Here is a 56,972-nt window from a genome sequence, read left to right as displayed (position 1 = left end):
ATCTTGCTCCGGCTGAAGCTCACGCCATCGATGAAGCCCACGACCTCGTCGTATTCCCCGAGCTGGATCAACCCGGAAATTGCGTGCAGCTGGTTGGCGAATTCATGGGTCTGCGCCCTGAGCATGTCGGCGGTGGCCTTGCTGTCTCCAAGTTCTTGTTCCAGCAGGGTCAGTTCGGTCTTGTCTCGGAAGGTGGTGACCGATCCCAAATCCCGCCTGGCGGTCTTGACCGGCATCCGGTTGAAGACCAATACCCGCTCGCCGACAAGGAATTGCCGGTCGGGCAGCTCTTGGCTGGTGGTCAGTGCATGGCGCACCTGCGGAACAACATCCAATTCGTCCAGGGTCCTGCCCACGCAGTGGCTGGGAAGCTGGAGCAGCTCGATGGCGACATCATTGGCCAGCATCACCCGGCTATCCGGCGACACCGAGATGATTCCCTCTTTGACTCCGTGCAGCAGGGCTTCGCGATGCTCGAAAAGCTCTGCAATTTCCCGGGGTTCAAGCCCGCGGGTCTGGTGCTTGACCCGGCGGGCCAGCAAGACTGAGCCGGCGGTCCCCAGCAGCAGGGAAATGACCAGGGTGAACAAGGCGTTGGGGGCGATCTCCTGGATCATCTCACCGGTGCTGGGATAGCTTTGGCCGGCGCTGACGATGCCGACCATCTTCCCCTCGTCATCCAGCACCGGAACCTGCGCAATCAATACATGGTTGCCATTGCGCCAGATTTCCCCGGTCCATCCGCGGCCTTCGGTGACGGCGGATTCAGGGTGCAGTATCGAGGTTCCGACTTCATCCGGATAGCTGGAGGTGACGACCGTTCCCCGGGGATCGGCAATGGTCACGAATTGGAGACCCGAGGTGCTGCGCACCGATTCGCCCATGGCAGGCAACGCCGAACCCATTTCCGGCTCCGCCTCGGGCAGGAGCACGCGCAGCAGGGGGTTTGCAGCCAGCGATTCGGCGGCCGAGAGGCTGCGGCGCCCCTCGATTTTTTCGAAGTTATTGGTGGCCTGAGTCAGCGATACCGTGATGACCCCTGCCAGCACCACCGCGATAATGAGCAATTGCAGTATCAGGTACTGCCCTGCAAGGGTCAGCTTGCGGCGCGTGTACAGATTAGCGAGCCAGAAACGCACGGCACCCATTGCCTCGCCCCCAATATTCCAGAAATCCACGTTGCACCCGGCAGGTCCTTGCTGGCACCTGCATCCGGGCACTGTGCTACCTTACCGAAGATTCGAATGGTTCAGATCACAATTTCCGGTTACACAATGAACAGTATTTTCTTTGAGTACGCAAGAGTGACCCGGCTCACGATGGCACGTAAGTTGGTATCACTCGCAACCCCGATGAAAGCAAAGAGGCTGAATCCCCATGAAACCGTTCAAGTCGTTCCGTGCGCTGAGCGCGCTGGCAGCTGCCGCTGCACTGGCCCTGACCGCCACGGGCTGCGGCGTGACATCAGAGTCTTCCAGCACTGACGCCGCAGAGTCCAAGGGCCCCATCGCGAACCTCCGCATCATGGTGCCAAACACCCCAGGCGGCGGCTACGACACCACTGCCCGTGTTGCCGCCAAGGTCATGGATGACGCATCGCTGGCCAGCAACCCGGAAGTCTTCAACCTTGCCGGTGCCGGCGGCACCGTCGGCTTGGCCCGCATTGTCAATGAGAAGGGCAATGGCGATCTGGCCATGCTCATGGGCCTGGGCGTGGTGGGTGCAAGCTACACCAACGAAACCGACTCCAAGCTGACCGATACCACCCCGATTGCCAAGCTCATCGAAGAGCCCGGAGCGATCATGGTTTCCAAGGATTCTCCGTACAAGAGCATTGACGACTTGGTCAAGGCCTGGAAGGACGACCCAAGCAAGCTCTCGGTCGGCGGCGGCTCCTCCCCTGGCGGCCCGGACCATCTGCTGCCAATGCAGCTGGCCGAAGCCGTGGGCATTGATCCCAAGGACGTGAACTTCGTATCGTACGATGGCGGCGGCGACTTGCTGCCGGCCATCCTGGGCAACAAGCTGGCCTTCGCTGCCTCCGGTGCCGGCGAGTACATGCAACAGATCGAAGAGGGCTCTGTTCGCGTACTGGCCACCAGCGGCGAAGAGCGCCTGGAAGGCGTAGATGCCCCGACCCTGAAGGAATCGGATATTGATCTGGTGTTCTCCAACTGGCGCGGTCTGGTGGCTCCACCTGAGATTTCCGAAGAGGACAAGGCCAAGTGGGTCAACCTGGTCACCGAAATGCATGATTCGGCCGAGTGGAAGGAAGCTCTGGCGACCAACGGCTGGAGCGACGCCTTCATGACCGGCGACGAATTCTCCGCCTTCCTCACCGACCAGGACGAGCGCGTTGCCAGCGTCCTGAAGACCCTGGGCCTGGCGTGAGCGAAGTAGCCACCGCAAAGAAGAAACGCGTCGAACTCCTGTTCGCCGCGTTTCTTCTTATCGTCGGAATCATCGTGTTTGTTGACGCGTCGCAGCTTCATGTGACGTACTCCCAGGCAGACGTTGTAGGTCCCAAGGCCCTGCCTTACGTCGTCTCGGGCATTCTCATTCTTTCGTCCATTGCCTTGGCCATCACCGTCATGCGTGGCAACCTTGCTGCGGGCGAAGAAGGCGAAGACGTGGACCTGAGCCAGCCTTCGGATTGGAAGGTCCTGCTCCCGCTGATCGGCATCTTCGTGCTGAACCTGCTGATCGTGAATTGGGCTGGCTGGGTCATCTCGGGAACCATCATGTTCTTCGGCGCGGCTACCTGCCTGGGTGCGCGGCGCTGGGTATTGACCTTGGTTATTTCGCTTGCCTTGGCGCTTGGTTCGTTCTACGGCTTCTATCTGGGCCTGGGCATCAAGCTTCCGGCCGGAATCCTCTCGGGGGTGCTCTAATTGGAAACTCTGGATTTATTGATGGGCGGCTTCGCCGCGGCGCTGACCCCGATTAACCTGCTCTTCGCTTTCGCCGGTGTCATCCTGGGAACCGCTGTAGGAGTGCTCCCGGGCATCGGCCCGGCCATGGCTGTGGCACTGCTGCTGCCATTGACCTTCGGCATGGAAACTTCCAGCGCACTGATCATGTTCGCCGGCATCTACTACGGCGGGATGTATGGCGGGTCAACCACCTCGATCCTGCTCAACACCCCGGGGGAATCGGCAACAGTCATCACAGCCATCGAAGGCCACAAGATGGCCAAGGCCGGCCGTGCGGCACAGGCCTTGGCCACCGCGGCCATTGGATCCTTCGTTGCAGGAACCATCGGTACCGCGCTGCTGGTGACCGTCGCCCCGATCGTCGTGAAGTTCGCGGTGAGCCTTGGCGCACCGAGCTACTTCGCCATCATGGTCCTCGCTTTGGTAACTGTCACCGCAGTCTTGGGCTCTTCCAAGATTCGCGGGTTCGCTTCCCTGGGCTTGGGCTTGGCCATTGGCTTGGTCGGCATGGACCCGGTCTCCGGGCAGCAGCGACTGACTTTCGGCTTCGCGCCCCTGGTGGACGGCATGGACATCGTGGTGGTCGCCGTGGCGATCTTCGCCATTGGCGAGGCGCTGTGGATTGCCGCGCACTTGCGCACCAGCCCGGCCCGCACCATTCCGGTGGGTGCCCCGTGGATGGGCAAGGAAGATTGGAAGCGTTCGTGGAAGCCCTGGCTTCGCGGTACCGCCTTTGGGTTCCCCTTCGGCGCGCTGCCTGCCGGCGGTGCCGAAGTTCCGACCTTCCTGTCCTACGTCACGGAAAAGAAGCTGTCCAAGCATCCTGAGGAGTTCGGCCACGGCGCCATTGAGGGCGTTGCCGGCCCGGAGGCCGCGAACAATGCCTCTGCCGCCGGCACCCTGACTCCGATGCTCGCCTTGGGCTTGCCCACCAATGCCACCGCTGCGGTGATGCTGGCGTTCTTGACCATGAAAGGCATCCAGCCCGGTCCGCTGCTCTTCGAGAATGAACCAGACCTGGTGTGGGCCCTGATTGCCAGCTTGTTCATTGGCAACACGTTGCTGCTGCTGATCAACCTGCCATTAGCGCCGCTGTGGGCGAAGCTGCTGAAGATCCCGCGCCCCTACCTGTACGCAGGCATCTTGTTCTTCGCAACGCTGGGCGCCTTCTCGGTGAACATGCAGGTAGCTGATCTCTGGCTGCTGCTACTGATCGGTTTGCTGGGCTTTGCCTTGCGCCGCTTCGGCCTGCCAGTGCTTCCGCTGATCCTTGGTGTCATCATCGGCCCCATGGCCGAGGAACAGCTGCGCAAGACCTTCCAGCTTTCTGCTGGTGAAGTCTCAGGTCTCTGGAGCGAGCCGCTGGCCGTGGGCATCTACGTGCTCATCGCCGTCCTGCTCCTGCTGCCAGTGCTGATCTCCGCTATTCGGCGCAAACGCGGGACAGCGTCTGCCGCCGCCGAGGCCCTGCTGGGCGACGATGCAGCTGGCGGCCCCGAGCCGGAACAGGCGAAGCCTGGCCACGGAAATGAGAACAGCAAGGCTGCTGAAAGGAATGATTCATGACGATCGTAGTGGGCTATATTCCCTCGCCAGAAGGCGAAGCCGCCTTGGAACGAGCCATTCTCGAAGCCAGGCGCAGCGAGGTGCGATTGATCGTAGTGAACTCTTCGAAGGGCGATCGGCTCGTTGACGACAGGCTCATTGACGCGAAGCAGTACCACGAGCTGGAAGCCCGCCTTTCTGATGCCGGCATCGATTTCTGGATTGAGCGCCACACCCAGGGTGCCGATGCGGCAGACCAGATCCTGCATGTAGCCCAGGCCCAACGAGCCGAGCTGATCGTGATCGGCCTGCGCAAGCGGACGGCAATGGGCAAGTTCCTCATGGGGAGCAACGCGCAAAGGATTCTGCTCCAGGCCTCCTGCCCGGTGCTGTCGCTCAAAGCGTCCAGCGACTGGTAGTCCCGCACGCTGTTCGCACAACAACGGCCGATGGCCCGCACCACGGGTGCGGGCCATTGGCCGTTGGACTTACTTCTGGTAAGGGTTGGCTGGCGGAGTGCCGCCGCCATTGGCGGTTGGATCCTGCGGCTGCTGGGGAGCAGGAGGATTACCCGGGTGCGGGCGGTAGCCGCCTTCTGCCGGCGGGATGCCACCGGCCAGACGAACGAGTTCAGTGGTGTTCTCCGCAGTGCGGATCTGTGCCAGCAAGGATTCGAGTCCTGCACGGACCAGTACCAAATAGACCAGGGACACCAAAGGACCCACGATCAGGAGCATGAGGAAGCCGAGCATTGCATCAGCCATGAACCCGGAAATCACGATTCCGAGGTAGCCGATCGCCAACAGGACCATGATCAGGATGTAAACGATCTTGATGATCGATGGCGTGATGAATTGTTTGAATTCCAAGTCGAAGAGGGACTTCACCTTATTTGCTTCTTTCTTTAGAGAAATTGCGCTGTCCCGCCCACGTTATCGAATTTCGCAGTATTCTCCCAGTAGCTGGAGCGGAATATCTTCATTTGTTGCGAAAATTTCGCCAACTAGTCGCCTGCGACTGCGTGCGGGTTATTATCCCCTGCCAAGCCAGACCCTAGACTGATTGCATGACAAGCCATGAGAAGCCGACCATCGTCCCGGCCCGATTGCAATCCGGAGACACCATCAGGGCCATCGCGCCATCGTGCTCCCGCGCCTTCGTGATGGAATTCGACAATACGAAGTGGATCACTGAACGCTTCGAGGCCATGGGGCTCAAGCAGGAATTCGGAGATCACGTAGACGAGAACGATGACTTCGACAGCTCGCCGATCCCGTCGCGCGTGGCCGATCTGCACGCCGCATTTGCCGATCCTTCTGTCGCCGGAATCATCTCGGTCATTGGCGGCTTCAATTCAAACGAGCTGCTCCCCTACCTCGATTGGGATCTCATTGCCGCCAATCCCAAAGTCTTCTGCGGATATTCTGATTTCACCGCGCTGGCAAACGCCGTGCATGCCAAGACCGGCCTCGTTACCTATGTCGGCGCGCATTGGTCCAGCTTCGGCATGCGTGATCATTTTGAACCAACCGGACAGTGGTTCCGGACCGCAACCCACGAGCACGCGTGGACCATCGAGCACGCCAGCGAATTCACCGACGATTTGTGGTTCATGGATCAAGACAACAGGTCCGTCCAGGCATCCGGCGGACCGTGGATCCTGAATCAAGGAGCGGCCACGGGCACGGTGATTGGAGGGAATCTGGGCACGCTGCATTTGTTGCAGGGCGGCGAATTCATGCCATCCTTGCACGGGGCGATGCTCTTCATCGAGGAAGACTCCTCCGAAGACATCCACGAAATCGCCCGGAAGCTCGCCTCCTTCCTGCAGTCCCCTAGCGCCGCTGGCCTGACCGGGCTGGCCATCGGGCGTTTCCAGCGGCAATCCGGCATCACCCGTAGCCTGCTGGAGCAAGTCATCGCAAAGCACCCGATCCTGCAGCGCATCCCGGTTGTGGCCAACCTCGATTTCGGCCACACTTCCCCGATGTTCACCTTGCCGATTGGCGGCTACGCCAGGCTTTCGACCGGTGACGATTCGGTGCAGCTGCACTTTGCGCATTCACAAGACCAGCTGGGCTAGCCCAAGGGCCACGGCAAAAAGCGGGACCATTCCATCTCCTGGTTGGCCCCGCCTTGCTTTGCGCTCAGTAGGCCACGGCCCTCACGGGCTTAGGCCTTGTCGATCGCTTCCTTCAGCGCAGCCAGCAGCAGCGCCACCGAACCCGGATTAGCGTTGGGGCCCATCATGCCGACGCGCCATACGGTGCTCGCGTACTTGCCGACACCGCCGCCGATTTCAATATTGAAGCGGTCGAGCAGGTATCCACGGACCTTCGCCGAATCAACGCCTTCAGGAACGTAGACCGTCGTCAGCTGCGGCAGGCGGTACCCCTCCTGGGCGAATAGCTCCAGGCCCATTTCCTGCAAGCCATCTTGCAGCAAGCCTCCCGCTTCCTGATGGCGGGCGGTGACCGCGTCCAGGCCCTCAGCCAGGATGCGGTCGATGCCGGCTTCCAGCGATGCGACCATCGAGACCGGTGCGGTGTGGTGGTAGGTGCGTTGGCCCCCGGTGGAACCTGTGGCGTAGCCGCCGAGCAAGCCCAGATCCAGATACCAGGATTGGGGCTTCTGGACGCGGCGCTCGAAAGCACGGTCTGAAATGGTAAATGGTGCCAATCCCGGAGCCACGCCGAGGCATTTCTGCGTGCCGGCATAGCCAACGTCAATCCCCCATTCATCAGCCAGCACCGGCATGCCGCCAATGGAGGTCACTGCATCGGTGATCAGCAGTGCATCGCCCTTGATTGCGCCCAGCGCGGCTATATCGGAAACAACTCCGGTACTGGTTTCAGCATGCACGCCGGCAATGACGGTTGGGTTCGGGTGCGCCGCGGCAACGCGTTCGGCATCGATCGGCGTGCCGTATTCATGCTCGACGCGGACTACTTCAGCGCCAGCGCGCGCAGCAACTTCGCACATGCGCTCGCCGAATAAGCCGTTGATCGCGATGACCGCTACGTCGCCTGGGTTGATGGTGTTGACGAAAGCGGCTTCCATGCCAGCTGAGCCCGTGGCGCTCAAAGGCAAGGTACGGGAGTTTCCGGTTCCCCAGAGAGTACGCAAACCATCAGCAACGCGATCCATGCGTGCAATGAACTCCGGATCCAGATGGCCCAGCAGCGGAAGGCCGAGCGCTGCCGTTGCCTCGGGATACGGGTTGCATGGACCCGGTCCGAACAGGTGGCGCTGAAGAACAGTCTTGCTCATGACGACTCTCTTTCATCTCAATGGGATGTTCCAACTAGAGCTCAGCATATCTCGCATCCCAACCCGAAACGAAACATATCTTCCGCATTGCAAAATTACTCGGGTCGAACTACACGGCCGCGGGCTCGATCGCCTCGAGATAATCCGGCAGCTCCGCCACGGATTCGAGGATGGCGGCATGCGGGAACCGGTCCAGCTCTTCGCGGCCCAGCTTCCCGGTCAGCACACCGATCCCATGCACTCCCGCGTGATGCGCGGCCAGCAGGTCGTTGGCGGTGTCGCCTGCGGCAACAACCTTGGCTACATCGCGAATTCCCGTCAACTCCATGGCTCGATGAATCATGTACGGCGCAGGGCGTCCCGCTGCTGCTTCATCGCCGGCAATCACTGCGTCGAGAAGTTCGCCAGGACCGACCTTCCAGCCCAAGCCATCGAGGATAATATCGGCAACATCGCGCGAGAACCCCGTTGTCAACGCGATCTTCTTGCCGCTGGCAGCCAAGCGTTCCAGCGCTTGCACGACACCTGGCAATGCGACGGGCGGATTCTCCCGGTAGTACCCCAGCAGCAAATGGCGGAAACGATCAAACTGCACTTGCACCTGCTCATCGCTGGCAACAGCTCCGCCAAGTTCAATCAGCGCTTTGATCGCTTCCTTCTTCTCGGCGCCCATCCAATGCTGCAGATCCTCCTCCTTGACCTCAACACCGAATTCGCACACCGCATTCTCCAAAGCCCGGTACACATCGGCATGTTCGTCAATGGTCGTTCCAGCCATATCGCAGGCAATGAGTTCAAACATGTCTTCTCGTTTCATCGTGTTTTCCTGTTCAGACAGCAATGCTTCGCACACGGCTCAATGAGGCGCGATGCTCGCTGGTGTTTTCAATGGTGAAGTTGGCCAGATCCGGCAAATACCGATCATCGGAGTACTCAAGTTTCTGCCCCGATTTGGCGGAAGTCACGCGCCGTTCGCGCAGGAGCGGGGCGCCGAGCCGGACACCCAGCAGCTGCGCGTCCAGTTCATCGGCCGCCACCGCGTCGATGGTGTGCTTGCCTCGGTAGAGGTCTACGCCTTGCTCCCGCAGGTGCTCGAAAATCGAACCGTCATCCGCATCGAATTCGAAGAGCAGCCGACCGACTTCTTGGGTAAAGCTAGTCCGCTCCAGCATCGCCGGGCTCCCATCGAGCAAGCGCAGGCGCAGGATCTGCACCACCTTGGCACCTTCTTCGAGTTCGAGCTGCTCGGCCACGAGGGCATCGGCCGGGCGCTGCGCCAATTCCCGCGTTTCCTGTCCAGCCTCCAATCCGATGGAGCGCGCCCAATCAGTAAAGGACATGAAGGTGGTAAACGATTGGGATTGCACCTGTTGCGCCACGATTGGCGGCTTGCCTTGTCCCCCCGCAATGAGGCCCTCCGAACGCAACTGGGCGAGCGCATGCCGGACCGTGCCACGCGAGGCATTGGCGCGGGCACAGAGTTCTGCCTCACTGGGCAGGACATCTCCTTCGTGCCATGTGCCAGCCGCTATTTCCTGCCGCAACCAGGTGGTGAGGGCTTGGTACTTGGGTTGCTTCTTGTTCTCCATCACCTCTTGATCATACAAGTGGTTTTATTGTGAAATCAGCGATTCACAAGACATTCCAGTGAACTGAAAGTGAATAGACGGACCCCATTCTGAACTCTAGGCAAACTTGTTCAAACAAGTGCCATTTCGGGTTGAATCCGATCATCCCGGGCATGGATGATCACTGTCGTGAGCAACGAAAAAAATTTCCCGCAGACCCGGCCAGTCGCCAACCACGCAGATGTGCTGGTGATCGGCGCCGGCATTGTCGGCCTGGCCCATGCCGCTCGAGCCCTGGACGCCGGCCTCTCGGTAATCGTCATTGAACGTGACCATGAGGCCATCGGCGCATCGGTCCGCAACTTCGGCCACTGCTGCATCACCGCGCAGTCCGGCGAACTCTACGACCTGGCGCAGTCAGGACGTCCCTTGTGGCTTGACTACGCTGAACGCGCTGGCTTCTGGGCCGTTGAATCGGGAGCTGTCGTGGTGGCCTCGACAGAAACGGAATTGCAGGTCCTGCGCGAACTGTCCGCACGCCGCGAAACCGGGCAGGTCGAGATGCTCAACGCGCAGGACATCGCAGAACAGCTCGGACGCGAAAGCACCGAAGAATTCCTCGGCGGCGCGTTCCTGCGTGATGACCTGCGCGTCGACCCGCGCACCACGGTGGCCAAGCTGGCCCAGTGGGTCAACGCCCATGTTGCTGGCAGCGTCCAGTTCAGCACCAGCGCCTTGGGATTCGGTGCCGGCCGGCATCGCCGGGCCAGCGTGAAAACTAATCGCGGCGCCTTCGAAGCCGACCAGGTTTTCGTTTGCGTCGGCCACGACGTGGACTACCTCTTCCCGCAAATCGCGCAGGAGCACCAGATCACCCGGTGCGCGCTGCAGATGCTCCGCGCAGAAGCTTCCGAAGACCTGGAATTGAAGCCGGCCGTCCTCACCGCCACCTCCATGCTGCGCTACGAGGCCTTCACCGAAGTGCCAGCAGCCAAGGCCCTGCAGGCTGAAGTTCTCGCCGAGCACCCGGAGCTGCTGGATATCCAGGCGAATGTCATGTTCGCCCAAAGGCCCGACGGCACCCTGCTCATGGGAGATTCGCACAGCTACGCCGCAACCCAAGCCCCCTTCCTCAAGGAAGCGACCTCGCAAACATTGCTCTCGGCCATCGGGGACTACATGAGTGGCACCGAGCTGAAAGTCATTGAACGCTGGCAAGGAATCTATGCCTCCAGCGCTATCGGCCCCTTGCTCATCCGCAATGCCGCCGACGCCATCACCGTCGTCTCCGTGACCGCCGGAGTCGGAATGACCCTGTCCTTCGGCCTGGCCGACAAGAACATCAAAAACCTCGCCAAGCCGGCCATGGCTTCGTCGATCACCGCCTAGCTTAGCTACACCACGCATTGGAGCAAACCATGAAGATCTCCCAGGCATTTAAATTCTCTGCCGTCTCGCTGGGCCTGCTGGCCCTCACCGCTTGCGGGTCCGCCCAGGCGGATGAGCAGGCCGACTCCGCTGCCCCCGCGTTCTGCGCCGATGGGCCCATCAATTTCGGCATCGAGCCCTACGAAGCACCAGCCAAGCTCGAACCGGCGTACGGCGTGCTCGCCGACGCATTGGAGCGCGAGCTCGGATGCGAAGTCGAGGTCCAAGTTGTCGAGGACTACGCCGCAGAGGTACTGGCAATGCGCAATGGAAAACTGGATCTTGGCCAGTTCGGTCCCGTGGGATACGTGTTCGCCAGCCAGCAGGCCGGCGCTGAACCGCTCGTGTCCTTCGGGACCGCCCAAGGCGAGCTCAGCACCTACACCGGTGGCATCTGGGTTGCGAAGGATTCAGAAATCAAGACCCTCGAAGACCTGCGCGGAAAGGACTTCGCACTTGGCGGCGTGGGCTCAACCTCCGGAGATGTCCTGCCGCGCTACGCGCTGAAGACTGCCGGCATTGCCGAGTCCGAAGTCAACTTGAACTACGCAGGAGGGCATCCTGAATCACTGCTGGCCCTGGCTAATGGAACTGTCGACGCCGCCCAGCTCAACTCGCAGACCCAGGCGGTTGCCGAAGAAGAAGGTACCTTCAACCCGGAAGACTACCGCCAGATCTGGACCTCGGAACCCATCCCGAATGACCCGATCACCATCAGCGCCGATGCCGACCCGGAACTGAAGAAAGCCGTTAAGCACGCGCTGCTGAACCTGCCGGAGGAAGATATCGCCCAGGTAGGAGCTTTCCTGGATGTGACCCCTCCGGGCCCATTGCTGGAAGTCACCAAGGAAACCTACGGCCCGCTGTTCGACCTGGCTTCCGAAATGGGCCTCACCGAGGACGATATCTAACCATGGACACCACGCAATTGCCCCGTCCGGCCCTCTCGGTGAAGTCCCTGGCCAAGTCCTTCAACCAGCGCCGCGTGCTTGATGACGTCGATTTCACCGTCAACCGCGGCGAGCTCGTGGCCTTTCTGGGTGCCAACGGCTCCGGAAAATCCACCACCCTCAAGTGCGTCGCGGGATTGGCCACGCCGGATTCGGGAAGCATCGAATTGGATGGCATCCACCTGGCCGATCTCCATGGCCGCGATCTAGCCCGTGCGCGATCCCGGGCAGCCATGGTGTTCCAGAAGATCCATCTGGTGCCCCGCCGCACAGCACTGGATAATGTCTGCGCAGGCGCCCTGGCCCGTGTCACCGGCTTGGCCTCATTCTCACCCGCTTTCTTCTCCCGCGAACTGCGGGAAGAAGCAATGGCCTGCCTGGACCGGGTTGGCATGGCCGACCGCGCCCTGGACAAGGTCGGGCGCCTTTCTGGCGGACAGCAGCAGCGCGTAGCCGTCGCCAGGGCCCTGTGCCAGCGCGCGTCGGTGCTGCTTGCCGATGAGCCGGTTTCTGCTCTGGACCCGCATGCGGCCGAGAACATCATGGAATTGCTCGCTACCTTGGCGCACGACGAAAACCTTGCAGTCGCCGCGGTTCTGCACCAGCCAGAGCTTGCACAACGCTACGCAGACCGGGCGATCGGGTTGCTGCATGGACGTATCGCCTTCAACGGTCCGGTCCAGAATCTCGGCGACGACTTCTTGGACGTTCTCTACTCTCCCGAGAGGATTGCAGCATGAGCCTCCATACCCGGACTCGCATCAAGGAGCAGGCAGTGGAAAGCACTTCGCAAATGATCGCTGGAAAATCCGCCCCAGCACTGCCCAGGGACCCGCACAAGGCCGCCCGGCGTACCCTTTGGATTACCGCAGTTGCAGTGATTGCCGCCCTTCATCTGCTGGCCATCGCGGGAACTGATTTTGATCCGGCGCTGCTCGTGGAAGGCTGGCGCGGGATGGCACGATTCATCAGCGACGCATTCCCGCCGGATCTGAGCTGGGACAAAGTCATACTTCCTGGCTTGGAGGCAACGCTGGTCACCTTGTGGATCGGCTTGCTGGGTACGACCTTCTCCATTCCTACGGCCTTGGTGCTCGCTGTGCTCGCATGCCGCACCACGACGCCGCATCCGCTGGCCTACCAAGCAGCACGCAGCATCTTGTCCTTCTTCCGTGCGGTACCGGATATCGTCTTTGCGCTCATCTTCGTCACCGCCGTGGGCTTGGGTCCCTTCGCAGGTGTGCTGGCGCTGATCTGCCACAACACGGGAGTGATGGGAAAGCTCTGGGCCGAGTCCCTGGAAGAAACCGATCAGGGCCCGCAGGAAGCGCTGTCCACCACCGGCGCATCACGGGTTCAGCAGCTTACCCATGGCGCACTGCCGCTGGTGATCCCGCAGTTCGTTGGCTTGCTCTTGTACCGCTTCGACGTCAACGTCCGATCGTCACTGGTCCTGGGCCTGGTCGGTGCTGGCGGCATCGGCTTGCTCATCAACCAGGCGATCAAGTCGTTCCAGTTCGATACGATGCTTACGCACATCATCATCGTGCTGATTCTGATCATCGTCGTTGACCAAGCGTCCGGATTCATCCGCCGCAAGCTGGCAGTCTAGCGCCTCGCCAATCGGAAAAGCGCGCCTGGGCCCCAGCGGGTGTCCGTGAACCTTACAGGATCGAGGACGCCGGCTGGGGCTTCATGGCGCTCTGGGCGAATCGTTGTGGTCCCTGAAGATGCCTCGGCACCGTTACCAGCGGCGCAGGTCCTGGAAAGTCGTTGTTTTCCACTGGTTGGCATGTGCCGGTGGTGGACCGTGCACTGCTATTCAGGAATTCCCATTGGAGCGACGCGCTGGGGCAAGCCGTGCTGATTGCGGCCCTGGACGAGAACCACGCAGGTCATGGACAGCAGCACTCCGACACTGCAGGCGACGAGAAGCACGCCAAAGCCGCTGGCAGCCTCGATGAGCATGCCGCCCAGAACTGGTCCAAGCGCGAACCCGGTGCCGATCATCAAGTTCGTGGAATTCATCAGGTGGCCGCTGGAGTCCAGGTCGGAGACCGTGGCCAGCAAGTAGGGCAGGATGAAGGTCCAGGAGAATTTGAAGATGATCGCCGCGGCCGCGAACTGCACGGCTCCGCTCAACCCGAACAGCAAGCCGATGGACAGCAGCATCGCCAGATAACCGAGAATGAGGAACAGCGGGCGGCGCGGATGGTCGCCCAGGAATGTGGCCAGCAAGGAGGAAGCAATTCCCGGGACTGTCGCAACAGCGAGAATCAGGCTCGTCGTACCCAAATTGATCTGCGCGGACGCCGCGAATTGCCCCATGAACGACCACACCCCGCTCAACGCTAGGTAGAAAAGCATTACCGCCGCCAGGGCCAGAAACGCCTTGGATCTCGGGGCCGGCCGGTGCCCGTAGTTGGCACTATCGGCAGCCGGGTCAGCGGCGCTTCCCAACAGCACGTTGCCATCGATGCGGTGCGCAACCGCCATGCAGCACAGGGCTAGCCCAGCCATGGTCCAGTAGATCGCAGACACCGCGGAATCCGCGAAGAGCACCGGGAAGAGCGCCAGAATCACGGCGCCCATGACCAGCTGGGCCGCAACGAATAACCCATAGGCCCGTCCTGGGTTCGCGCTCCTGCCGCTCAAGCTCAGGATCACCACGGTGATCGAGCCAGCAGCCAGGGACGTCACAATGCGGCACACCGCCAAGAGCGCGTAGTTGTCCGCAAAGCCCGAGACCACATTTCCGGCCACGGCAACCAGCGTGAAGACACGAGTTGCCGTCACGAGGTTGACGCGCTTGAGCCACAGATAGGCGGGGATAGTCGCCAAGCTGAAGGCCCCGAGCTCCATGGACAGCAGCCCGCCTACTTGGGTAGCCGTCAGGCCGAATTGCGCCACCAGCTTGGAGGCGATCACCGGTGCGGTCAGCAGCACCATGTACAGCACCGCGCTGTAGGCACCGATGTAGATGTAGGTTCCGCGGTCGCCGCCTGTTTTTGTGCGCGCGCCAGCCAGTATCGAGTCCATGGCTTTCCTTCGAGACAGCGGCGAGTTGCCGCGGGTAAATAATGATGCTCCGGCCGATACCCTGGCCGGCTGAGAACAACGTGCTGGGCAGGCGATTAGCGCACCGGCACGCTCGAGGATCCGAGTCGGTCGTAGACCTTTTGCCCGCTGAACCAGGTCTGCTGTGCAGTGATCTGCGGCAGCTCTTCGAGTTGCACCTCAAACGGGTCTGCCGAGAGCATGATGAAGTCAGCGGACTTACCGATTTCCAGCGACCCGGTCAGGTCATCCAGTCCCATCGCTTTGGCGCAATTGATCGTGTAGATGCGCAAGGCATCCGCCAAGGTCACGGCTTCTTCCTCCCAGAGCGTTCCGGGGAAAGCTCCGGTAGGATCCTTGCGGGTGACCAGACCGTAGATTCCCTCCCAGGCGTTCGGGGAAACGCTCACCGGCCAGTCCGAGCCGCCGGCAACTAGCGCCCCGGTGGCCAGCAAGGTCTTGTTCGGGTGCATCTTGGATGCCCGGTCGACGGGAAGGACGAGTTTCATGGCTTCGGTAATCACCCCGGGGAACCACAATGACGGCGAGATATCGGCGGTGACTCCCAGTTCTGCAAAGCGCGGCAGGTCATCCGGGTGAATGAACTGGCCGTGGGCGATATGGTATTTCGGCTCGCCCAGACCTGCCTCGCGCACCTTCTGGACTGTGTCCAGGACCAGGCGCACCGAAGCATCGCCGGTGCAGTGGATCTTCGCGGAAATGCCCCGCCGCGCCGTGCTCATCAGCCAGCCCGCGAGTACTTCTGGAGGCATTGTGGCGTTGCCGCAATGGCATTCGGGGAATCCCGCACCCTCCAGATACGGTTCGATGAAGGCTCCGGTCCCTGCCGGCGGAACGCCATCAAGGAAGATCTTGATGAAATCCGGGCGGTGATGAGTTGACCTGGTTTGCTCGCGCTCGGCAATGATCCCCTCGCCCAGCGGATGGGTCCCGAAAATGAAGTCATTGGCCTGCATGCTGGAAACCACCCAGGCGTGCAGATTCCCGGATTCATCGAGTTCTTTCAAGGCCTGCATGAGTTGCAAGGAGGCGGCAGCATCCTGGAAACCGGTGATGCCGTAAGAATGCAGTATTTCCATGCCCCGCGATGCCGCTTCGGCCAACTGCCAAGTCGGCGTGGGGCTCATTGATTCGCGGACCTGTTCGACAATGACCCCGCCGGCTTCCAGCAGCACGCCGGTGGCTCGGCCTTCGGCATCCCGCATGATTTCCCCGCCTTCGGGGTGAGGGGTCGCGCCGGTGATGCCCGCAAGCTCCAAGGCATGGCTGTTCACCCATCGGTTGTGCTTAGCATCATCCTTGAGCAAGGCCGGCCGGCCGCCGGTGGCCTGATCCAGCCGCGCCAGTGCCTGGGGCGTATTGATCTCGCTCAACAGGCCCGAACCCCAGCTGCCACCGATGACCCACTGGTCCGCAGCCAGCTTATCCGACCAGACCGCGACTGCCTCCAGGAACTCGTCCAGGTTGAGAGTTGGCGGAACGTTGAGCTCGAACAGGTCCATCTGCCCGGCAAGCATGTGATGATTGTGCACGTCCATCAGCCCGGGCATGATCGTGGCCCCGTCCAGATCGATAATTTCCATTTCCGGCCCACGCAGCGCCAGCGCATCCTCTCCGAGCGCGACAATCTTTCCTGCGCGGACGGCCATCGCATTGACTATGCGTTCATGCGGATCCAGCGTATGGATGGTGCCGTTGACCAAGAGAAGGCTAGGGGCGGTGTTCACGAGTGCAATCCTTTCGAAAGATACCAATCCGGGATGGCTCTCCAAGGTTCAAGAAGTGATGCACGGCATATCCCGGCCGGTGCATTCATTCTCGCAAAGTCCGCCCCAAGGGCGTTGGCTTTAGGCGCATGCTTAGTTGGCAACGCACGCCAAACTCGCTCCGGGGCTAGAAACAGGAGCCACGTCCCACTTGTTCTCCCTCCGGAGCACGATTCCGGAAAGCAAACTGGCAACTTGCGCATCGCCCTTGCGACAGCCTGCCTGTTGTACAAGGGTGGAAGGACGAATGCGAAAGGAGCACACCTTGAAGAAAATCCTCATGGTCCTGACCAGCGTTTCCGAAATCGGTAATGACAAGGAACCTACCGGATACAACGTCGCCGAGGCCGCACATCCATGGAAGGTGTTCCGGGATTCCGGGCACTTCGTCGACTTCGCTTCCATTAAAGGCGGACAGCCCCCGCGCGACACAGTGGACCAGGACGACCCGGTCCAGGTCCAGTTCACCCAGGACGAAACGACCCGTGCCGGCTTGTACAACACCGCAAGGGTTGAAGTCGTCGACCCCGAACAGTACGACGCCGTGTACCTCGTGGGAGGCCACGGCACCATGTGGGACTTCCCCAATAATGAGGGCCTGCAAAAGCTGGTCGGCGCTATCTACAACAAGGGCGGCGTTGTCGGTGCAGTCTGCCACGGCCCGGCCGGTCTGCTCGATGTCGAGCTGCATCATGGTTTGAAACTCTTAAGTGGCAAAACCGTTGCAGCATTCACCAACGATGAAGAAGTGGCCGTAGGCAAGGACAAGATCATTCCGTTCTTCCTGGCCGACAAGCTCACCGAGCAAGGCGCCACGCATATCGCCGCCGATAACTTCGAAGAGAATGTACAAGTCTCCGAACGCCTGGTCACCGGACAGAACCCAGCTTCCGCCGCAGGTGTCGCCAAGGAAATGGAAAAGCTCTTGGCCGAAGTGATCCACCAGGAGAAGGCCGCTGAAGCCGCAGCCGCCGAGTCCGAGGCCGAGGCCGAGGCACAATGAGCTAAGCCGTAACCCAGCCCGAAATCTCATGAAAAACGCTTGGATCCGTGTAGCTTCGCGGATCCAAGCGTTTTCGACTTCTACTGGACTTTATATAACGCATTCCGTACTCCATGCAACGCCATGCACCCCTTGCCGAAAGCGTGGCTGGTGATGCAAGCAGCTTGGAAAGCGTCTCGGATTGACCCGACAATACTCGTCAATCGATTGGGTCTGGTTCGCAACCTGGCCGTCCCTGCATCGCAAAAGCCTTCTCATACAGAGTGGCGCTCTCATCCGGCCAGCCTGGATCTCGCGGAACGACACCGGTAGCAGCCCAGAGCGTCTCCCTTAGCCACTGTGCGAATCCAGCTATACGGAAGTTGCCTACAGCGCCTGCATCCCCTTCAGCATGCTCAAGCAAGACAATTGCTCGCCTCATCCCACCGAGCTCGTTCTGAATGACGTTCCACAGCTCTTCATCCTTAGTGAACACAACGTCGTAGCTGTCTTCATCTTCTTCGGGAGGCCATTCCATCATTTCGCGTTCAACCGGCAAAGACCGGGAAGCAAGGAGCTCTGGGTCGGAAATATCGTAGGCTGCAACTACACGTGCCGAGTCTACATATTCATCGATGAGGTTGCCGGCGAACCTGGAGTAGTCGAAGGTCTTGCCACCCAACGAGGTGAGAAGTGCTGCAGCTTCCGACACGCGTGGAGCAGCGCCAACCCCGTAGTGTGCACGAGCAGCCTGCAAGAGTTCTTGGTAGTCAGTCATAGTTCCCCAATTCAAGCACTATTGGTGCCGCCAACAGTAGCTGGCGGCACCAATGCTTCGTGCAAGTTCTTTCCCAGGTCGAGCTTCCGTAGAAGAGATGAATGTCAGGGGTCCGCTTGTTGGGGTGGAAGTGCCACATGTACCCTTCTTGCCTCCTCCACTGATTTCGGGTCCAACTGGCGCCTTGCCGTCCTTAGTAGCTGCAGCTAGGGATTTTGCTTTGTTCCTGGAAAGCGCCCAAACGCCGTTGCCCTTCTTGCCACGGGTGACAGCCTTGGTTTTGGCCAGGGTCTTGGTGCTGATGAAGCTCTTATTGCTCTTGCGCGATGCCGAGTAGTAATCGCGCTACTTCGATTTGCTTTTCACCAGCTGCTGCCCGTGGTGGGAGCCCTGTCGAATCAACTTCGTGCGGCTCCCCTCGCCAGTACTTTCCTTGCGGTTTCTCCATGCTGATCACCCAGGGCATTCCTGGAGGACGCAGCTGAACCAGCAACCGGTATCCGCCGGGGCCTGATCCCACCGGCAACCGAAGGACGAGAGCAATGGCTCTCGCCCTTCGGTACACGACTATCAAGCTCTAGAATGCCAAGCCCAGGCGATTATTTGCCGGTACTGGCAACCCGTAGTTTCCGCGAAGCGTACTCTGCTCGTATTCAGTACGGAAGAGCTTGCGCTGCTGCAAAATCGGGACTACCTGCTCCGTGAATACTTCGAGACCTGCCGGCAAGACCGGAGCCATGATATTAAATCCATCGGCCGCTCCGGCTTTGAACCAGTACTCGATCCGGTCCGCCAGCTGCTCCGGCGTACCCGAGAACGTCTGGTGTCCCCGGCCAGGACCTAGCTCCCGGATGATCTGGCGAACCGTGAGCTTCCTTCGGTAACCCAGATCCAAGATGAGATCCCTTCGGGAGGTGGATTTCTCCTTGGCCACGGTATTCTCCAGCTCGGCGGGAAGTTCTCGGTCCAGTTCAAGGATTGCCGGCTCCACATGCAACTGCTGGGCCAACGTATTCCTGGCGTATTCCGGCAGAATGAGCTCATCCAGGGAATCCGCCAATTCATTGGCTTCGGCTTCCGTGGAACCAAGGATGGGAACAATTCCTGGAAGGACTTTGACCGAATGCGCTGCTCGGCCGTTGCCTGCTGCCTTGTCCTTGATTTCCTGGTAGAAGTCCCTGGCAGACTCAAATGATTGGTGAGCGGTGAAAATGGCTTCAGCCCATCGCCCGGCGAATTCCTTGCCGGCGGCCGAAGCTCCCGCCTGGACGATCACCGGATGCCCCTGGGGCGACCGCGGGACATTGAGCGCTCCAGCAACCTGGAAGTGCTCCCCGATGTGGGCCGCGGGGTGTATCTTGCCCGGATCCGCCCAGATCCCGCTTCCCTTGTCAGCAACGACTGCATCCGGCTCCCAGGAGTCCCAGAGCTTCTTCACCACCTCCAGGAATTCCTCGGCGCGACGGTATCGTTGCGAGCTGTCTAATTGGGCGGATTGGGAGAAATTCCTCGCCGCTGCATCGCCTGCTGTGGTGACGACGTTCCAGCCCGCACGCCCATTGCTGATCACATCCAGGCTTGCAAAGCGGCGGGCAAGATTATAGGGGTCGTTGTAGCTGGTTGATGCGGTCGCTATCAGCCCAATGTGCCGGGTCAACGGGGCGATGGCAGAAAGCACTGTCACAGGGTCGAGGATTCCTGCAGGTCGTTGGGCGACCGGCCCTTGAAGCACTGGGCCGTCTGCGAAGAAGATCGCGTCGAGCTTCGCTTTCTCGGCCAGCTGCGCCAAACGGATGTAGTGGCCGATGTCCGTTCCGGCGAGGGGGTCGCTGAGCGGCAGGCGCCATGAGGATTCATGATGCCCGGTAGTCATCAAGAACGCGTTGAGAGTCAAAGTTCGTGTCATGGTTGTAGTCCCTTCGGTAGGAAGATTGTCTAGGCGCGAGCCCAGCGCGAGAAGTGGCGCTCCAGCGCTACAAGTGCTGCGTTGACCGTGAAGCCTAGGATGGCGACAGTGAGTATGGCTGCGTACATTTTCGGGATCAGGAAACTGGCTTGCGAATTGGTGATCAGGAAGCCCAGTCCAGCCTTGGCGCCGATCATTTCGGCGGCGATGAGCACCAGCACGGATGACGTTCCTGCCATCCGGACGCCGGTGAAGATGATGGGTACGGACGAGGGCAAGACAACTTTCGCGAAGATCTCGTAGCTGGTGAGCCCCAAGGTTTTTGCCGCCCTGATCAGCAAGGGATCTACGCTGCGTGCTCCAAGGATGGTGTTGAGAAGCACCGGGAAGAACGCCGCGTAGACGACAATCGATACCTTGGATACTTCGCCAATACCGAGAAGGAGCGTGAAGACCGGAAGCAACGCCAAGGCCGCGGTATTTCGGAATACCTCCAGCAACGGGTTGAGGAAATCGCCGACTTTCGAGAACCACGCGACGACCAATCCGACTGGCACGCCGATGAGGACAGCGAGCGTGAATCCTACGGCCGCCCGGCCTAGGCTTGCCAGGATGTGCGTGCCCAGATCCCCTGAGGCAATCATCTTCCCCAGTGCCTGCAGAACTTCATGCAAGGGAGGAAGAAAGACCCGGGATGATGGTTCCAGGACGAATTGCGGGACAAGCTCCCACACCAGGAGAAAACCGATGATCGCACCCGAACGGTACAGCGTTGACCGCAGTCTTCCGGCCAAACGCAGGAAAGGAGAAGGCCGGTTTGACTCCCCGGTGGAGCCCTGCAGGCGCTGGTCCGGTACGGCTAAGGTGCTCATGCTGGTACTCCTGGAGAAACGAGCGACTTGTGGCTCACCGGCGATTTGCCGGCACTGGGAGCGGACTCGTGAAGCAGCGTCCAGATGCGATGGCGGTAATCGCTGAATTGGGGAGCCGAGCGGATGTCATCAACACTGTGGCGCCCGTCGAGTTCAATGTTGATGATCTCCTTGATTCGTCCGGGTTTGGAGGACATCACCGCTACCCGCTGCCCCAGGTACACGGCTTCTTCGATGCCGTGCGTAATGAAGACAATCGTGGTTCGGGTGCGACTCCAGATATCTAGCAGCAAGTCCTGGAGTTGTTCGCGTGTTTGGGCATCCAGGGCGGCGAACGGCTCATCCATCAGCAGCACCTTGGGTTCATGGGCCAAGGCACGGGCTATGGCCACGCGTTGACGCATGCCGCCGGATAGTTCGTGGGGGTACTTGTCTTCCACACCCTGCAGGCCAACGAGTCGCAGATATTCGTTAGCGCGGATCCGCCTTCCCGATTTGTCCAGTCCCCGACCGCGACGGGCCTGGCTCTCCAGCCCCACCTCGACATTGGCCACTGCCGTGAGCCATGGGAAGAGCGCATATTGCTGGAAGACTACTGAACGTTCCAGGCTGGGACCGGAGACCGGCTCGCCATCAACGAGAACTTCGCCCGAAGTTGGCGCGGCCAACCCGGCCAAGATATCCAGAAGAGTGGATTTGCCGCATCCGCTGGGGCCGACAAGGGTGAAGAATTCTCCGTCCTGGATCCGGAGATCCAGTGATTCAATGGCCGTGACGGCAGTATCTTCACTTGATCCGGAGCGGAGGAATTTCTTGCCCAAGTTCTTGATCTCAATGGTAGACATGCGCGATTACTGCCCTTCGTTTGCGAGGTCGTTGAATTCGTTGGTGTAGTACTCGCTGGGGGTGATTTCTCCTTCGAGAATCCCCGCGTCGTTGAGCCATTGCGCCCATCTGCTGAAGTCCTCGTCTTCGATGGCTGCGTGTTCGCCCAAGCCATAGCCGTTGAAGTACTGCAGGGCTTCAACGTCGTCTCCGCGATCCCTGGATTCAACGATTGCGGTGAATCTCTTGATGACCTCTTCGCGCGGATGCGTCGAAGCCCAGTCCGCTGCTTTGGCAATGCCAGTGGCCAGGGAATGCGCTGCTTCAGGGTATTGAGCGATGAAATCATCCCGAAGGACGTACTCTCCGGCATCAAAGTTGCTGAAGATTTCCGTGTCCCTGAAAACTTCTCGCAAGCCGCCTTGCTTCACCGCATGCACTTGGGAAGCCCCGGAAAGAGCGCCAACGTCGACCTGATGGGTGCGAACGGCTTGTGCGGTGTCGGTAGGTGGCAATACGACCAGCTGCACCTGCTCGATCTCTTGCGGCGTCAGGCCTTCGGATTTCAGATAGCTGCTAACGACCGCTTCGGAATGAGCGCCCAAAGTATTGACTGCAATTGTCTTGCCAATGAGGTCCCTCGGTTCTTTGATGCCGCTGTCTTCGCTCGTGTAGAACCCGACAAAGTAGTCTGCATTGGAACCATAGGATGAGACCACCGCGGTGACAGGCGATCCAGCTTCCTGCAGCTTCACCACTGCTCCGGAGAACGCGCTGCCGATCTCGGTGGCGCCGGTGGCTGTGTTCTGGATCGCCGAGGGCCCGCTGGAGTTGTTGCCAACCCATTCCAAGGACACACCGTCAAGGTAGCCCAGGTCTTCAGCCAGCTCCGGAAGGATCACGGTATTGGCGCTTCCTTCGTAGCGGACGGTTATTGTGCCGTCAGGGTTCTCAAGATCCGTGCCGTGAGCTGACGCAGTGCATGAGGCTAAAAAGAACGCTGCTGCCGTCAGCCCCGCCGCCGTGCCCATGCTTCGAAAGTTCAACCGTTTGAAATTATTCATCCCTGTTCCCCTCTATTTCGCGCTTTTTCCGTGCTTGGTAGCCATGCAACCACTTGGGCGGCGCCTCGGAAAGGGCATGGAAAACTGGAGAAACGAGAAGAAACCTGAGGTCAAAGTGACCTTCAGGTTTCGGAAGATGTCGCGGGATGGCTCATTAGCCTTAGCCCAACGGTATGTGGCTCCACAGGAAGGTCAGATACCGAGATATTCGGGGCGGAATTTAATCCGGGGAAACCTTAGCGGGTGCGTCCAAGGTCGCTCCGACGCCTGTTCCGTCATGTGCTTGCCTGCGGGATGAGCCTGGGAGAGCAGGAATTCATCCAATTCTTGCCTCTGTCGATTACTGATCTTGATTCGTGCCGGCAAATCGCGAACACATGAGCGGCGTTGCCAAGGTCCGGAGGCAAAGAAAAATCCCCGACTCCTGAAGCGGAGACGGGGAATTTCTTGCTCTGAAGCAGAGGACTACTTGCGCAGGCCCAGACGCTCGATCAGCGAACGGTAACGCTCGATGTCGGTGTTCTTCAGGTAGCCGAGCATACGACGACGACGACCAACCAGAGCCATCAGGCCACGGCGGGTGTGGTGATCATGCTTGTGCATCTTCAGGTGCTCGGTCAGGTCCGAAATACGGCGGGACATGACGGCAATCTGAACCTCAGGCGAACCGGTGTCACCCTCGTGGGTAGCGTAAGCCTTGATGATTTCGTTCTTGATAGTGGCATCCAATGCCATAACAAACTCCTAGAGTTGGACCGCGTTCATAAGTCGGTGCGAACGTCGAGACGCTCACGGCGGAAACTCGCAACCGCGGACTGCAGCGAGAACCATCGTCAATCATATCACCGACGGGTGCGCCGGCGGGACCTCCAGGCATGGGTGAGATAGGGCACCTGCACCTTTGCGTCCTGCTCGTGCCCCAGATGCTCCTGCCAATACCAGGCCAAGTTCGCTTCCACCTTGGCGCGGGTAGTTTCTGAAGACTTGCGGTAGTAGCTGCGGGATTTGGTCAGCTCGACGATCTCGTGGAAATCCAGTTCCATGGACCAATGCCAGATGCCATGCTCCGGCTTCTGGAACTGGGGTCCCAACGGCGGCTCCAGCTCGGGCCGGTGCACATCGCCGGCATGCATGATGCGTGCCAAGCGGTGAACCCAGGGAATGGCGACATCCAGCTGATTCCACAGCAGGGTGAGCCAACCGCCATCATGGAGCAATCGGGCCGCTTCGGCACTGGCTTGAGGGTGGTCCACCCAGTGCCATGCCTGGGCATAGGTCACCAGGCCAGCGCTATCGGCCTCCAAGCCGGTCGCTTCACCTGCGGCGCAGGTTACCGCGATCGCCGGCAGCCGCTTGGACAGGACCGAGAGCATTTCTGCCGATGGGTCTACGGCCCTGACTTCCAGGCCTGCACGGATGAGCTGTTCGGTGAAGATCCCCGAACCGCAACCGATGTCAATGGCACTCACCGGTCGGTGCTGCAGCGTGAATTCCAAGGCTTCCTGCGGATAGGAAGGACGGATCTTGTCGTAGCTTTCGGCATCGGCTTGGAAAGCGGAAGCTAATTCATCGCGGCGCTGGGCGCCCACGACGAAGGCCCGCTGCGGCAATGATGGTATCTCAGCCATGATTCCTAGTGGCGTTCTATAGCCAGCACCGCACGGGCCTGGTCAACGTCCTCGGTCATCTGCTCAATGAGGGCTTCGATGCCGCGGTAGGCAACCATCGGACGCAGGTGGGAAATGAACTCAACGACAATCTGCTGTCCGTACAGATCGAAATCTTCCACGCCTTCTTCGGGGCGGTCAATCACGTGGGCTTCAACCACTCGGGAGACGCCATCGAAGGTGGGGTTCGACCCGACGGAAATTGCTGCTGGCCAACGCACCTCGGCCTCGTCGATCACCCAGCCGGCATAGACCCCATCGGCGGGGATGATGCCGGTGGCTTCGGTGTCCAGATTCGCGGTGGGAAATCCCAGCTCGCGTCCACGGGCATGGCCATGGACTACTTCTCCGCGCATGCGATGCGGCCGGCCGAGGATCGCGGCGGCAGCTTCGACATTGCCGGCGGCTAGTTCTTCACGGACCCAGGTCGAGGACAAGCGGCGCTTGTCCCCTACGTCTTCGACACCTATGACTTCAAAACCGTATTTGGTGCCCAGTTCCTGCATGTAGCTGAAGTCCCCGGAATTGCCGCGGCCAAAACGCACATCATGCCCGACCACAACGGCCACGGCATTCAGCTTCTCTACGATGATGGAGCGAACGAACTCTTCAGCGCTCTGGTCCGCGAATTCCAGGGTGTAGTGGATCATCAGCGTGGCATCCAGCCCAACGCTGGCCAAGGTGTCCACGCGGTCAGCCAGACCCATGATCAATTCAGGAGCATCATCGGGACGGTGCACCAGCGCTGGGTGCGGGTCGAAAGTGATCGCTACCGATTGAGCCGAGCGCGCTTTGGCCTGCGCGACAGCTGCATCCAGCACCTCGCAATGGCCCAGGTGGACACCATCAAAGTTGCCAATGGTCACGACAGTGGGAGCCATATCCGCGGGGACGGCATCCAAGCCCTTCCAATAGTGCACTTTGCTCCTTCAGAAATTCTGCTGCGGTGGATGGAAAACCCACCGTGGTAATTCTTGCACGTCTTTAGGCGTGACGCTCATTACGGTTACGGTACAGCCACCACAAGCCGACAATCGGCAGCACCAGTGGAACGTAGCCGTATCCTTCGCCGAAACCGCTCCACACCGATGGATGGGCGAAGTCTTCGGGGTGGGTCAGCGACAAGATGCCGACCACGATCACGCCTGCCAATTCGACGGCTACCGCCCAGAACGAAACCAGCCAGGCACCACGCTTGGCTGAAGACAGCGAGAATGTGGCAAGGATATAGACCAGGCCAGAAAACAGCGACAGGCTGTAGGCGATCGGCGCTTCGTCGAATTTGCTCATGATCTGGTACACCGCGCGCACGCTCGCCGCCAGGGCGAGGATGCCGTACACGGCAATGATCACCCGGCCCAGTCCGGTGGACCGGCTTGGCTTGGGGGCCTTATTGGTGCTGCGCGCCTGAGCGGCCTGCATGATTCGCGAATTTCGCGGCTTTTCACCCATGTGAGTACTCCTACTGCCAGATCTGTTCCATGCGGAACACCATTACGAACGTGACGGCGGCCGACGCGGCCAGCACGGCGTTGGACCAACGGCTCTTCTCGCTGATCGCCCAGAAGAAGGCCACCGGCGGCATGATCAGCGCTGTGATGAAGTAGCCCCAGAATTCCACCGGGTCGCCTTGCACCGCATTTCCCCCGACCTGGCGGATCGCGGCCGCGATGCCGTAGGCAATCAGGAAAAGCTCGGTGGCCACCGCACCGATCAGCGCCCAGTCATCCGGGTGCTTGCGGATAGCGGTTGCGATAACTGCCACCAGCAATGCCAGTGCGCAGACCACCGCTCCGGCGATGAAGAATCCATTGACGGCAATCAAGCCAGTTCCTTTCGGGATTACTTAGCGGTGAAGACCAAGGCCGTACGCGCCTTGTCGCCCTTGTCTTCCAGCAGTGCGACCAGCACGCCATTGGGAGCGAAAGCCGCAACGGTCTGGCCTTCGGCAATGTCCATGCCCAGATGCGAGGCGGGGATGGTGCGGCCGAAAGACAATTCCACGGCTTCGTCGACGCTGACCGTGCGGTTCGGGAACAGCGCGGCAGCAGCCTTTTCGATTGGGAGAATCTCGAATTCCCCGGCCAGCTGCTCCAGGGTGCGGGTGAGCTCGATCTTGTATGGGCCCACCTCGGTACGGCGCAGCGCCGTCAGGTGCCCGCCAACGTTCAATGCTTCGCCCAGGTCGCGGGCCAACGCCCGGATGTAGGTTCCAGAAGAGCACGATACCGTGACGTCGACGTCGAGGATCTTGCCGCCGTTTTCGCGGCGCACCTCATGGATCTCGAACCGCGAAATGGTGACCGGGCGGGCCTTGAGTTCTACCTGTTCGCCAGCGCGCACGCGAGCGTAGGAACGCTTGCCATCGACCTTGATGGCCGAGACCGAGCTCGGGATCTGCTCGATGTCTCCGCGCAGCTGGGCGATCTCGCGCTCGATGTCTTCGTCGCTGACCGCCGCGGCGATGCGCTCGGAAATGATTTCGCCTTCGGCATCGTCCGTGACGGTGTTCTGCCCCAGCCGGATGGTGGCGGTGTAGGTCTTGTCGTGGCCGACGATGTAGGTCAGCAGCCGGGTTGCCTTGTTCACGCCGATAACCAGCACGCCGGTGGCCATGGGGTCCAGGGTGCCGGCGTGGCCGACTTTCCGAGTCCCTGCAAGTCTGCGGATGCGACCGACCACATCATGGGAGGTCATTCCCTGCTCTTTGTCGACTAATACGAGGCCTGAGGCCTGCTCTTGCGTGTTCTGCCCGGCTTTACTCACGCCTTCCAGTATATGGCTTGTGCGGAGAATAAGGCTGTCGCTGGTTCCAAGCGTGGCAGATCCCACTTGCAGCCTATTTCCATGAGCCGGCAATGCTCCGGGACAGGGCCCGCCAGCCCGCGGATCCGGCAGCTTCACGGCCTGCCAGCAAGACGAAAAAAAATTTCCAAGAGAATCCAATCCGTCGGGCAACCTGCCCCGAATGCTCATTGACAACCTGATCCGCACGGACAGGAAAAGGACCGACGACATCAGTCGCGGCGAAGCAAGGAGAAAATCATGAAGCGCACATACAGCAAAGTCGCTGGAGCATTCGGGCTCATCGCAGTCGCCGCCATGGGACTGAGCGCCTGCTCGACCGGTTCGGAAACCATGGAATCGCCCACGGCGTCCGCCTCGGAAAGCAGCTCGCCCATGGCCAGCGAATCGGCAATGGATCCAGCAAGCAATCTTGTGGGCAAGGGTTGCGCGGCCTACGCCGAAGCAGTCCCGACCGGTGATGGCTCGGTAGCCGGAATGGCCCAGGATCCAGTGGCCGTCGCTGCCTCGAACAACCCGCTGCTGACCACCCTGACTTCTGCAGTCTCCGGTGAGCTGAATCCTGATGTCGATCTCGTCGATACCCTCAATGGCGGCGAATTCACCGTCTTCGCACCGGTTGACGACGCCTTCGCGGCAATCCCGAAGGATGACCTGTCCGCAGTTGCCAAGGATGCCGACACCCTGACCAGCATCCTGACCTACCACGTCGTTTCCGGCCAGATTGCACCAGATGATCTTCCCGGAACCCACGCAACGGTCCAGGGCGAAGAGGTGGAAGTCACCGGTAGCGGCGACGATCTGGAAGTCAACGGGGCTTCGGTCATCTGCGGCGGCGTGCAGACCGCCAACGCAACCGTGTACCTGGTGGACACCGTCCTGATGCCACCGGCAAAGAAGTAGTATCGCCAGAATCATCAAAGCCGCTGGCATGAAGGTGGTGCATGGAATACCTTCCAGGCATCACCTTCGCCGGTGAAACGGGAACCTGGTTCCCTTGGACGGATCTTTTCGCAAAACGCCACGCCACAGCAGATAGCCGCTTAGCCACAGATGCATGAGACCCTAGGATTCATGAGTTCCAATAGACTCGATGCCATGGAAGACGATTCCGTGAAAACGCCAGACGTCCTGCTGCGACAGGTCGCGCTGGGAGATGAATCTGCCTTCGAATCGCTCTATGATGCCATGGCTTCACGGGTCTTCGGACTCGTGCTGCGGGTGCTTCGCGATAATGCACAGAGCGAAGAAGTCACCCAGGAAGTGTTTGTCGAAGCGTGGCAACAGGCAAGGCGCTTTGATCCGGCGCGTGGCACGGCAGCATCATGGCTGCTGACTATTGCCCACCGCCGGGCCGTCGACCGGGTGCGAGCAAGCCAAGCGAGCCAGGACCGGGATTTGCGCGTTGGAATCAAGGAATTCCAGGACAGCTACGACGACGTGGAAGAGAATGCCATCTTGCACGACGAGACCATGCGCGTAGCCCAAGCCCTGCAGCGGCTCACCGCCCCGCAACGCGAGGCGATACACCTGGCCTACTTCGGCGGATACACCCACACGGAAGTCGCAGAGCTGCTGAAAATACCGGTGGGAACCGCGAAAACGCGAATACGCGATGGAATGGGCAAACTTCGAGAACTGATGGGAGCGGCGTAATGGACAAGCACGAGAACGAGCTGACCGACAGCTTCGCCCTGGATGCTCTGGAAGACAAGGAACGCGAAGCCCTCCAGCATGGGGGTCCCGACTCTGCCCAGGCACGCCGGGAACTGGATGCCCTGCAGGAAACTGCTGGACTGCTCGGCTTGTCAGCGCAACCGGTCAATCCTCCGGCCCGGCTGAAGAACAACATCATGGCCGCTATCCGCACTACCGAGCAATTGGCACCTGTGCAGGAGACGGCCCTCGATCACGACGGCGCCCAGGCACAGGACCCAATAGCTCCTGCTGAACCAGCTGCTCCTGCTGAACGGGAAACCGAAACCGCTGCAACGCACCAGGCCCCGCAAGCTGGCGCAGAACGCGGCCCGCAGCGCTTCTTCGCCTTGGCCGCCGGCGTCCTGCTGCTCGCAGCGGTGGCTCTGGGCGGCTTGGCCATCAACCAGAATTCCCAGCAGCGCGAGCTGGAAAGCCAGATGGCCGCCATGGCCTCGCATCAAGAAGAGCTCAGCCGCATCCTGGCTGCCCCAGATGCCAAGTCGAAAACGCAGACACTGGACGACGGCGCGCGAATCACGCTGTCCTATTCTGCCGACGAAGGCCTGATGGCGGTGTCCACCTCGGGCATGCCAGCCTTGTCCAGCGACAAGGGCTACGAGCTGTGGCTGATCTCGGCAGAAGGGGCGGTTCCTGCGGGAATGCTCACCGGCGGCGATGCCAACGGCATGATCATGGTTTCGGATCCAATGAAGGGCATCACCCACTTCGGGATCACGGTCGAGCCGGCCACCGGCTCCCCGGCTCCGACAACAGACCCCATCATGGTCCAATCGCTGTGAGCGTGCGGAAGTTCTTGTAGCCTGTTCCAATCCGCAATGCTGCCCGTTCCGAAAACACTGTGAGAAGTTGTTCCCCCTGCATTCTGCAGGGGAACATGGACCGCAACGCATGAGGTGAGTGGCAGTGGGCATTTGGCAGAAGCGCAGCAGCAGTAAACTCGTATTCCACGCGGTGGCTGGAATTTGCTCGGCCGCAATCATGTTTGCCGTGGCCCAATTCGCCTCGGCATTTTTCAACAATGCATCCTCGCCGTTTTTCGCGCTGGGTTCAGCCATCATCGACCTGACTCCCCCATGGCTCAAGGACTTCGCCATCGCGACCTTCGGGACCAATGACAAGTTGGCGTTATTCATTTCCATCGGTGCAGCCGCCGCAGTCCTGGCGGCGATGATCGGCCTGATCGCCAAGCGAAGTTTTGCGCTGGCCTGCACGGCCATCATCGGCTTGGCCGTGCTGCTCTCCAGTGCCGTGGCCGCTCGTGCTTCCACCAGCCTGCTGGATATCATCCCGACGGTACTGGGCGCGATCGCCGGTATAGGGCTTCTGCAGTGGCTGACCCGGCTGGCTGCGGCCGCGGCCCCTAGGCAGGACGAGGGCGCCACCGCGACGGGTCCAAGCCGCAGGAAGTTCTTGATAGGCGCAGCCCTGTCCCTGGCCGCCGCGGCCGTCTCCACCGGTGTTTCCACCTCGCTGTCGGCATCGCGGAATATGGCCGCCGCCGCACGCAAGGCCTTGCGCCTGCCTGCGGCCCGGACCAAGGCGGAACCCCTGCCCGAAGGGGTGCAGGTAGAAGTAGCGGACATGCCCCGCTTCGTGACTCCCAACCAGGATTTCTACCGCATCGATACCGCGCTTTCGGTGCCGCAGATCGACCCGAACCAGTGGTCGCTGCGCGTGCACGGCATGGTGGAGAAGGAATTCACCGTGAACTTCGACGAACTGCTGGGCGAAGAACTCGTGGAAACCTATCTGACGCTCACTTGTGTGTCCAATCCCGTCGGCGGCGATCTGGTAGGCAACGCGAAATGGCTGGGCTACCCGCTGCGTAAGCTGCTGGAGCGCGCGGTTCCGCAGGCCGGCGCGGATATGGTGCTTTCGACTTCGCATGACGGTTTCAGCGCCTCCACCCCGCTCCAAGCGCTCACCGACGACCGGATGGCTTTGCTGGCCATCGGCATGAACGGCGAGCCGCTGCCTTTCGAGCATGGTTTCCCGGTGCGCATGGTGGTGCCAGGTCTCTACGGCTACGTGTCGGCCACCAAATGGGTGGTCGATTTGGAAGTGACGCGGTTCCAGGACAAGGCGGCCTACTGGACTACTCGCGGCTGGTCCGAACGCGGTCCAATCAAGATGTCTTCCCGCATCGATACCCCTCGCCCGTTCGCCCAGGTGCCTGCCGGAGAAGTCGTCTTGGGCGGAACTGCATGGGCGCAGACCCGGGGCATTTCGCGTGTGCAGGTGCAGATCGATGACGGACCGTGGGCAGATGCCCAACTGGCGACCGAAGCCTCGTTGGATACCTGGCGGCAGTGGCGCTTCGTATGGAAGGACGCAGCACCCGGAACGCACTCGGCAACCGTCCGCGCCTATGATGCACAGGGCAAGCTGCAGACCAGCGAGAAAGCCAACCCGGTGCCCAATGGCGCCAGCGGCTGGCAGCGCCTGCAATTCACCGTGCAGTAGCTCCGGGGCACCGGTGGGTTGTTCACACTACTGCCGACTGCGACCGGGGCTGGCTGGCCTGTTGGGCGCCGCCTTTGGCTTAGCTCCTGGCTCAGCGGGCATGGCCCCGGCAGGCTAGTGGCTGCGCAGCGTCTTGATGACCTTCTCGACCCGGCGCGTCCTGGTGTCCTCGCCGCGGGCAGCCACGATGGGGTCCACGTGGCCGCGCTGCTTGCTGTAGGACAGCTTGTTCCAGGCGTCCAGCAGCTCTGGCTCGGCGGAGAGCAGCACGGCCAGCGGTTCGGGGATTTCGACGGTGCGCGGTTCCTCGTCCAGCTCGAGTTTCACGCTGATTTCATCGCCCGCACCCTTGCCCGTGGCAGCACGGGTCTCGGAGCTGAAGGAAATGAGGAACTGCCCGTGCATGGAGGAAATGCTGTTCCGGTACGTGTAGTCCCCGTCAATGCACACGATGACCGGCACGCGCTTGCCGCGGCCGAATCCGAGCACGATGCCATCGGGAACCACGATACCCACGTTGTTCCCGCCGGTTGCGCTCAATGTTGTGGTGAATTCTGGCATGTGCTGCACCTTTGGTCGGATCCGGCGGTTTCTGATCACGCTATCCCACCATCTTCCCGGCGACCAGCCTTCGGCAGGGATTCGCGCTTCGCTGTGAGGGTAATCGAGGCCAACGCATAACGCCCCGGCCAGCACGCAATGCGTGCTGGCCGGGGCGTTGCTCCAGTCAGGATGAAGCCCAGAAACCCTTAGGCTTCTTCGGCGTCCTCGTCCTTCTTGTACGGGTCCTGGTCTCCGGCGAAGTCCTTGCCTTCGCGCAGAGCTGCAACCTCGGCGTCCTTCTCGCGGGCCTTGGCCAGCAATTCCTCCAGATGCGAGGCACCCTCGGGGATTTCGTCGGCGACGAATGCCAGCGTCGGGGTCAGGCGGATGGTCAGATTGCGGCCCAATTCCTTGCGCAGGGCACCGCCACGCTTTTCCAGCATGGTAGCGATGTCCTTCTTCATCTCGTCATCGCCAAAGACGGTGTAGTACACCGTAGCGTGCTGCAGGTCGTTGGTGACGCGAGCGTCGGTCACGGTGACGTTGTCAATGCGCTCGTCCTTGATGACGTTGCGCAGCGACTGGGCCATGAGGACCTGTACGCGCTTAGCCAGGCGTGCGGCGCGGGCTGAATCAGCCATGGTTTTCTCCTAATGGTTCAAAACTCGTGGGCGCTTGACCAAAGCTTATCGGTCAAACGCCCACGAATCAGTGAGTCACACTGCTAATTGCTTGTCGGCAATTAGTCGCGTGGCTTTTCGCGCATCTCGAAGGTCTCGATGATGTCGCCTTCCTTGATGTCGTTGAACGACCCCAGGCCGATACCGCATTCGAAGCCCTCGCGGACCTCGGTGACATCGTCCTTTTCGCGGCGCAGCGAATCGATGTTCAGGTTGTCGCCCACGACGTTGCCGTCGCGTACCAGGCGAGCCTTGGTGTTGCGCTTGATGGTGCCCGAGCGGATGATCGAACCGGCAATGTTGCCGAACTTCGAGGAGCGGAAGACCATGCGGATCTCGGCGGTGCCGAGGGCCACTTCTTCGAACTCCGGCTTGAGCATGCCCTTGAGCGCATTCTCGATGTCGTCGATAGCGGAGTAGATGACCGAGTAGAAGCGCATGTCGACGCCCTCCTTGTCGGCCAGTTCTGCCACGCGCTCGGCTGGGCGGACGTTGAAGCCAATGATGATGGCGTTGTCCACGGTTGCCAAGTTGACGTCGTTTTGGGTGATCGCACCGACACCGCGGTGGATCACGCGCAGCTGCACATCGTCGCCGACCTCGATCTTCATCAGCGAGTCTTCCAGTGCTTCAACAGCACCGGAAGCGTCACCCTTGAGGATCAGGTTCAGGGTATCGATCTTGCCATCGGCAACAGCCTTGTCGAAGTCTTCCAAGGTGATGCGCTTGCGGCGCTTGGCCAGCATTGCGTTGCGCTCTGCGGTTTCGCGCTTGTCAGCGATCTGGCGGGCGGTGCGCTCGTCTTCGGTGATCAGGAAGCCGTCGCCAGCACGCGGGACCGAGGACATGCCCAGGACCTGTACCGGACGCGATGGCAGTGCCACGTCGAGGTTTTCGCCGTTCTCGTTGAACATTGCACGCACGCGGCCGTGGGCGGTGCCCACCACCATGGTGTCGCCAACGCAGAGGGTACCGGACTGGACCAGGACGGTAACAACCGAACCGCGGCCCTTATCCAGGTTCGCTTCAATGGCCACGCCACGAGCGGACTTGTCCGGGTTGGCCTTGAGCTCAAGCACGTCCGAGGTCAGCAGGACAGCGTCCAGCAGCTCGTCGATGCCCTGCTTCTGCAGTGCCGAAACCTTCACGAACATGGTGTCGCCACCGTATTCTTCTGGAACCAAACCGTATTCGGTCAGCTGGCCCATGACCTTGTCAGGGTTGGCGCCTTCCTTATCGATCTTGTTCACAGCGACGATGATCGGCACGCCGGCAGCCTGTGCGTGGTTCAGTGCTTCCACGGTCTGCGGCATGACGCCGTCATCCGCGGCGACAACCAGCACGGCCACGTCAGTGACCTCGGCACCACGGGCACGCATGGCGGTGAACGCCTCGTGGCCCGGGGTATCGATGAAGGTCATTGCGCGATCGCGGCCCTCATGGATGTGGTTGATCTGGTACGCACCGATGTGCTGGGTGATGCCGCCATGCTCGCCCTCGATAACGTTCGACTTGCGGATAGCATCCAGCAGTCGGGTCTTACCGTGGTCGACGTGGCCCATGATGGTGATGACTGGGGCGCGCTCTTCAAGCACGTCTTCGCCTTCAGCCTCAAGTTCGGCATCCAGGTCCAGGCCGAAGCCTTCGAGCAGTTCCTTGTCTTCGTCCTCAGGGGAGACGACAAGCACCTTGTAGCCCAGCTCTTCGCCGAGTACCTCGAAGGTTGCCTCATCCAGCGACTGGGTGGCGGTAGCCATTTCACCGAGGTGGAACAGTACGGTTACCAGTGCTGCTGGGTTCGCGCCAATCTTGTCGGCGAAGTCGGTGATCGACGCGCCGCGGCGCAGACGGATCTCGGTGTCGCCGTTGCCGCGTGGAACATTCACGCCGCCCAATGACGGAGCACTCATCTGCTCCAATTCCTGGCGCTTTGCGCGCTTGGACTTGCGCTGCTTGCCGCGACCGGCGCCTCCCTTGCCGAAAGCACCGCCAACGCCACCGCGACCGCGTGGTGCACCTGGGCGGAAGCCGCCACCGGTACCGCTGCCGCCACCGCTGCCGCCACCTGGGCGACCGCGGCCGCCGGCACCTGCACCTGGACGTCCGCCGCCTGCTGGCGCTGGACGATCGGTGCGGTTAGGCATCATGCGCGGGGTTGCAGTGGTACCTGCGCCAGCACCTGGGCGTGGACCGCCGGCACCTGCTGGGCGTGGGCCACCTGCGCCGGCTGGGCGTGGAGCGCCCTGGCCTGCTGGGCGTGGACCGCCGGCACCTGCTGGACGTGGACCGCGCTGGCCGTCACGTGCCGGACGTGGACCGCCCTGGCCGTCACGAGCCGGACGTGGACCGCCGACACCTGCTGGGCGTGGACCGCGCTGGCCGTCGCGTGGTGGGCGAGGACCGCCCTGGCCGCCTTCGCCGCGCATACCCTGCTGCGAGGAGAACGGGTTGTTGCCTGGGCGTGGACCGCCCGGACGAGGTGCGCCTGGACGTGGGGCACGACCGCCTTCGCGGTTGCCGCCACCACGGCGTTCGCCGGACTCAGCGCCGCGCATACCCTGCTGGGAAGAGAACGGGCTGTTGCCTGGGCGTGGAGCGCCTGGCTTCGGAGCTGGCTTGGCACCTGGCTTCGGTGCCGGGGCTGCACCTGGCAATGGAGCGCCAGGGGTTGCCTTCGCGACCGGAGCTGCAGGCGCCGCAGGTGCGGCTGGGGCTGCAGGAGCCGGAGCTGCCGCAGCTGGCTTAACGCCTGGCTTCGGGGCCGAGGCACCTGGGGTAGCAGCCGGCTTGGAAGCCGACTTCGGTGCTCCAGGGGTCGCTGGCTTGGCGGCGGCTGGCTTGGCAGCAGCTGCTGGCTTAGCGGCACCGTTGGAACCTGGGAATGCGTCGCGCAGCTTGCGCGCTACTGGCGGTTCAACGGTCGAGGATGCCGAGCGAACGAATTCGCCCATGTCCTGCAACTTGGTTAGTGCTTCTTTTGAAGTGATTCCGAGCTCTTTAGCGAGCTCGTGAACGCGGGGTTTAGCCACATCTCTCCTGTGTCGATGTGATCTGCTCAAACCCCGGTATCAAAAGATAAATCTTTAGATCAGCGGTCTGGCAGATCAGCTGTGTAATTCGTGAAATTCTTCCGTCGCACGGTGGATCACGCAGAACTGATTGTTCATCGTTGTGCGCTCAGCATTGCCGACTCATCGGGTTGCCATCAGATTTCTGACCCGCTTTCATCATGTTTGCCAGATAGCTGGTTGCTTGCCAGCTGATCTTCGTATGCAGTGAATTCCTGCAGCACCTGCGAATCGTCTACCGCAGACCTGAAGGCCCGCGCGAACGCCCGGCGCTGCACCGCTTGCTGCACACACTTTTCGGTCCCGTGGGTCCAAGTGCCCCGCCCGGAAGCGGAACCCTGTTGATCCAAACTCACCGCATGCAGCGGTGTACCGTCTTTCAGGACCCAACGGAGCAGCTCATTTTTACTGGTTACGGTTCGACAGCCAATGCACGTGCGTTGCTGATGCAGCTTCATGCGAGCGCCGTCGCCACCTTCCCTAGTTATTACGAGCCATCTACTAGTCTAGCGCGTTTGGACGCCATAGCACGCATGAGTTGTGGCTCACACGCAGCTAGGCTTCCAACACGCTGAACTGGAATTATTTCCCGCAGCTGCTTAGAGCTGCGGTTCCTTGCCGCCCGAGGCAGCCAGGATGTCAATGCGCCAGCCGGTCAACTTGGCAGCAAGGCGAGCGTTCTGGCCTTCCTTGCCGATTGCCAGCGAGAGCTGGGAGTCGGGAACAACCACGCGAGCACGGCGTTCGGCTTCGTCCAGGATCTCTACCGAGACGACCTTCGATGGAGACAGGGCCGCGGCGATGAACTTCGCTGGATCCTCGTTGTAGTCAACGATGTCGATCTTCTCGTCGTTCAGTTCGTTCATCACGGCGCGCACGCGGGTTCCCATTTCACCGATGCAAGCGCCCTTGGCGTTGACACCGGCCTTGGTTGCGCGCACAGCAATCTTGGTACGGTGGCCAGCTTCACGAGCCAGTGCCTCGACCGTGACGGTGCCGTCAGCGATTTCTGGAACTTCCATTTCGAACAGCAGGCGAACCAGGTTCGGGTGGGAACGGGACAGGGTAACGGCTGGGCCCTTGTTGCCGCGCTCAGCGGAAACAACGTAGGCGCGCAGGCGGTTTCCGTGCTGGTACTTCTCGCCTGGGGACTGCTCAACTGGTGGCAGCAGCGCTTCCAGATCACCGATCTTGACCTGCACCATATGCGAGGAGTAGCCCTGCTGGATGACGCCGGAGATCAGGGTGCCAACGCGGGCTGCGAACTCGCCGACAACCTGCGCATCTTCAGCTTCACGCAGGCGCTGCATGATTACCTGGCGGGCGGTGGAGGCGGCGATGCGGCCGAAACCGTGCGGGGTGTCGTCGAATTCGCCCAGCAGCACGCCGGCGTTGTCGCGGTCCTCTACCAGGATCGCCACATGGCCGTTGCTGCGCTCAATGTGCGCGCGGGCGCCAGGCATGGCGCCTTCGGTCTTGTTGTAAGCCAGCAGCAGTGCCGACTCGATGGTCGGAATCAAAACATCCATTGGGATGTCGCGGTCTTTTTCCAGGATGCGCAGCGCATTCAGATCGATATCCACGCTTAGCCCTCCAAATCTTCAGTATCGGCAGTGTCAAATAGTGCGTCATCGAAGTTCAGCTCTGGATCGACAACAGCTTTACGGATATTTTCGAAGGCATAGGCCGCAGGATCGAGCACCTTGACCTTCATGCCCTTCTTGGCCGGCTCGCGGTGCTCAGCAATCAACACGTCGCCGTCGTTGACCTCAAGCAGGCGCCCGCGAAGCTTCGTGCCGTCGGCCAGCGAAATCTTGACCATGCGGTTGAGGGCGCGGATCCAGTGGCGCTGGGCAGTCAATGGGCGGGAGAGTCCTGGGGAACTGACTTCGAGTTCGTAAGGAGCCGACGATGCGTAGACGGCGTCCTTGTCCAGAGCGTTGGAGATGGTGGTGGTAACTTCACCAAGTTCATCGAGAGTCAGCGTTTCGTGACCGTCGGCCTTGTCGACGATGATCTGCACGATCATCTGCTTGCCGGAGGGACGCAAGGCGACTTCCTCCAGGAGAAGCCCGTGGGATTCTACTTCCTTGGAGAGCAATGCAGTCAGACGCTGCGCTTCCTGTTCGGTATCGGCCGGCATTCCGGTCATGGATATCCTCCCACGCTATTCGATGTTGTCCGTTAAGCCTATATTGCGTTCCGCTCATTGAGAACATCTAAACGGGCACAGGTGAAGGAACTCACGCCCATTTTCTATCCATCGTGGCGCTCGACACCGCTATTGCCCTCTTTACCTGCATTGATCATGGCATGATCGAAACGCTATGACTGAAAAATCGCCCCATTCCGCCCGTCGCACCGACAGGCAAGTACGCCGCGCTCCAGGCTGGATTGCTCCGGTACTGGCTGGTGCAGTTGCCCTTGCCGTGACGTGGGGCATTGGCAGCACCATCTTCCGAGGCGCCCTGGTGGAGCGGGGCCTGCCCGAACAGGTCAATGAGGCCAGCGCCGATGCCCGCATGACGTGGGAATACGGAGCAAAGCTGGCAGACCTGGCATCTCAGGCCCAAGCCTTGGCCCAGCTGGCACCCGAGGATAACGCTTCGAGGCTATCCGCATTGGCGACTTCCTTGTCGCAGGGGTCAGCGGTGCTCGGTGAATTGCGCTTCGACGACCAAGAGCCTGCGGCATTGCCGCAAAGCTTCTCCCCCGACGCGCTGGTTGCGCTTGCCACGAATGTCGCCGACGCATCGTCAGCGATGCCTGCCTTCGCAGAACCGTCGCTGTCCAGGGATTCGAAGCTGGCCCAGATTGCTTTCCAGATCAATCTGGACGCCCGCAGCGCTGTTGCATCTTTGGGAGAAGAGCGTGATTTGGACTTGGCCTTGCCACTGAGTGCAGTCTCGGGTGAAGAAGAGCAGAAAGACCAGCCAGTAGCCTGCCTGCCTAAGGAGGAGCTGCTGGACCCCGCGAAGGAAATCACCGAAGCGCAGAACATCGAACCAACGGCCGTCGCCCGGGCCCTGGACCGCGGCTATGCACTAGATTTCGTTCTGCAGCTCACGGCTGCACGTGGTGCCGACAGCGCCAAGGAAGCCGTCGAAGCTCGACGCAGCGAGCTGGGACGCCAGCTTCGCGGCCTGCGTGCGACCGTTGACGAACAGTGCACAGACCTGCGTGAACCCGCCTATGCGCTACCCGAAGGCGGCCTCGAAGACCTGGCTGCCCTATCCGCGGAAGCCGAAGGGGATTTTGCTGATGCATTGGTCGTAGCAGCGGGCGTTAGCGATGGTGCAGCCGGCGCAAAAATTTCCGCCGTCGCTTTCCAGACTCTCAATGGCCAGCAGGGATCGAATGAGGAATACCGCATCCTTGAGACTGGCGAAGTCGGGAAATAGTTTTGGATTCAGCTAGAATTTAGCCGTATTTCACGTTTCGTTGAATTATCACGAAATAATCACGACTGCTAATTGCCCTGAGTCGAAATAGAGCACGGTTCGGGTAGAGCCAAAACAGCGCGAGGCGCACTAAAATTCACGGATGATCCGTAATTTCCATCCGCACTATAAGATATAACCCGCATATGGCATGCGGGTTTTACGCGGTATTACCCGAAACCAATTTATCAACGACCACCATTTCCTCCGCCATGGAGTGATTTCAAAGATATATGAATCTCGTTCCTATTCACTGGCTCTCGATATTCGCGCCGAAAGGGGCTATCGTGAATATCAAGTGCTTGAGATACGGAATTTGGCTCCCATAACACGGAGCGGGATTCTCCGCTTTCTTCCACTTATTGGGGAACTAACAACTTGTGGCTAGGTCGTCAATTGGAGGTTGGGTAATGTCAGGTCGATTCATGCGTTCGAAGACAGCAGAACTGGTCAGCGAAGTGATCGGTTCAAGGCAAGGTCGGGCGCAACTCAGTTCACATGGTTGGGTCCAAGGCATGCCTATTGTCATTGCGCAACCTGAGGAAACAGTCAACGACGTCATGTCGCTCGTGGCCGCGCATCAGCCACCAGCGCTGATCGCTACTCTCGATCCGGCGAACAACGATTTGTGGTTCCTGTATGTATCCATCGGTTGCACAGCGTTGCAGGTTGTAGATCCGCTGGAAAGCCACACTACGGTTTCCCAACTCTACAAAACTGCAATGGGTTCCAGCTTCTTGACTTTCAGGATCGCGCAAATGGCGACCAGTTCCATGGTCCATGCCATTGAACCCCAGCATGTCCAGCACTACGCCGGATACCCGCCAATCGACACATCAGCGGCTAGCGGCCGCTAAAGCTATCACTTGCCGGCGAGGATCAGGTCCGAGCCGAGTTTGATAATCAGTGCCGAAACGACGATCACGAAAACAATGCGAATAAAGGCGCTGCCCTTTGAGATCGCCATGCGCGCCCCGAGATAACCGCCAAGCATATTCATCACGCCCATGGCCAGGCCTAATGCGACTAGGACGTGCCCCGTGGGGATGAAGAGCAGCAGAGCACCTGCGTTGGTGCAAAGGTTAACGATCTTCGCCTTGGCGGAGGACTGCAAGAAGTTGTAGCCCAGCACTGTCACCATGGCGATGATCAAGAACGATCCAGTCCCGGGACCGATCATCCCGTCGTAGCCGCCAATCAGCAGCCCAATCAGGATGGCTCGAAGATAATGCCCATGCCCGGCGTAGCGCAGGCGCGACAGCTCCCCGGCTTTGGGCTTCAGGATCGTGAACAGCAGCACCGCAATGAGCGCTGCGATAATGATGGGCTGAATGGCTCCAGAGGGAAGAATTGTGGCCAGCGCAGCTCCGCCGAAGGCACCGAGCATGGCAGTCAATGCCATCGGAATAGCGGTCTTCAAATCCGGGCTGGTGCGCCGGTAGTACGTCACCGCGCTGGTAGCCGTTCCGAAGATTGAGCCCAGCTTATTCGTGGCCAGCGCCTGCACCGGCGTGATGCCGGGGAAAAGAAGCAGCGCGGGCAATTGAATCAGGCCGCCACCGCCAACTACCGCGTCAATCCATCCAGCGCCCAAAGCTGCAAGAAGCAGCAACACCAGGGGCCAGAAGGAGACGGGTTCACCGTTGACGGACAGCAATTCCAAGAACTCTTGCACCGCGCTACTCCCCTATTCAGTTATTGGCTACAGCCTTTTAGGCGCTCAGCTCAGCGACAACGTCCTCGACCTTGACATCGCGGCGTTCGCCGGTGGCACGATCCTTGACCTCAACTACGCCCTCAGCAAGTCCACGGCCCACAACAACGATGGTTGGAATGCCGATCAGTTCTGCATCCGAGAACTTCACGCCCGCGGACACCTTTGGACGGTCATCCAAGATAACTTCCAAACCGGCCGATTCAAGTTCTGAGGCCAACTTCTCAGCAGCCTCAAGCAGTTCTGGGCCCTTGCCGGTAACGACCATGTGGACGTCGGCTGGAGCAACCTGCTTTGGCCATGCCAGACCGTTTTCGTCATGGTAAGCCTCGGCCAGTGCTGCTACCGCACGGGTGACGCCAATGCCGTAGGAGCCCATGGTGACAACCTTCAGCTTGCCGTTCTGGTCCAGGACCCGCAGATCCAGAGCCTCAGCGTACTTGCGGCCAAGCTGGAAGATATGACCCATTTCGATACCGCGTTCGGTGCGCAATGGGCCCGAGCCGTCCGGTGCCGGGTCGCCCTCTAGCACGTTGACCGACTCGATGGTGCCGTCAAAGCCGAAGTCGCGCTCGGCCACCAAGCCGAAAACGTGCTTGCCCTTTTCGTTGGCGCCGGTGATCCACGAGGTACCGGATACTACGCGAGGATCAACCAGGTAGGTGATGCCGCTGGTGCCTTCGGTACCCAGAACGGCCTGATCCAGGCCGTTGCCTGGGCCGATGTAGCCGGCAATCAATTCCGGGTGCTTGGCCAAGTCTTCACCGCTAGCGGCTTCAACCTGGACCTCGCCGATGATGCCCAGCGGGGCACCTACGGTAGCTTCGACACGCTTCAGGTCCACCTGGCGGTCGCCTGGAACACCGATGACTACCAACTGGCGGTTGCCTTCTGGATCGGTCAACGCCAGGACAACGTTTTTCAGGGTGTCCTTGGCTTCCCAAGCACCGGACTCGCGTGGGCGCAGCTCGTTGGCCGCGGCAACCAGCGTCTCGATGGTCGGGGTATCCGGGGTATCGACAACTTCGAACGCAGGTGCGTTGGCGTAATCGATGGACGCTGGCACTACGGTGGTGACAGCTTCCACGTTGGCTGCGTAACCGCCGGCCGAACGGACGAAGGTATCCTCGCCAATAGCTGTTGGATGCAGGAATTCCTCGGACTTGGAGCCGCCCATGGCACCAGCCTGCGCGAAGACCGGAATAACTTCCAGTCCCAGGCGCTCGAAGATCTTCAGGTAGGCGCCGCGGTGAGCCATGTAGGCTTCGTCCAGGCCTTCATCATCGATGTTGAAGGAGTACGAATCCTTCATGATGAATTCGCGGCCACGCAGCAGGCCCGCGCGTGGACGTGCTTCGTCGCGGTACTTGTTCTGGATCTGGTACAGGTAGACCGGAAGATCCTTGTACGAGTTGTACAGATCCTTCACCAGCAGCGTGAACATTTCCTCATGGGTCGGCGCCAAGAGGTAGTCTGCATCTTTGCGGTCCTTGAGACGGAACAGGCCTTCGCCGTATTCGGTCCAACGGCCGGTCTGTTCGTAAGGTTCACGTGGCAGCAGCGCTGGGAAGTGGACTTCCTGGCCGCCGATAGCGTTCATTTCCTCGCGAACAATAGCTTCAACGCGCGCAAGGACCTTCAAACCCAACGGCAACCAGGTGTAGATGCCCGGGGCCGCACGACGGATGTAACCGGCGCGTACCAACAACTTGTGGCTGGCGACTTCGGCGTCAACCGGATCTTCACGCAAGGTGCGCAAGAAGGTAGTGGAAAGCTTCAAAACCACTCGGGGTGTCCTTTTCCGTCCGTCGACTTCAGAAATATTTTCGGATGCCGACTAGCTATGCAAAATCAAATGGGTTTTGGCCGCAAAATTGGCCTTAATCAATGCTACAGCTTTCGGCCACTTCCCAATAAATTCAAGGGCTTGCGCGGAATCGTGTTGCGTGCCCGGGGCCGGATGCGGGCCTCTGGATAGATGGTGGGCGCTGCAGGGTTCTGTTTCGTTGAGTCGCTGCCAGCAAAGGACATCCCAGTCGGGTGCCAGTTCCCCGCCGATTTGTACTTGCCAGCACCCATGGCGAGGCTTACGCGGAAGCATGGCGCAGCTGGGTCGGCTGCGGCGCGCAGGCCGGTGCACCGGCGTTGTTGCGGCATCCGCGGTCTGCGCCGATTCATAAACTGCGCAGGTGCCAGGAGCGTGGGAATCATGGTTCATCCGGCTTTCCGTTCAATTCGTTGTGCGATTTCCAGGCCGTTGCAGTTCAACGAAACGTCCGGATGAGGCTCGAAAACCGCCACGTGGCAGACGCGCGGGTGACCCGGAGGAAGCGCCATACAGCGCTTGCTCCGGGACCGGGAAACCGATTCACGGGCAGGGAAACGGTTTTATCAGGATTGATGATAGGTTTCGGCGAGCGCATACACCGGAGTTCCGATGCCCTCGTACCGTGCCTTGAGCTGCAAGCCCAGATACTTCGAATAATGCCTGGACTGGTGCAGGTTGCCTCCGTGGAACCAGAGGTTCTTGACCTTGGTGGGCTTCCACATATTGCGCAGTTCCCCCTGCCATGGACCCGGATCCTTAGCGGTCCCCGACCCCAGGCCCCAGCATTTTCCGACTTCATCCGCGACTTCCTGGGAGATGAGCTTCGCCGCCCATCCGTTCATCGAGCCGTAACCGGTGGCGTAGACCACCGCGTCCGCCGGCAGTCGAGTGCCATCGGCCAGCACCACCGATTCTTCGGTCAAGTGCGATACCTCGCCATGGGCCAAAGCAATCGATCCGTCGGCCACCAGCTCGCTGGCACCGATGTTGATGTAGTACCCCGAGCCGCGGCGCAGGTACTTGAGGAACAGCCCTGAACCGTCGTCGCCGAAGTCCAGCTCGAATCCCGCATCCGCCAGCGACTTGTAGAAGTGCGCGTCTTCCTGCTGGATTTTCTCGAAGACCGGCTTATGGAATTCCGGGAGGACTTTGTACGGGATGGAGGCGAAGATCAGGTCTGCCTTGTTGTGGTCTATGCCGGCAGCGAGGGCTTCTTCCGAGTACAGTCCGCCCAGCACATGCTTCATCAGCGATTCGGAGCGCACGATATGCGTGCTGGAACGTTGGACCATAGTCGGCTTGGCCCCGTTTTGCACCAGATCCGCGCAGATATCGTGTGCGGAGTTGTTGGCGCCGATAACCACGACGTTCTTGCCCGCGTACCGTTCGCCGCCTGGATGCTTGGAGGAATGGTTCTGCTCGCCTTTGAAGATCTCGGCTCCCGGGTACTGGGGAATGTTCGGAATACCGGACATGCCGGTGGCCAGCACCAGCTGGGTGGGACGCAGGGTCAATGGTACTCCGTCGCGTTCTACCTCGACGATCCACCCCTCTCCTTCCGGATCCTGCCGGGCGCTGGTCGCTTCAGTCAGTGACCAATAGTCCAGCTCCATGAGCTTGGTGTAGCTTTCCAGCCAATCCCCCATCTTGTCCTTGGGCGTGAACACCGGCCAGTGGTCGGGGAAATCAATGTAGGGCATATGGTCATACCAGACCGGATCGTGCAGCGCCAAGGAATGGTAGCGCGAACGCCATTGGTCACCGGGACGCGGATGCCTATCGATGACCAGGGCAGGAACACCCATGCGCTTGAGCCGAGCGGCCAAGCCTATGCCGCCTTGGCCGCCGCCGACAATCAGCGTGTAGGGCTGGTCGGTGATCCCCAGGGACTGCTGCTGCGCGGTGCGTCGATCAAGCCAGTTTTCCTTGCTCATCGCTACGCCGTGCTCGGCGCCCAGTTCGCGGCGCGGACCAGCAGGTTCGGGGAATTTGCGCAGGCCCTGCGCGGTGCTCAGCAGGGTCCAGGCCTTCCCATCGCGCAAGCGGAGTAATCCAAGCCCGTTGAATGCGTCGTTCTCGAACGTGTACCAGGCTTCAATGACGCCGTCAGCCTCTTGTGCGCTGGTGACTTCGATGTTCCGCGGCCACGCGCCTCGTTCAACGCCAAGCAGCATCTTCTCGATCCCGTCACGGCCCTCGCTGGTGTGAAGGTTCCATGTCATCGAGGCCAGATCCCGCCAGTAGCACTCCTCCGAAAATAGCTGCACAGCTGCTGGCGCGTCACCCGCTTCCAACGCTATCTGCAAGGAATGGAACCAGCTCCGGGCTTGCAACAAGCAATCATTGTCAGTCATTTGCGTCTCATCTCTTCATCGGGATTCAATGGATGGCCATTCGGGCCCTCCGCGACTAATGAAAGAATATGATCTGCGTCACAAAAGAAAAGCGTTGCAATAGGTTGCAGCTGCTCCGGGATTGCTAGTGGCTGCTCACCGGGACCACGATCCGGTAGGGACGTGAGGCGATCAGGCCACGCAGCTTGGAACGCAAGCGGGATATTTCGGCACGGATGGTGACGTTCGGCGTATCCGCAGGCCACAGGCTCGCCAACTGCCCTGAGCTCACTCCGTGAGGGTTCGCAGCCAGCAGCTCAAGGATCTGCCAATGCTTCGCGCTCAAGTTGATGCGCGTCGCCCCACCGGGCGAATGGACAATAGCCTGCAGTGAAGCTCCTGCGTACAGCTGGAGGCTCACCTGGCCTTCTGCCCTTTGCAGCAGCCAGCCTCCCGGTGTCCGCCGCGCATCTATTGATCCCAGCCCGGAAATCCAGTTCCGCCCTTCTTCCATGGACATCGGCAAATTGAGCTTGGATCCAACACTGTAGCCTTGGGCGGCGGCTATGGAGCCTTGCACGTCAACTAGGACGTACTCGCCTTCGGGCAGTTGGGTGGAAAGCTGGAGCGTCTGCATTTTCAAGGCATGCTCGGTTTGCAGAAATAATTCTGCTTCTCGGGCCACGGATGAGACCAGAGCCAAGGAGTGCGGATGCGCCGTGCGGAACGAGCCTGCCAGCGTGATCGTGCCAATCAGCGCCGAGGCGGCAGGATTCATGACCGGCGCCGATGTGCAGACCCAGTTGTGCTGTTCTTCCCGGGCATGCTCCGGGCCGAAAATCTGCACCGGGGCACGCTCGGCCATTGCCGCGCCGATCCCATTAGTGCCCACGTCGCTTTCGCGCCAGCGTGCACCGGCGACAAATCCGATGCCGTCACTTCGGCGGCGTACTGCAGAGGGCCCGAGCACCCAGAGCACGAATCCTTGCTCGTCGGAGATGACCAGCTGGTTTCCCGCCTGGGTGGCCAAGGAGAGCAAACGCTCCTTGAAGAGCTCGACCAGTCCGTTGAGTTCTTCGTTGGCCTGCCTGCGCTCGCGTATTTCAGAAGTATCCAAGGGAACGATATCTGTTCCAAGCTTGCCGGCCCTGGACCATGAACGAGCCACCACTGGCCGCACCACTTCAGGGATGCACGCACCTTCGGCCCAGAGCTGATGCAGGGACTTCAAGCTTCGGGCTTTGCGCGTCGGATCCTCGCCCGCAGTCAAGGCAGCCTCGATGGATTTGCGTGGCGCACCGTGTTCCAGGGTCATCCATTGAGAATGCCATGACTCGCGCATCATTGGGAAGCATTTGCCGCGCAAAGAAGTGAAGACTCTTCTGATTCCCTTGGAACCAGAAGAGCCTTCAACGGCTGAAGGAGGCCTACTTGGCCGTGGCCTTAACCTCTTCAACTGCCTTGTTCAGTTCCTCAACGAGTGCTTTCACAGCCTCGCCATCAGCTTGTTCGCCAGTTTGGGTGCGGGAAACGGCCACAACATTTTCACCGACTACGCCCTGAATCTGGTAAGAACCGCCTGGGACCTCTTCGCCATTCATGGTCATGGCAGTGTGGGTTACGATGGTCTTGTCCGCATCGGATTCAGCATCCAGGATCTTGGCCGAGGCAGAAACTTTCTGGCCCGCAACACTCATCGAGAAGTCCTCGCAGCCCTGCAGGTCCTTGGCATCTACCATGTCCTTGATTGCATCCAGCTTGGCAGTATCCTCGTAGCCAGCGACGGAGTAGCTGTTGCTCTCGCCTGTTTCGCCAACGACGATCGCTGCGGCCATGTTGACGCCGTCCAGGTCCTGGGTCCCCTGCTGCGAGACGAACTCGGCGCACTTCGCAGGTTCGATCTCCATCTGATCGATCAGGCCCTTGGCGCTTTCCAATGAGCCGCTAAGTGCATCGCTATCCAGAACCTGCACATTCGGTCCGTCTCCACCCAAGGTTTTGGCAACTGCAGCGGCTTGCTCAGCAGTCAGCGCTGGCACCCCCGCGCTTTCCTGCTCCTGAGGGGCCTCCGAAGAGCCAGCAGCGCCCTCGGTCCCTGAATTCGAGCTGCAACCGGTCAAGGCAAGGGCAACTGCTACAGGCAGCACCCAGAGTGAACGCTTCTTCATGGTGATTTCCTCACGTTGGTGATGATAAGCCATCCACAGTATTTCACAATGTGTTGGAAATAAAAGGACTATGAGAGAGTGTTGCAGCGAATGGAATAGAGTCCAAAGTTCACTTGAATGGTCAAGGGTTGGTCGCTTGCCACCCGTTGCCAGGAAAAGCACCAGTCAAAGAGAAATCGGCAGGCACCGCACAGAAACAAGGTCCCAGCAGTTGATTTCTCGTTCATCTGCCAAGCGGGCCAATATGACTCGGAGGTACGCTGCTTCGAGGAAAAGGCATGTTGGCTGCTAAACCACGAGCTCTGCACTCCTCGGTGCAAGGCCAACTGATGTTGGAGAGTCCATAAAACGGATACCCCGCCCGTTCGGCTACTGAGCCGCCTCGATTTCGGCGAACGCCCGATCTGCCAGCTCCACTGCCTGTGCGGCTAGTTCAGCTGGTTGCTGCGAACCGGTCTGCAGGGTAACCAGCACGAAATTGCCATCTTGCAGAGCCTGCACAACGACCGAGGTCAGTAGCTGTCCGCCACCCGCATCCATCTGGGTGGACATGGTCAACGATTGATCCGCTTCGACGTCCAGCGGCAGGATCTGGCGTTGAGTTTCGATTTCCTCGCCGCCCAGCTCAACAGTGGCCTTTTCACATCCCTCCAGATCATCCAGCGTCAATGCCTCCGATACGTTCTTGCGGGTGGCCTCGTCGGTCAACGAGAAGACCTGCACGACTTTGCCGACGGATTCGGAGGAACTGGTCGCCGTTGCGGATACCGATGCCGTCAAGTCGGTAACTGAATACTTGGCATTCATCTCGGCACACTTTTCCGGCTTGATTCCGCTGGGAGTTTCAGCGTTCTTGGCAACTTCCAGTTGCTTCTGCATCTGCTCATTGCCAACTATCTGGACTGCGTTGTCGCCTTCCAAAAGCTTGGAAGCAATGGACTCTGCCTGCTCCGCACTGAGCACATCACCCGAGGCAGAAGTCTTCTTGCTTTCCGCCGGGGCCGTCGAAACAGCCGTTTCCGCTGGTTCTGTCGCGGAATTCGAAGAACATCCAGCCAGCATCATGGTCGTGGCCAATGGCAATGCCCAGAGGGCTAAACGCTTAGTCATCTATTGCTTTCCGTAATTGCCACCGGAAGACCGATGGCGTCTTGAAATGAACTACTGGGTAAGTCGGTTCATGAGTTCTTGGAGGATCCCGGATGCTTCTTCAACTTCGTTCGCGGTGTTCGCGGCAGAAGTGGAACGCTGAATGCCGAGCAGGACGTTCGAATTAGCGGAGCGAATGATGAGCTGCTGTTTGGTGGACGACCCATCACTGCTGGTAATTACATACCCGTCGGCCAATCCTGCAGCAGAATCAATAGGCTGCTTTGCAATGTGGTAAGCGCGAGTCTCATTGCCTAATTTGACTGTGTAACGCGAGCAATCAGCATTGGCCTCAGTTTTGGCAACCCATTGCGCTTGCAAAACTTCAGGGTCTTTGTAGATTGCAACAGTTAGGTAGCTGTCCTCGAATTCGATGGCGCCCATCGTGGCGCTCTGCAATTGATCTGCGACCGGCTCAGCAAAGGTAACTCCGCATTTACTGGGATTCACTTGGGCGTTCTCTATCCACTCCTGTGCTTGCGGAATGCTCTTGCGTAGCTGTTTGTCGTTGATGACTTGGGAGTTTTCTTCGTCTTTGGCGAAATCCTCAAGCAGATTTTCCAGCTGTCCGTCGTCGAGCTGGACTGGGGCGACCGTCGAGGCACCGGTTTCGACTTCTGGCGAACTGCATCCACTAATGAGGAGTACTGCTGCGCACATAGCAGCACCCAAATACGCTTTAGTACCAATGGCTTGAACCACAAATTTTCCCATCACCATCACTTTTACACTTTCGAGTCTAGAAGACTGATGATCATTCGATGGGCATTGTTGCTCCCGCGTTGAGCGGAAGAAGAAATAGCCCAAGTTGCATAGCACCTGGGTCCCGTTTCCCTTGCCGGGTCATTAAGCGAATGGATTGCTCTCCATTAGCCGGAGAAATGGATGTTTGCCGCAGCTAAGCGAAAGTCCTCAAAGGATGCTAAACAGGTTTCCCGCCACTCGAGCTTCGCCAGCGATACAAAGGAAAAGCAGGTAATGGGGACTCATAGCGGCTAAGTGGGTCGCGGCGATAAGCTCAACTTCCGGCAACAGTCGTTCATGCGACTTTATTTGTCGATGCTCGGGCTTCATTGGCCGCGCAGCTGGAGCACTGACTGCCGCGAATACCGAATGGCCCGTTATAGCGCCGTATTAGTCATGAGAACGTTGCACAACTGACGATGAACCGGGATCCGCAATCAACTTCGTTTTCGCCTTCACCTGCGGGATTCTTTGCAGCCAGCCAGATCCGCGGTAAGGCGGAATTGTTTCTGGCGAAGTAGCTGCAGGTGGCTCAAGAGCAGAACCGGTTGATTTCCACGTTGCCCGTGCCACTGCTGTTCAGAACAGGATCGTTGCGAAGGTGCCGACCTGTTCAAAGCCGATGCGCTGATAAGTCTTGATTGCAGCGGTGTTGTAGTCGTTGACGTACAGGCTCACTACAGGAGCGAACTGCATCGCGTAGTCCACCGTGGAGGCCATGTAGCCGGCAGCCAAGCCTTGGCCGCGATACATCGGGTTCACCCAAACACCTTGGATTTGCACTACTTCGTCGGTGACGGTGCCTAAATCAGCCTTGAAAATCACGTTGCCGCGCTGGTCGCAGTCCATGAGCGTGTGCCCCTCACGAATTAACTGGCGTACACGGTTGCGGTAGAAGCTTCCCCCGTTTTCCAACGGCGAATATCCAAGTTCTTCTTCGAACATGGCAGCGCTGGCAGGCAGGACTAGGTCGAATTCCTGAACCTGAGCCGGCCGAATCCGGTTGCGGCGAATTCCCTCCGGGATTTGGGTGATGGCCATTAATGGCTGATTTTCCCGGACATCAAAAATTTCTTGCGGACCACCCCGCAAGACGTCATGCATGGCCAGAACTGTTTCTGCCGGTCCGAATACCGAGGCGAATCGCTGTCGGGAATCGATGGCATGCATGGCGTACTTCTGGGCATCGGACTCCGGCATGGCGGTGGGCGCCATATTAGCGCCCACCCAGCATGCCGATTCAAGACCTTCGCTGCCGTCCAAGCCAACGATGTGCGCAAACCCGTCTGGGACTGCTGACCGGTGGATGCTCACCTGCGAACGGGTGAATATATTGGCGACGGGGTCGCGATCGAGCAGCTCAATGAGGGCTGTCGTATCACGACGGCCCAAGATGCGCGGCTCTCCCTCGACGCTCCGGCGGCTAGTTCTAGCTGACGGAGACCATGGGAGAACCCGAGGAAGGATTCTCGTCATTGTCCAGTCCCATTTCTGCTGCCAAACGGTTGGCTTCTTCAATCAAAGTCTCAACAATTTGATCTTCCGGGACGGTCTTGATGACTTCGCCCTTAACGAAGATCTGCCCCTTGCCATTGCCGGAGGCAACGCCGAGGTCAGCGTCGCGGGCTTCGCCCGGTCCGTTGACAACGCAGCCCATTACTGCCACGCGCAATGGAGCCTTCATGCCTTCGAGCCCAGCGGTAACCTGCTCGGCCAAGGTGTAGACATCCACCTGGGCACGACCGCAGGACGGGCAAGAAACGATGTCCAGCTTGCGGGGGCGCAGGTTCAACGATTCCAGAATCTGGTTGCCGACCTTCACCTCTTCTACCGGTGGAGCGGACAGCGATACGCGAATGGTGTCGCCAATGCCCTTGGAGAGCAGTGCACCGAAAGCGGTGGCGGACTTGATGGTGCCCTGGAATGCTGGACCGGCTTCGGTCACGCCCAGGTGCAGTGGCCAGTCCCCGCGTTCGGCCAGCATCTCGTAGGCACGGACCATGATCACAGGGTCGTTGTGCTTTACCGAGATCTTGAAGTCATGGAATCCATGCTCTTCAAATAGGGAAGCTTCCCAAACAGCTGATTCAACCAGCGCTTCAGGGGTGGCCTTGCCGTACTTCTGCAGCAAGCGGCGATCCAGCGAGCCAGCATTGACGCCGATGCGAATGGAGGTGCCGTGGTCCTTGGCGGCCTGCGCGATTTCCTTGACCTGGTCATCGAACTGGCGGATATTGCCGGGGTTCACGCGCACCGCGCCACAGCCTGCTTCGATGGCAGCGTAGACGTACTTTGGCTGGAAGTGGATATCGGCGATCACCGGGATCTGCGACTTCATCGCAATGATCTTCAGCGCTTCCGCATCCTTATCCGTTGGGCAGGCCACACGCACGATGTCGCAACCGGCAGCGGTCAGCTCGGCAATCTGCTGCAAGGTGGCGTTGATGTCGTGGGTCTTGGTGGTAGTCATCGACTGAACCGAAATCGGCGAGTCGGAGCCGACACCTACGGATCCAACCTGGAACTGGCGAGTCTTGCGACGTGGTGCGAGTACCGGCGGTGGGCCTGCCGGCATGCCTAGGCTGACCGAAGTCAATGGACGCCTCCGAATAGATTGTGGGTATTTCTCTAGTCCAAGTATGTCACCGTATCGCGGTGAGCGGGTACTCATGCGAGAAAGGCCACGGTTACCGTGGCCTTTCTTGCACTATTGAGCTTCCGGGGATCGTGAAAACCTAGTTGGCTTCGGCGATTTCCTTGATGCTGCTCAGCACGCCAGAGACCTGCTCGACAACTTCAGCGTCATCCTTCGGGTGCAGTTCAGCGAAGCGTACTACCGAGTTAGGGATAGCCAGCTTGACGTTTTCCAGCACGTTGGCGCCGGCGATGTTCAGTGCCTTGCGCGCTTCGTCCTGCGCCCAGACGCCACCGTACTGTCCGAAAGCGGTGCCAACGACCACGGTTGGCATGTCCTTGAGCGCACCGGCACCGAAGGGGCGGGACAGCCAGTCAATGGCGTTCTTCAGGACAGCTGGCATGGTGCCGTTGTACTCAGGAGTGACCAGCATCAGCGCATCGGCGTCACCGGCTGCGTCGCGCAGGGCCTGGGCGGCGGCAGGAACGCCACCTTCCACGTCGTGGTCCTCGTTGTAGAAAGGAATGTTCTCCAAGCCGCTGAACACGGAAACTTCCATGCCTTCAGGTGCGTTGTGCGAAGTGGCTTCGGCCAGCTGCTGGTTGGTCGAACCGTTGCGCAGGGAACCGACGAGGGTGAGGACCTTGGTGGTCATAGGGTGTTCTCCTAAAGGCAAAATAATAGAAAGCTGACGCTTCACCTACTTTCAACCGTTTCCCCACCCCAACCATTCCGTGCAGCAAAGTGACATGAAGCACAGTAGCTGATCGCTGGGATCAGTCCATCCCTGGTTTGCGGCGAAGTTGCTTGGTGGCTGAGCGAGTAGCTTTGGCACTCAGCCTGCGCCGGTGAGAACCGCGGGTAGGTTTCGTTGCCTTGCGTGCCGGTGCATCCGGCGCCAGCGCTTTTTCCACGATGCGCCCCAACTTCTCTTGGGCGAGCTGGCGGTTGCGCCATTGCGATCGTTCTTCGGAAGCAGTCACGACGATGGCCCCGGCCACCAAGCGAGGTCCGAGCTTCGCCAGCAAGCGCTGACGCTGCCAGTCGGACAAGGCCCGCGAAGCGCCAATTACCCAGGTGAGTTCCACCCGTGAGTCCGAGGTATTCACATGCTGCCCGCCGGGGCCCGAGGAACGGGAGAAATGCCAGTTCAGCTCGGCTGCAGGGATCGCCAGCGTTGACGTGATCTGCACATCCATGATGTTTTCCACTTCCTCTCCCCTACCAGTCTGCGCCATCCGAGCTGTTTAATGCAGGCAGCCTCCGCTGTTCTCGGAAAAGAACAGCGGAGGCTGGTGCAAGGTACCTATCGCCTAGGACGCGAAATCCTCCAGCAGGCCAATTACCGGGTTCCATTCGGTGACGGTGGCCGCGCCGATTCCGCCAACCTTCTGGAAAGGATCATTGGAAAGCACTTCGTCCAGCGCAGCTTGCGATTCTGCCGCGAAGATCAACAGCGCGCCGTCGTTGACCGGGGTCGGCCCCGAAGCAAGAAGGCGTACCGCACCTTCGCCCAGGAAGCCGCAAAGGTACTGGCGGTGTGCTGGACGGTGTTCATTGCGCAGCTCGGTGGAGTTCTCGGCGTACGCGTATTCAACAGCAAAAACAGTCATGCCTACAGCATATTTCTCCCTGCTTAGAACAGCTGTATCGGCTTGAAGATATCCGCATATATTAAGAGCCCGCCCATGACCAGCATCGCTACCACCACGACATAAGTCAGCGGCAAGAGCTTGACCGTGTCCACAGGCCGTACCTTCTTGATCCTGAAGATCCTGGCAACTGTGCGCTTCAGCCCCTCATACAGCGCGCCCACCACGTGGCCGCCATCCAGCGGCAGCAGCGGGATCAGGTTGAAGGCGAACAGGGCCAAGTTCAAACCGCCCACCAATGACAGCAAGGTTGCGAATTTGTCAGCTACCGAGATGGAATCCTCCGCGCTGATCTCTCCGGCAATGCGCCCAACGCCCACGATGGACACCGGCCCATTCGGGTCGCGTTCCTCGCTGCCAAAAGCAGCTTGGGCGACATCCACCATGCGCTGGGGCAGGTGCAGGATGACTTCGCCAATTCTCAGCAACTGATCCCCGATCACGCCGGGAACCGCGCTCAGCGGCTGGGTCAGGTCCCGCTGCAAGGAGCCCATCCCGACGAAACCGACCTTGGTCATGATGTATTCGCCCTGCTCATCGAGCAGCACGTAGCCATTTTCGTCGGTCGCCGGGCGTTCGGTCAGATACGGAGTCAGCTCGGTGGTGCGAATCTGCCCGTCGCGGGCATAGTCCAGGGTGATGGGTTCTCCTGGATGATCGCGGATGACATCGGTGAGCTTATTCCATTCAGCTTCCGCAACAGCGGTGCCGTTTACGGCGGTGATCGTGTCCCCTGGCAGGAGGCCTGCCTCGTAAGCCGGCGCTGGGACATCCTTGTCGGTGCATTCGGCCTGCTCTGCGTTCTGTGCGCTGGCAATGCACTGGTACACCTCGGAGACTGTGGTGGTTGGCGTAGCCTGGCCGAAGCTGGTCAGCACGATGCCGATCACCACGAACCCGATGACCAGGTTCATGATTGGGCCACCGAGCATGATGATGACGCGCTTGTAGATCGGCAGCTGGTAGAACAGCCGGCCTTCATCGCTGGGCAGCACGTTCTCGTTGGCCTGCGAGCGTGCGTCATCCACCATCTGTCCGAAGACCTTCTGGAAGAGATTCGGCTTCTTCCCGGAAGCATCCGAGACGACCTGGTCGCGTGGCGGGTACATGCCCACCATCGAGATGTAGCCGCCCAGGGGCAGGGCCTTGATGCCGTATTGCGTTTCGCCACGCTTGAAGGAAACCAGCGTTTTGCCGAAACCGATCATGTACTGCGGAACGCGCAGCTTGAACAGTTTCGCGGGTACCAGGTGCCCGATTTCATGCAGCGCAATGGACAGCCCGACGGCTACCACCATGAATAGGACGCCGCCGATGAACAGCAATGCACTCATGCTTTGGCCTCGATGATCTTCGTTGCATGGGCGCGGGCCCAGCGGTCTGTTTCCAGCACTGTTTCGACCGATAGCGCTGCGCTCATCGGGGTGTACTCGTCCAAGGCCCGTTCCACGGTCTCAACGATGTCGGTGAAGCGGATCTTTCCATCGTGGAAGGCATCCACTGCAATTTCGTTGGCGGCGTTATAGACAGCCATATGCGTTCCCGACGACGCTGCGGCCTGCTTGGCAAGCTTTACAGCGCTGAAGACCTCCTCATCCAGTGGTTCGAAGGTCCAGCTTGCTGCGGTGGAGAAATCGCAAGCCTTCGCGGCACCGGCAACCCGATGCGGCCAATTAATGCCCAAAGCGATCGGCAGGCGCATATCCGGCGGCGATGCCTGGGCGATCACCGAACCGTCGATGAACTCCACCATCGAGTGAATGATTGACTGGCGATGCACCACAGGCTCGATCTTTTCCAGTGGCACGTCGAACAGCAGGTGGGCTTCGATGACTTCCAAAGCCTTGTTGACCATGGTGGCCGAGTTGGTGGTGACCATGCGCCCCATGTCCCAGGTTGGATGAGCCAGCGCCTGGGCGGGGGTGACATCACGCAGCTGCTCATGGCTGTAGCCGAAGAATGGGCCGCCAGAGGCAGTCACCAGCAGCTTGGCCACTTCCTCGGGCGCGCCAGAGCGCAGGGCCTGGGCGAGGGCGGAGTGCTCGGAATCAACGGGCGAGATCTGGCCTGGTGCCGCGATCCGCTTGACTACCTGGCCTCCGATGATCAGGGATTCCTTATTGGCCAGTGCCAGCAGGTGGCCGGCTTCCAAGGCAGCAATGGTCGGGGCTAGGCCAATGGCACCGGTGATGCCATTGAGCACCACGTCGGCCTCGGCGAAAGCGGCAACCTCGGTTGCCGCATGCGCGCCGGCCACCAGCTCGGGAGTGTATCCGGTTACCGATGCATCTTCTGCGGCTCGCTTAATGGCCGCGGCAAGCTCCTCGTTGGATTCCACGGCGCTGCCAACGAGCGCAGGGCGGTGCTTAATTGCCTGGCGAGCCAGTAATTCAAGGTTGTACCCACCGGACAGCGCTGCCACGGAGAATTGCCCGGATGCGTTTTCGATGACGTCCAGTCCCTGCGTGCCGATGGAACCGGTGGAACCGATCAGGCTGACGCGACGGGGATGTCCGGCTGGAATGAAAGTTTTCTGGGAGCTCACCCTACCCATTATGGTTCGTTTTACTGTGAGCGCCCAAAGAGCGCCACACCCCAAAATCAGGATGCAGCGCCCCCTCTGGCAAGAATCAGAGACCTAAGCTGCGGGCAATGAGCATCTGCTGGACCTGCGTGGTTCCTTCGCCGATTTCCAGGATCTTCGAATCGCGGTAGTGCCGTGCAACCAATGACTCATTCATGAATCCGTAGCCGCCAAAGATCTGGGTAGCATCACGGGCGTTATCCATCGCCGCTTCGCTGGCAATCAGCTTGGCATGCGCGGCTTCGATCTTGAAGTCCTTGCCGGCGAGCATCTTCGCCGCCGCCGCGTAGTAGGCCAGACGGGCCGTGTGGGCGCGCGAAGCCATGCGAGCGACCATGAAGGAGATGCCTTGGTACTGGCCGATGGCCTGGCCGAAGGAAGTCCGTGTCTTGGCATACTTCACCGCCTCGTCGAGGCAACCCTGGGCGGCTCCGGTGGCCAACGCCGCGATGGCGATACGTCCCTCATCGAGAATTTCCAAGAAGTAGGCGTATCCGCGTCCGCGCTCGCCAAGCAGGTTCTCCTCCGGAACTCGCACGCTGCTGAAGCTCAGCGGATGGGTGTCACTGGCACGCCAACCCACCTTGTCGTAGGCCTTCTCCGCGGTGAATCCTTCGGTTCCCGTCGGCACGATGATTGCCGAGATTTCCTTCTTGCCGGTTGCTTCGTCGACACCGGTGACAGCGGTGGCCGTGACGAGGGAAGTGATGTCGGTACCGGAGTTGGTTATGAATTCTTTGGCGCCATCGATAACCCATTCGCCATTTTCCAGTTTCGCTTTGGTCAAGGAAGCTGAGGCGTCGGAGCCTGCACCG

At 60.0% G+C, this 56,972-nt stretch carries 55 protein-coding genes (2 of these 55 running past the window's edge); 16 read left to right on the top strand and 39 right to left on the bottom strand.

What is annotated here, in order from left to right; all coding sequences use genetic code 11:
• Positions 1-1,148: the 5' portion of a sensor histidine kinase gene (locus tag ACIOJF_RS12390; protein WP_105661847.1), read on the bottom strand. It extends 463 nt beyond the left edge of the window; 1,148 of the gene's 1,611 nt are visible here — the first part of the coding sequence; its start codon is at positions 1,146-1,148; the stop codon falls past the left edge of the window.
• A gap of 229 nt (positions 1,149-1,377) precedes the next feature.
• On the opposite strand from ACIOJF_RS12390, the gene ACIOJF_RS12385 reads away from it, so the two are divergent.
• From ACIOJF_RS12385 to ACIOJF_RS12370, 4 genes are read left to right on the top strand one after another with little or no spacing between them, the layout of a single operon-like run.
• Positions 1,378-2,391 (top strand): tripartite tricarboxylate transporter substrate binding protein, encoded by a 1,014-nt coding sequence (locus ACIOJF_RS12385; protein ID WP_105661846.1) that lies wholly within the window; start codon positions 1,378-1,380, stop codon positions 2,389-2,391.
• Positions 2,388-2,891: a tripartite tricarboxylate transporter TctB family protein gene (locus ACIOJF_RS12380; protein WP_105658222.1), complete on the top strand. Its 504-nt coding sequence runs from the start codon at positions 2,388-2,390 to the stop codon at positions 2,889-2,891. The genes ACIOJF_RS12385 and ACIOJF_RS12380 overlap by 4 nt, the downstream gene beginning before the upstream one ends.
• A 21-nt stretch (positions 2,892-2,912) precedes the next feature.
• On the top strand, positions 2,913-4,499 hold the full coding sequence (locus tag ACIOJF_RS12375; RefSeq protein ID WP_402741709.1) for a tripartite tricarboxylate transporter permease: 1,587 nt from the start codon (positions 2,913-2,915) through the stop codon (positions 4,497-4,499).
• The gene (locus tag ACIOJF_RS12370) at positions 4,496-4,897 is read left to right on the top strand and encodes a universal stress protein (protein ID WP_402741689.1); all 402 of its coding nucleotides are present in this window, start codon (positions 4,496-4,498) and stop codon (positions 4,895-4,897) included. The genes ACIOJF_RS12375 and ACIOJF_RS12370 overlap by 4 nt, the downstream gene beginning before the upstream one ends.
• A gap of 69 nt (positions 4,898-4,966) precedes the next feature.
• Here the strand turns inward: ACIOJF_RS12370 and ACIOJF_RS12365 are convergent, their stop codons facing one another.
• Positions 4,967-5,365 (bottom strand): DUF4282 domain-containing protein, encoded by a 399-nt coding sequence (locus ACIOJF_RS12365; protein ID WP_105661845.1) that lies wholly within the window; start codon positions 5,363-5,365, stop codon positions 4,967-4,969.
• Positions 5,366-5,544: 179 nt separating this feature from the next.
• Here ACIOJF_RS12365 and ACIOJF_RS12360 point away from each other — a divergent pair, with 179 nt between their 5' ends.
• Positions 5,545-6,561 carry a S66 peptidase family protein gene (locus ACIOJF_RS12360; RefSeq protein WP_402741688.1) on the top strand — a complete coding sequence of 339 codons (1,017 nt, stop codon included), beginning with the start codon at positions 5,545-5,547 and terminating at the stop codon, positions 6,559-6,561.
• A gap of 89 nt (positions 6,562-6,650) precedes the next feature.
• On the opposite strand, the gene ACIOJF_RS12355 is transcribed toward ACIOJF_RS12360, so the two are convergent.
• The 3 genes from ACIOJF_RS12355 to ACIOJF_RS12345 form a co-directional block, all read right to left on the bottom strand.
• Positions 6,651-7,748, bottom strand: a complete 1,098-nt coding sequence (locus ACIOJF_RS12355) for an alanine--glyoxylate aminotransferase family protein (RefSeq protein WP_332730822.1) — start codon at positions 7,746-7,748, stop codon at positions 6,651-6,653.
• A gap of 109 nt (positions 7,749-7,857) precedes the next feature.
• The gene (locus ACIOJF_RS12350) at positions 7,858-8,565 is read right to left on the bottom strand and encodes a phosphonatase-like hydrolase (protein ID WP_402741687.1); all 708 of its coding nucleotides are present in this window, start codon (positions 8,563-8,565) and stop codon (positions 7,858-7,860) included.
• 13 nt (positions 8,566-8,578) lie between these two features.
• Positions 8,579-9,337, bottom strand: a complete 759-nt coding sequence (locus ACIOJF_RS12345; protein WP_402741708.1) for a GntR family transcriptional regulator — start codon at positions 9,335-9,337, stop codon at positions 8,579-8,581.
• A 168-nt stretch (positions 9,338-9,505) separates the two neighbouring features.
• Here ACIOJF_RS12345 and ACIOJF_RS12340 point away from each other — a divergent pair, with 168 nt between their 5' ends.
• From ACIOJF_RS12340 to phnE, 4 genes are read left to right on the top strand one after another with little or no spacing between them, the layout of a single operon-like run.
• Complete coding sequence (locus ACIOJF_RS12340; RefSeq protein WP_402741686.1) at positions 9,506-10,705, top strand: TIGR03364 family FAD-dependent oxidoreductase; 1,200 nt, start codon at positions 9,506-9,508, stop codon at positions 10,703-10,705.
• A gap of 29 nt (positions 10,706-10,734) precedes the next feature.
• The gene (locus tag ACIOJF_RS12335) at positions 10,735-11,655 is read left to right on the top strand and encodes a phosphate/phosphite/phosphonate ABC transporter substrate-binding protein (RefSeq protein WP_105658230.1); all 921 of its coding nucleotides are present in this window, start codon (positions 10,735-10,737) and stop codon (positions 11,653-11,655) included.
• A 2-nt stretch (positions 11,656-11,657) separates the two neighbouring features.
• Entirely contained in the window at positions 11,658-12,434 is a 777-nt protein-coding gene (locus ACIOJF_RS12330; RefSeq protein WP_400290402.1) for a phosphonate ABC transporter ATP-binding protein, read from the top strand.
• On the top strand, positions 12,431-13,306 hold the full coding sequence (phnE, locus tag ACIOJF_RS12325; protein ID WP_400290401.1) for a phosphonate ABC transporter, permease protein PhnE: 876 nt from the start codon (positions 12,431-12,433) through the stop codon (positions 13,304-13,306). The genes ACIOJF_RS12330 and phnE overlap by 4 nt, the downstream gene beginning before the upstream one ends.
• 206 nt (positions 13,307-13,512) lie before the next feature.
• Here phnE and ACIOJF_RS12320 read toward each other — a convergent pair whose 3' ends face one another.
• The gene (locus ACIOJF_RS12320; protein WP_402741685.1) at positions 13,513-14,733 is read right to left on the bottom strand and encodes an MFS transporter; all 1,221 of its coding nucleotides are present in this window, start codon (positions 14,731-14,733) and stop codon (positions 13,513-13,515) included.
• A 95-nt stretch (positions 14,734-14,828) separates the two neighbouring features.
• Positions 14,829-16,499 carry an amidohydrolase gene (locus ACIOJF_RS12315; RefSeq protein ID WP_402741684.1) on the bottom strand — a complete coding sequence of 557 codons (1,671 nt, stop codon included), beginning with the start codon at positions 16,497-16,499 and terminating at the stop codon, positions 14,829-14,831.
• 304 nt (positions 16,500-16,803) lie between these two features.
• Here ACIOJF_RS12315 and ACIOJF_RS12310 point away from each other — a divergent pair, with 304 nt between their 5' ends.
• On the top strand, positions 16,804-17,541 hold the full coding sequence (locus ACIOJF_RS12310; RefSeq protein ID WP_402741683.1) for a type 1 glutamine amidotransferase domain-containing protein: 738 nt from the start codon (positions 16,804-16,806) through the stop codon (positions 17,539-17,541).
• A 199-nt stretch (positions 17,542-17,740) separates the two neighbouring features.
• Here ACIOJF_RS12310 and ACIOJF_RS12305 read toward each other — a convergent pair whose 3' ends face one another.
• The 11 genes from ACIOJF_RS12305 to truB form a co-directional block, all read right to left on the bottom strand.
• Complete coding sequence (locus tag ACIOJF_RS12305; protein WP_402741682.1) at positions 17,741-18,298, bottom strand: hypothetical protein; 558 nt, start codon at positions 18,296-18,298, stop codon at positions 17,741-17,743.
• Positions 18,299-18,875: 577 nt separating this feature from the next.
• Positions 18,876-20,204, bottom strand: coding sequence for an LLM class flavin-dependent oxidoreductase (locus tag ACIOJF_RS12300; protein ID WP_402741681.1), 1,329 nt, complete (start codon positions 20,202-20,204; stop codon positions 18,876-18,878).
• Between the two features lie 29 nt (positions 20,205-20,233).
• Positions 20,234-21,076 carry an ABC transporter permease gene (locus tag ACIOJF_RS12295; RefSeq protein ID WP_105658236.1) on the bottom strand — a complete coding sequence of 281 codons (843 nt, stop codon included), beginning with the start codon at positions 21,074-21,076 and terminating at the stop codon, positions 20,234-20,236.
• Entirely contained in the window at positions 21,073-21,921 is an 849-nt protein-coding gene (locus tag ACIOJF_RS12290; RefSeq protein WP_105658237.1) for an ABC transporter ATP-binding protein, read from the bottom strand. The genes ACIOJF_RS12295 and ACIOJF_RS12290 overlap by 4 nt, the downstream gene beginning before the upstream one ends.
• Before the next feature lie 6 nt (positions 21,922-21,927).
• Positions 21,928-22,803, bottom strand: a complete 876-nt coding sequence (locus tag ACIOJF_RS12285) for an ABC transporter substrate-binding protein (protein WP_402741680.1) — start codon at positions 22,801-22,803, stop codon at positions 21,928-21,930.
• 627 nt (positions 22,804-23,430) lie between these two features.
• Complete coding sequence (rpsO, locus tag ACIOJF_RS12280; RefSeq protein WP_013348393.1) at positions 23,431-23,700, bottom strand: 30S ribosomal protein S15; 270 nt, start codon at positions 23,698-23,700, stop codon at positions 23,431-23,433.
• A 107-nt stretch (positions 23,701-23,807) separates the two neighbouring features.
• A complete protein-coding gene (locus tag ACIOJF_RS12275; RefSeq protein ID WP_105657290.1) occupies positions 23,808-24,593 on the bottom strand; it encodes a class I SAM-dependent methyltransferase in 786 nt (261 codons plus the stop codon).
• 5 nt (positions 24,594-24,598) lie between these two features.
• Positions 24,599-25,552: a bifunctional riboflavin kinase/FAD synthetase gene (locus ACIOJF_RS12270; protein WP_105657289.1), complete on the bottom strand. Its 954-nt coding sequence runs from the start codon at positions 25,550-25,552 to the stop codon at positions 24,599-24,601.
• A gap of 64 nt (positions 25,553-25,616) precedes the next feature.
• On the bottom strand, positions 25,617-26,084 hold the full coding sequence (locus ACIOJF_RS12265; protein WP_402741679.1) for a hypothetical protein: 468 nt from the start codon (positions 26,082-26,084) through the stop codon (positions 25,617-25,619).
• Positions 26,085-26,094: 10 nt separating this feature from the next.
• Positions 26,095-26,457, bottom strand: coding sequence for a hypothetical protein (locus ACIOJF_RS12260; RefSeq protein WP_105657288.1), 363 nt, complete (start codon positions 26,455-26,457; stop codon positions 26,095-26,097).
• Between the two features lie 17 nt (positions 26,458-26,474).
• A complete protein-coding gene (truB, locus tag ACIOJF_RS12255) occupies positions 26,475-27,398 on the bottom strand; it encodes a tRNA pseudouridine(55) synthase TruB (protein WP_105661834.1) in 924 nt (307 codons plus the stop codon).
• A 279-nt stretch (positions 27,399-27,677) separates the two neighbouring features.
• Between truB and ACIOJF_RS12250 the strand changes: the two genes are divergently transcribed.
• The 4 genes from ACIOJF_RS12250 (at position 27,678) to ACIOJF_RS12235 (ending at position 31,619) form a co-directional block, all read left to right on the top strand.
• Positions 27,678-28,340: a fasciclin domain-containing protein gene (locus ACIOJF_RS12250; RefSeq protein WP_105657286.1), complete on the top strand. Its 663-nt coding sequence runs from the start codon at positions 27,678-27,680 to the stop codon at positions 28,338-28,340.
• Positions 28,341-28,511: 171 nt separating this feature from the next.
• Complete coding sequence (gene sigK / locus ACIOJF_RS12245) at positions 28,512-29,093, top strand: ECF RNA polymerase sigma factor SigK (protein ID WP_402741678.1); 582 nt, start codon at positions 28,512-28,514, stop codon at positions 29,091-29,093.
• Positions 29,093-29,935, top strand: coding sequence for an anti-sigma factor domain-containing protein (locus ACIOJF_RS12240; RefSeq protein ID WP_105657284.1), 843 nt, complete (start codon positions 29,093-29,095; stop codon positions 29,933-29,935). Before sigK ends, ACIOJF_RS12240 begins: the two co-directional genes overlap by 1 nt.
• A gap of 199 nt (positions 29,936-30,134) precedes the next feature.
• Entirely contained in the window at positions 30,135-31,619 is a 1,485-nt protein-coding gene (locus tag ACIOJF_RS12235) for a molybdopterin-dependent oxidoreductase (protein ID WP_105661832.1), read from the top strand.
• Positions 31,620-31,733: 114 nt separating this feature from the next.
• Here the strand turns inward: ACIOJF_RS12235 and ACIOJF_RS12230 are convergent, their stop codons facing one another.
• From ACIOJF_RS12230 to rimP, 6 genes are all read right to left on the bottom strand, one after another.
• Positions 31,734-32,180 carry a YdeI/OmpD-associated family protein gene (locus tag ACIOJF_RS12230; protein WP_332727082.1) on the bottom strand — a complete coding sequence of 149 codons (447 nt, stop codon included), beginning with the start codon at positions 32,178-32,180 and terminating at the stop codon, positions 31,734-31,736.
• Positions 32,181-32,368: 188 nt separating this feature from the next.
• Positions 32,369-32,803, bottom strand: coding sequence for a 30S ribosome-binding factor RbfA (gene rbfA, locus ACIOJF_RS12225; RefSeq protein WP_105657282.1), 435 nt, complete (start codon positions 32,801-32,803; stop codon positions 32,369-32,371).
• A gap of 101 nt (positions 32,804-32,904) precedes the next feature.
• Complete coding sequence (infB, locus tag ACIOJF_RS12220) at positions 32,905-35,871, bottom strand: translation initiation factor IF-2 (RefSeq protein ID WP_105657281.1); 2,967 nt, start codon at positions 35,869-35,871, stop codon at positions 32,905-32,907.
• Between the two features lie 176 nt (positions 35,872-36,047).
• On the bottom strand, positions 36,048-36,368 hold the full coding sequence (locus ACIOJF_RS12215) for a YlxR family protein (protein ID WP_105657280.1): 321 nt from the start codon (positions 36,366-36,368) through the stop codon (positions 36,048-36,050).
• A gap of 141 nt (positions 36,369-36,509) precedes the next feature.
• Positions 36,510-37,493 carry a transcription termination factor NusA gene (gene nusA / locus ACIOJF_RS12210; protein ID WP_105661830.1) on the bottom strand — a complete coding sequence of 328 codons (984 nt, stop codon included), beginning with the start codon at positions 37,491-37,493 and terminating at the stop codon, positions 36,510-36,512.
• Positions 37,494-37,495: 2 nt separating this feature from the next.
• Positions 37,496-38,062: a ribosome maturation factor RimP gene (rimP, locus tag ACIOJF_RS12205; protein WP_105657278.1), complete on the bottom strand. Its 567-nt coding sequence runs from the start codon at positions 38,060-38,062 to the stop codon at positions 37,496-37,498.
• A 175-nt stretch (positions 38,063-38,237) separates the two neighbouring features.
• Between rimP and ACIOJF_RS12200 the strand changes: the two genes are divergently transcribed.
• Entirely contained in the window at positions 38,238-39,311 is a 1,074-nt protein-coding gene (locus tag ACIOJF_RS12200; protein WP_105657277.1) for a hypothetical protein, read from the top strand.
• A 464-nt stretch (positions 39,312-39,775) separates the two neighbouring features.
• Entirely contained in the window at positions 39,776-40,207 is a 432-nt protein-coding gene (locus ACIOJF_RS12195; protein WP_133832996.1) for a hypothetical protein, read from the top strand.
• 5 nt (positions 40,208-40,212) lie between these two features.
• Here the strand turns inward: ACIOJF_RS12195 and ACIOJF_RS12190 are convergent, their stop codons facing one another.
• The 15 genes from ACIOJF_RS12190 to ACIOJF_RS12120 form a co-directional block, all read right to left on the bottom strand.
• Complete coding sequence (locus tag ACIOJF_RS12190; protein ID WP_181148826.1) at positions 40,213-41,025, bottom strand: TSUP family transporter; 813 nt, start codon at positions 41,023-41,025, stop codon at positions 40,213-40,215.
• Between the two features lie 37 nt (positions 41,026-41,062).
• A complete protein-coding gene (locus tag ACIOJF_RS12185; RefSeq protein WP_105657275.1) occupies positions 41,063-42,850 on the bottom strand; it encodes a proline--tRNA ligase in 1,788 nt (595 codons plus the stop codon).
• A gap of 605 nt (positions 42,851-43,455) precedes the next feature.
• Positions 43,456-45,246, bottom strand: coding sequence for an NAD(P)/FAD-dependent oxidoreductase (locus tag ACIOJF_RS12180; RefSeq protein ID WP_105657274.1), 1,791 nt, complete (start codon positions 45,244-45,246; stop codon positions 43,456-43,458).
• Positions 45,247-45,370: 124 nt separating this feature from the next.
• Positions 45,371-46,540: a GAF domain-containing protein gene (locus ACIOJF_RS12175; RefSeq protein WP_332727080.1), complete on the bottom strand. Its 1,170-nt coding sequence runs from the start codon at positions 46,538-46,540 to the stop codon at positions 45,371-45,373.
• 112 nt (positions 46,541-46,652) lie between these two features.
• Positions 46,653-47,393, bottom strand: a complete 741-nt coding sequence (locus ACIOJF_RS12170; RefSeq protein ID WP_105657272.1) for a hypothetical protein — start codon at positions 47,391-47,393, stop codon at positions 46,653-46,655.
• A 369-nt stretch (positions 47,394-47,762) separates the two neighbouring features.
• Complete coding sequence (locus ACIOJF_RS12165; RefSeq protein ID WP_146112256.1) at positions 47,763-48,503, bottom strand: hypothetical protein; 741 nt, start codon at positions 48,501-48,503, stop codon at positions 47,763-47,765.
• A 51-nt stretch (positions 48,504-48,554) separates the two neighbouring features.
• Entirely contained in the window at positions 48,555-49,349 is a 795-nt protein-coding gene (locus ACIOJF_RS12160; protein WP_146112255.1) for a hypothetical protein, read from the bottom strand.
• Between the two features lie 516 nt (positions 49,350-49,865).
• Positions 49,866-50,762: a DUF4081 domain-containing GNAT family N-acetyltransferase gene (locus ACIOJF_RS12155; protein ID WP_286134155.1), complete on the bottom strand. Its 897-nt coding sequence runs from the start codon at positions 50,760-50,762 to the stop codon at positions 49,866-49,868.
• Positions 50,716-51,882, bottom strand: a complete 1,167-nt coding sequence (ispG, locus tag ACIOJF_RS12150; RefSeq protein ID WP_105657267.1) for a flavodoxin-dependent (E)-4-hydroxy-3-methylbut-2-enyl-diphosphate synthase — start codon at positions 51,880-51,882, stop codon at positions 50,716-50,718. Before ispG ends, ACIOJF_RS12155 begins: the two co-directional genes overlap by 47 nt.
• Before the next feature lie 139 nt (positions 51,883-52,021).
• Positions 52,022-52,576 carry an NAD(P)H-dependent oxidoreductase gene (locus tag ACIOJF_RS12145; protein ID WP_105657266.1) on the bottom strand — a complete coding sequence of 185 codons (555 nt, stop codon included), beginning with the start codon at positions 52,574-52,576 and terminating at the stop codon, positions 52,022-52,024.
• A 121-nt stretch (positions 52,577-52,697) separates the two neighbouring features.
• Entirely contained in the window at positions 52,698-53,120 is a 423-nt protein-coding gene (gene arfB / locus ACIOJF_RS12140) for an alternative ribosome rescue aminoacyl-tRNA hydrolase ArfB (RefSeq protein ID WP_105661823.1), read from the bottom strand.
• Between the two features lie 114 nt (positions 53,121-53,234).
• Positions 53,235-53,534, bottom strand: coding sequence for a YciI family protein (locus ACIOJF_RS12135; RefSeq protein WP_105657265.1), 300 nt, complete (start codon positions 53,532-53,534; stop codon positions 53,235-53,237).
• 23 nt (positions 53,535-53,557) lie between these two features.
• Positions 53,558-54,907: a M50 family metallopeptidase gene (locus ACIOJF_RS12130; protein ID WP_402741677.1), complete on the bottom strand. Its 1,350-nt coding sequence runs from the start codon at positions 54,905-54,907 to the stop codon at positions 53,558-53,560.
• Complete coding sequence (dxr, locus tag ACIOJF_RS12125) at positions 54,904-56,127, bottom strand: 1-deoxy-D-xylulose-5-phosphate reductoisomerase (protein WP_402741676.1); 1,224 nt, start codon at positions 56,125-56,127, stop codon at positions 54,904-54,906. Before dxr ends, ACIOJF_RS12130 begins: the two co-directional genes overlap by 4 nt.
• Before the next feature lie 76 nt (positions 56,128-56,203).
• Positions 56,204-56,972, bottom strand: partial view of an acyl-CoA dehydrogenase family protein gene (locus ACIOJF_RS12120; RefSeq protein WP_402741675.1) — the 3' portion only. Its footprint extends 386 nt past the window's final position; only the last 769 of its 1,155 coding nucleotides appear in the window; its start codon lies off the right edge, out of view — the gene reads right to left on this strand; it ends in the stop codon at positions 56,204-56,206.

This window comes from Glutamicibacter sp. NPDC087831, assembly GCF_044742845.1.
In the GTDB taxonomy this organism is placed as follows: domain Bacteria; phylum Actinomycetota; class Actinomycetes; order Actinomycetales; family Micrococcaceae; genus Glutamicibacter.
The sequence above is the reverse complement of the archived record's forward strand: the minus strand, read 5'-3'. Positions and strand labels throughout refer to the sequence as shown.

Coding starts and splice junctions, on each gene's coding strand:
- ACIOJF_RS12240 (WP_105657284.1), top strand. CDS start 29,093: ATGGACAAGCACGAGAACGAGCTGACCGACAGCTTCGCCCTGGATGCT.
- rimP (WP_105657278.1), bottom strand. CDS start 38,062: ATGACCGGAATGCCGGCCGATACCGAACAGGAAGCGCAGCGTCTGACT.
- ACIOJF_RS12290 (WP_105658237.1), bottom strand. CDS start 21,921: ATGTCTACCATTGAGATCAAGAACTTGGGCAAGAAATTCCTCCGCTCC.
- ACIOJF_RS12300 (WP_402741681.1), bottom strand. CDS start 20,204: ATGACACGAACTTTGACTCTCAACGCGTTCTTGATGACTACCGGGCAT.
- ACIOJF_RS12370 (WP_402741689.1), top strand. CDS start 4,496: ATGACGATCGTAGTGGGCTATATTCCCTCGCCAGAAGGCGAAGCCGCC.
- ACIOJF_RS12200 (WP_105657277.1), top strand. CDS start 38,238: ATGACTGAAAAATCGCCCCATTCCGCCCGTCGCACCGACAGGCAAGTA.
- ACIOJF_RS12355 (WP_332730822.1), bottom strand. CDS start 7,748: ATGAGCAAGACTGTTCTTCAGCGCCACCTGTTCGGACCGGGTCCATGC.
- ACIOJF_RS12215 (WP_105657280.1), bottom strand. CDS start 36,368: ATGAAGCTGCATCAGCAACGCACGTGCATTGGCTGTCGAACCGTAACC.
- ACIOJF_RS12250 (WP_105657286.1), top strand. CDS start 27,678: ATGAAGCGCACATACAGCAAAGTCGCTGGAGCATTCGGGCTCATCGCA.
- ACIOJF_RS12175 (WP_332727080.1), bottom strand. CDS start 46,540: ATGACCCTGGAACACGGTGCGCCACGCAAATCCATCGAGGCTGCCTTG.
- ACIOJF_RS12335 (WP_105658230.1), top strand. CDS start 10,735: ATGAAGATCTCCCAGGCATTTAAATTCTCTGCCGTCTCGCTGGGCCTG.
- ACIOJF_RS12180 (WP_105657274.1), bottom strand. CDS start 45,246: ATGACTGACAATGATTGCTTGTTGCAAGCCCGGAGCTGGTTCCATTCC.
- ACIOJF_RS12145 (WP_105657266.1), bottom strand. CDS start 52,576: ATGACCACCAAGGTCCTCACCCTCGTCGGTTCCCTGCGCAACGGTTCG.
- ACIOJF_RS12350 (WP_402741687.1), bottom strand. CDS start 8,565: ATGAAACGAGAAGACATGTTTGAACTCATTGCCTGCGATATGGCTGGA.
- ACIOJF_RS12165 (WP_146112256.1), bottom strand. CDS start 48,503: ATGACTAAGCGTTTAGCCCTCTGGGCATTGCCATTGGCCACGACCATG.
- sigK (WP_402741678.1), top strand. CDS start 28,512: ATGAGTTCCAATAGACTCGATGCCATGGAAGACGATTCCGTGAAAACG.
- arfB (WP_105661823.1), bottom strand. CDS start 53,120: ATGGATGTGCAGATCACGTCAACGCTGGCGATCCCTGCAGCCGAGCTG.
- ACIOJF_RS12320 (WP_402741685.1), bottom strand. CDS start 14,733: ATGGACTCGATACTGGCTGGCGCGCGCACAAAAACAGGCGGCGACCGC.
- ACIOJF_RS12305 (WP_402741682.1), bottom strand. CDS start 18,298: ATGACTGACTACCAAGAACTCTTGCAGGCTGCTCGTGCACACTACGGG.
- phnE (WP_400290401.1), top strand. CDS start 12,431: ATGAGCCTCCATACCCGGACTCGCATCAAGGAGCAGGCAGTGGAAAGC.
- ACIOJF_RS12170 (WP_105657272.1), bottom strand. CDS start 47,393: ATGAAGAAGCGTTCACTCTGGGTGCTGCCTGTAGCAGTTGCCCTTGCC.
- ACIOJF_RS12155 (WP_286134155.1), bottom strand. CDS start 50,762: ATGACGAGAATCCTTCCTCGGGTTCTCCCATGGTCTCCGTCAGCTAGA.
- ACIOJF_RS12385 (WP_105661846.1), top strand. CDS start 1,378: ATGAAACCGTTCAAGTCGTTCCGTGCGCTGAGCGCGCTGGCAGCTGCC.
- rpsO (WP_013348393.1), bottom strand. CDS start 23,700: ATGGCATTGGATGCCACTATCAAGAACGAAATCATCAAGGCTTACGCT.
- ACIOJF_RS12345 (WP_402741708.1), bottom strand. CDS start 9,337: ATGGAGAACAAGAAGCAACCCAAGTACCAAGCCCTCACCACCTGGTTG.
- ACIOJF_RS12135 (WP_105657265.1), bottom strand. CDS start 53,534: ATGACTGTTTTTGCTGTTGAATACGCGTACGCCGAGAACTCCACCGAG.
- ACIOJF_RS12375 (WP_402741709.1), top strand. CDS start 2,913: ATGGGCGGCTTCGCCGCGGCGCTGACCCCGATTAACCTGCTCTTCGCT.
- ACIOJF_RS12275 (WP_105657290.1), bottom strand. CDS start 24,593: ATGGCTGAGATACCATCATTGCCGCAGCGGGCCTTCGTCGTGGGCGCC.
- ACIOJF_RS12360 (WP_402741688.1), top strand. CDS start 5,545: ATGACAAGCCATGAGAAGCCGACCATCGTCCCGGCCCGATTGCAATCC.
- ACIOJF_RS12330 (WP_400290402.1), top strand. CDS start 11,658: ATGGACACCACGCAATTGCCCCGTCCGGCCCTCTCGGTGAAGTCCCTG.
- dxr (WP_402741676.1), bottom strand. CDS start 56,127: ATGGGTAGGGTGAGCTCCCAGAAAACTTTCATTCCAGCCGGACATCCC.
- ACIOJF_RS12235 (WP_105661832.1), top strand. CDS start 30,135: ATGTTTGCCGTGGCCCAATTCGCCTCGGCATTTTTCAACAATGCATCC.
- ACIOJF_RS12295 (WP_105658236.1), bottom strand. CDS start 21,076: ATGAGCACCTTAGCCGTACCGGACCAGCGCCTGCAGGGCTCCACCGGG.
- ACIOJF_RS12265 (WP_402741679.1), bottom strand. CDS start 26,084: ATGGGTGAAAAGCCGCGAAATTCGCGAATCATGCAGGCCGCTCAGGCG.
- rbfA (WP_105657282.1), bottom strand. CDS start 32,803: ATGGCTGATTCAGCCCGCGCCGCACGCCTGGCTAAGCGCGTACAGGTC.
- ACIOJF_RS12195 (WP_133832996.1), top strand. CDS start 39,776: ATGCGTTCGAAGACAGCAGAACTGGTCAGCGAAGTGATCGGTTCAAGG.
- ACIOJF_RS12130 (WP_402741677.1), bottom strand. CDS start 54,907: ATGAGTGCATTGCTGTTCATCGGCGGCGTCCTATTCATGGTGGTAGCC.
- ACIOJF_RS12230 (WP_332727082.1), bottom strand. CDS start 32,180: ATGCCAGAATTCACCACAACATTGAGCGCAACCGGCGGGAACAACGTG.